The sequence below is a fragment of the Nostoc sp. CALU 1950 genome (assembly GCF_051172895.1).
GTDB classification, from domain to species: Bacteria; Cyanobacteriota; Cyanobacteriia; order Cyanobacteriales; family Nostocaceae; genus Nostoc; species Nostoc edaphicum_A.
In genome coordinates, this window is the sequence record NZ_JBDNJQ010000032.1 from 1 (window position 1) to 54,462 (window position 54,462).

The window sequence follows — 54,462 nt, forward strand, 5'->3', positions numbered from 1 at the left end:
TAACAGTAGAATTGCTCTCTCCTAAGTGTACTGAACTGGACTGATAACCGCTATATGACTTCTAGGGAATAACATTAGCCACGACGAAACAGAGTTTCGAGATAAACTTGGGAAACACCGCGATCGCCATCAGCATTTTGCAGCAGAAACAGAGAGATAGCTGCGGTAATAAGCCGATGCTCATCCCAATCAGGATGTTTTTCTAAGTAGGTGTTGAGAGATTGATGTAGTGTTTCGGGAAGAGTAGTAAAGATGTTTTGGGTTGAGTTCATATAATAAAAGCTTCAGAAAAAGCAAATCTAATAGGGACAACAAGCTAGAGGTGATGCACTGCAAGTAATGTTTCACCTCATTCAATGCTCGCCGAACCACTGATACTAACAACTGAAAGTTTTATACAGTTGATGCTCAAAATGGAACAGGGGGCAAAGGCTAGTCGATTTATTTTGTGCTGATTGGCTGAGTTTGTCAATGTTGCAAAATATTAAAGAGAAATATAGAAAAAATAAATAATTACGTGAAAGCTAGGGTTAGAAGTAGGTTTTGTTTACGTTACGTAATAATAACTCAGTAAAGCAGACTGATTGCTACAGACATGACAAAATACCCATTGGGTGAACAGAAGCCGATTATCTTGTAAAACAACTGTGAAAAACAGCAGAAATAGCTGTGGAAAGTCTGTGGAATCTGCCAGAAAAAGTAGAGGTAATGATAAGAATTGCAAAAAGTTCACCCTTTGTAATCTCTGCCGTTGCAGTGTAATATCAGCCTCAGTATTCCCAAGGAGCTAATCATGAGAGGATGGGTAAACGATCCACATTCAGGAGGGGTAAAAATCCCGGAGCAGGTCAAACAGAGAACAAAGCACCGGATATTAGCTTATGCAGAACAGCATTATGCAGGAAAATACATAGGTATTGATGTGCGTTTTAAGGGATATTTCTGTTACATAGATGCTTATAAAGAAGCATTTTTACCAGACAATGATGACCTATCAATGTTTAAAATAACACGCTCTGAATATATAGAGAGAGCCAAAAATACACCAATTCATCTGTGTCGATTGCGGTACAAAGGGAATGAAGAGAAATGGACAAAGGCTTTTTATACCTATAGTAATGAAAAGTACGAACCTAGCGTATTTAACAATGGTACTTTTTATGGGACACCAGAAGAGGCATTTCAAAGTTCAGCATTGTACTTAGATTAAGTAAATTCTGATAACTGTTAGTTATGAATGTTAGATATACAATATTACTTTCAAGTCCACCTGCCACGGAACATTTAGATAGCGTTAAAATGGCAGCATTAAGATTAACAAATAATCAGGTAAGTATCAAAATACAAGTAAAAAGGGAAGGTAAATATTCCGCATTAATCACTGATTTTACTATGAAAGATGCTGCACAATATAAAGTAGTAGATGAAATTGACAAAGAATTTAAATTATGGATTTGGCATTTTGGAGATTATGAAGATAGTACAATTTCATTTTCTTAACATTCAACACTTTTGATATTACTACTGTGATTCTAAGCAGAATTTGACTTGATTTTGGTCATCTGTCTGACTTGACCGCCTGATACACAATATTACGATTGCACGTCTTGATAACAGAGTGCGATAGTAAGTGATACAACTGCTGAAAGCGCTGTTGCTGCCCAAATGTGATTCCAGGTTGTCCAGTTTTTTAGTAGCTAGCTCCTCCAGCTATTACACCTCAGACCTTGCACCCTAGTACCGCAAGGCGGAATTTAAAATTCAAAATTAATACATCGTATACGTTTCATTGATCTGGGATGGGTGGTTTATTTATGCCGTCCTGTACTAGTTTTAGTTAACATAGAAATTCCCCTGACATTGCAAATCAACTATGCCCAAGACTTGGAATATCAAGATAGATAACTATTTTCAAGCCAACCCAAATTGCATCATCGCCACCGCCCATGTAGACTCGTTCCCTATAGACCTGCCGCTAGAACCGAACATCCGCGAACCAAACCGTAAAAGCGCGACCTACAGACAAATCTTCGACTCACTAACGACCGAACCTGGAAAATTCTTCTCTCGCCACAGTGGAATCGTTCTGTCAGCCAATAAAACTAAACCTGTCAAAAACAAAACTGAACTAGAGCTAGAAGTCTTAGAAGCTAACGAGGGGGGTAGTGATGGCATTATTAACGGTGGTCACACAGTTTTAGCCTTTGAGCAAGCGAAAAATTACAATTACAATTTAAGTCAAGCCAGAGTAAAAGTTACGATTCACATCGGGCTGACTGAAGAATCAGCCAAAGACATAGCCCTAGCTTCAAATACTACAACGCCAGTAGATTCTCGCTCCAAAGTCAACGCTAGGGGTGATTACAAATTCATTAAGCAGTATTTAGCCCAGTTAGAACAGAAGGAAGATAGAAAACTCCGCATCGCTTATTATCAAAACCAAAGCGGCGCTCCCAGAAATGCCCAGTGCAATGTGAACCATTTGCTGAAGTTGATTAACTGCCTCGATAGAAATAGATACAACCCCGACGGCAATAAACGAACCAAACACCCAGCAGGGATGAGTCTTCCAAGTAACATCACAGACGCAGAAAGGGAAAGATTAACTGCCTTACTGCCTTTGCTAACTCATGCTTTGTGGATAGAGCAAAGACTCTACGAAATAATTCAAGAATATATCAGCAACCCCAGAAGAAAGGGTGCTAACGACCTAGCATCAATAGATATACGTAAAACTACGCTTCTGCCTGACAGCAAGTATTCATTCGGGTTTGGTGCGCCAACCGACTTAGCACTACCGATAATCGCATCATATCGGGTATTTTTGGACAAGGACTATAAATGGATTCTGCCGTTTAACGAATTTGCCGAAGATTTCCTGCAACACTTGTGGAATAACTACTTCCGCAAATACTTGGTGTCGGAGAAAACAGCAGGAAATACAGTCGGTACAAAAATCAGCCGCAATCAAGAAATTTGGGAAAGTCTGTATATCTCGGCGCAGAGTTATCTAAATCAGCATTTGATGAAAATGGTCAACTCTAGTAAGGAAGAAGAAACGAAACCGACACAAGGTGCAAACAAGAGGGGAAAAGGTAAAAGGGGTGAACTCAACGCGACTACTGTTCCCAAATAGTTTTTTACCGAACAGGGTATGAGGTGTACGGGAAAGACTATTAGTCCCCATACCCTACCTGACTTTTCCAGTTAAGTCAGGAACTCTCATTTAGAGCTTGGGTAATGCCATAATTAATTCTCAACAAGCTAAGTTTAATGACAAGAATACTCATAGGTAGAACTTTGGGATGGAGGTATAGTAAGCGCTCACTGGATACCGTTATAGATGATTGCGTTCTAAATTGAATTCAACTATTGCAATCTTAGGTTAATATTTTTGGCTGTTTAAATGAGGAAAATTAATTCAGCGATTTGATTTATACTTTTAGATTCGTCTAAATATCAAAAAAAGTTTTGTTGTATGTCCAGCCTGAGTCCAGACATGATTCGTATCTATTTGCAAGAGATTGGTCGTTACCCAATGCTAACCGCAGACCAAGAAATTGCTTATGGCAGGCAGGTACAGCAAATCATGGCAATAGAGCAAAGAAAAAATGAACTCACCCAACAACTAGATCGTGAGCCAACAATGGTCGAATTAGCTGTTGATATTGACAAAAGTGAATTGGAAATAGCTCAAATACAAAATCTTGGGCAACGAGCCAAACAAAAAATGGTGACAGCAAACTTGCGTCTGGTGGTTTCGATTGCCAAAAAATATCAGAAGCGCAATTTGGAATTTTTAGATTTGCTGCAAGAAGGGGCAATAGGTTTACAAAGGGGTGTAGAAAAATTTGACCCCAATCGTGGCTATAAGCTTTCCACCTACGTATACTGGTGGATTACGCAGTCAATCACACGGGCAATTGCAGAGAAATCCCGTACTGTACGCTTGCCAATTCATATCACCGAACAACTGAACAAAATCAAGAAAGTACAGCGAGAATTATTTCAGACACTGGGTCGTCCAGCCAGTGTTGTAGAAATTGCTGAAACTTTAGACTTACAACCAAGCCAGATTAGGGATTTTCTCAGCAGTTCAAAGCAGCCAATTTCTCTAGATGTAAAGATTGGAGATAACCAAGACACAGAACTTAGCCAACTTTTACCAGATGAGGGCATATCTCCAGACGAACATATCACCAAAGAACTTTTACGCCAAGACATAAATAGTTTATTAGAATCACTCAAACCGACACAACGTGAAGTATTAATTTTGCGTTTTGGGTTAGAGAACGATCAAGAACTAACTTTAGCTCAAATTGGAGAGAAATTGAATGTCAGTAGAGAACGAGTTCGTCAAATTCAGCAGCAAGCAATCACTGCTCTACGTCGTCAAAAAACTGAAATTCAACAGTATTTAGTTTCGTGAGAAGCACTCATTGATGATATTTTCGGGGCTAATTAGCGAAAAACAAAGGCTGAAATAGGGTTACAGGTTTGGGTGTAGGGAAAGACAGAAAGTCTTACTACACCTACACCCTCTGATTTTTTTTAGATACTGTGAAAAGTCAGATTAAACAAGAGGCTCAATATTTTTGAAAGGTTCAATTAAATATCTACGTCCACCGCCTCTATAAGGTACAGGGGTACTGGGAGTATTAGATTTGGTAATCTCTGAAAATAACTGTTGTGTTTTATAAGTAGTCAGCAGTGTCTGTGATAATTTATTTATCTGTATTTGGTCATTCAGACTTAGTAAACTAAATAGGAAAGTCAAGACCAAAATATAAGGTTTAAAAGGCATAGTTAATAGCTCTATTTTATCTCTATTAACTAATACTTAGTATTTTTAAATTATCCGGTAAATATTATATATAAATAGAATGGCAAAACTGTCTTGATTTTGGGTTTTATATCGCAATATAACTTGGTTTGAATACGACTATTATATAAATCTTTGACAAAAAAACTAATGAAAAAAGTCATGAATTCGACCATGACTTTTGGCACAAACTCGAAATCGAAACCGAAAGCCTCCGAGTAGGCTGCATGAATCGTGCTAGATGTCACCTCAGTAGGAGGTAGAATCGTTAGGATCTTACCAGTCTACTCTTCTCCATTCCATCTCCCCGAAATACCTATTGAGCCAAAATGACTATTACCTGCAAACTTCTTTTAGAAAATCACGCTCAAGATTGGCAAGAAGCAACTGTGCATCCCTTTCTAGAACAGTGTCAATTAGGTATAATTCAACCCCAGCAATTCAATACATGGTTGATGCAAGATTATCTGTTTGTTGTGGAATTTACGCGGCTGGTAGGGCGAGTATTAGCCAGCGCACCTCCAGAACATTTTGATGTGATACTTGGAGGACTGGCAGCTCTTAAAGACGAACTCAATTGGTTTCAAGAAAAAGCTACCCAACGACAACTGAATCTTAATATAAAAAAACAACCAATCTGTAGAGAATACTGTGAATATATGCAGAGTCTTGCAGACAAGCCTTATCCTGTACAAGCAACTGCATTTTGGGCTATTGAATTTGCCTATAATCAAGGTTGGCAACTACCAGGTAAGATGCCTACACCTTACAATGAATTTGCAGAAAGATGGGGAAATATCGATTTTACAAAATATGTAAAACTTTTGTCACAGCAAGCTGATGAGGTTTTAGAAATGGCACAGGAAGATATTCAAAAACAAGCTGAAGAATCTTTTTTAATGGTGGCAAAATTTGAACATAATTTCTGGCAGATGGCTTTTCACACAGCACAGCATGAATCAAAATAGTTTTCAGAGGACGAGTATGAAACGCCCGCAAAGTCTTCTTAATTTTCTACAGCAAAACCTGCAACCCCACACCCAAAAACCAGTAATATCATGGATTAGCGCTTTTCAAGGTGCCATTCAATTATGACCCAACATTGGGAATCAACTTAACCGGAACATGATCTTGGCAAGCTTCCCAAACCCTTGAGTAAAAGCATATTCAATCTCTGCGGGATCACAAATATCTGTTAGTTTGGATTTGAGCCCAGGAAGTTCTCTAACCTCAATACAGATATTTACATATACATCTTTAGTTTCCACATGGAACAGTCCAGCATTTATGTTTAAAAAATCACCTGTTAGCATTGAACAGTAAGTTAAGGATTCTTTCCATTGTGATTTGTACTTCACTCGAAAATAATTATCGCCTAAATTCTTTTTGAACTTAGATGACTTTTCCTGTGGTTTTGGTTCCCAGAATATACTATTCTCCAACTGCCCAAGAGCTTCTATTGTCGTTACATTAGTCGCCACATTGCTACTGCCTTGTTGTTTAAGCTTTTTCTGTTCAACAAAAGACATAGCCAAGATGCGGTTCTTATGTCGTTCAAAAGCTTCCTTATAAAGTTCCCATGCTTTTTTGGTAATTGCTGATTGGGATGGCTCAACAATTTTAACGATTTCGCGCCAATCACCAAGAGTAAATCTAGTAATATTTTCAATAAAAGCGATGAAAATGGCGCTATAAATTTTAGTGGGACTCGCACCCCGTAAAAGTAGTAAAAATGTTTTGGATTGATTTGATGAGATTTTACTTCATTAAGAGCAAATTATAGAGATAATAACCTGGAAGTGATGCACTGCATATCAAATCTCGCCACTGTTGTAATGACTATACTTGCTTTATTATATTGGCGAGTTTTATACTGTGCGATAATGCTGGACGCGATCGCTCACGGGAGACACGGCAACACCGTTGTCGTCTTTTGCAAGTGGTATTAGATTTAAAATGGGGAAATATACTTCTTGGAAAATCAGAAAATTTGGCATCGAACTAACAAATTAAATTCGCAATCTCAAATGCCGGCGATATTTCTAGATAAAGATGGCACTTTAATTGAAAATGTACCAAACAATGTTGATCCGCAATTAATCGAAATGAAAATCGGTGCTATTGAAGGATTACAAATACTTAGCAAAGCTGGATATAAATTAATTGTGATTACTAACCAGTCGGGAGTAGCACGGGATTATTTCCCAGAATCTGCCTTGGCGGGAGTGGAAGCGCGATTGAATGAAATATTAGAAAAAGCGGATCTATCGCTAGATGGATTCTACTACTGTCCCCATCATCCAAATGGTGTAATATCTGAGTATGCAATTGCTTGCGAATGCCGTAAACCAAAACCAGGCTTGATTTTACGTGCAGCTAGCGAACAAAATATAGATTTACCAAATTCTTGGTTTATTGGCGATAATCTCAGTGATGTAGAAGCTGGACATAGTGCAGGGTGTAAAACGATTTTGATAGATCAGGGTAATCAGTCTCAGCCCCAAATGTCTCGTTTAGGAATTGCTGACTATATTTTGGTTAACCTCTCAATAGCAGCACAGGTGATATGTAAGCATTGAGTATCTAATTTCTAGGATTTCTGGCATGAAATTATAGAAATTCCTGGAACAGGAAACCTAGAAAAATTTAGATTGATGACAAACAATCTGCCGTTCTGGTCAAATAATTCGTTGTTCTACAGTAGACTTCTCAAATATGCCGCACCAGTATAATAAATAGTTCCTTTATATGCGGTGCTATTCCCTAAACCCTTTATCAGTTTGCTGTTCGAGACTTAACGGGAAAAGTCAGGTATATAGATAGCGACGTGTTAGCCTATTTTTATGTATATAAGAAGCTAAGTGATGTCAAGATAATGATAGCGATCTCAGCCAGTTCTATGCATTAGTCACATTTTTCTTAACAAAAGGCTGAAAGGCTAGAAAGTAGATATAGTAATAGCCTTGAAGATTTTCCTGAATTCGGAAATCAAGATTGAGAAAGCTTTATAAACTTTGACATTCATGTATAGTGGTCAAAGATCGTCTTGTTTGCACATTTACTGCCTGTCATTTATAAAACTATTTGATATTCGTAAAGCTATGAGAGATGAGCAAAAGACCAAACAGCAGATCATTGAAGAATTAGTGACGCTGCGGCAAAGTTTTTCCGAGTTAGAAAAATTAGTATCTCAGCAGCAAGCTGAACAAGTAGCGCTACAACAGCAGACTCAAAGGGAACAATTAATCGCTCAGATTGCTGGGCGTATTCGTCAGAGTTTAGATTTAACAGAAATTCTCAACATCGCAGTACAAGAAATACAGAAGTTTCTACAAGCCGAGCGAGTCTTTGTCCACCGCTTTCAAGCAGATTGGAGCGGAGTTGTGACAGTAGAATCAACTGCTGAAAATATTACTTCTATTTTAGGTCAAACAATTACAGATTCATATTTTGCTGACTCAAACAGACGCAAGTTTTATGAACAAAACCGTATCCAAGCCATAGCAGATATCTATACAGCAGACTTATGTGCGCGTCAGGTTGATTTACTAGCTGGCTTAGAAATTAGAGCCAACTTAGTAGTACCTATTCTCCAAAATGAACAATTATGGGGGTTGCTGATCGTAAATCAGTGCCAAAAGCCACGCCAATGGCAGGAGTGGGAGATTGATTCGCTGGTGCAATTAGCTACGCAACTATCAGTCGCTCTACAACAAAGTCAACTATATCAACGAACACAGCACCTATGGCAACGAGAACAAGCTCTCAATCGAGTCATCCAAAGTATTCGTAATTGTCTAGGCTTAGAAACTATTTTTTCTACAGCAGTTAAAGAAATTGCTCAACTAATACCAGCCCAACAAGCTGTAATTGTGCAATACTTACCACAACAGCAGATATGGTTGCACATTACAGAGTATCGCCAAAACTCAAATTTATCCACAGCTTTAGGCACATCCATTCCTGATATTGGCAATCAAGTTACCAAGCGACTCAAGCGCTTAGAAATTGTTCAATTAGAAGATCCTAGTTGTTGTAGTGATGAAATTAATCGTCAACTGGCGGAAACTTCTGGCGGTACATGGTTACTAGTGCCTTTACATTTTAATTCTCAAATTTGGGGTAGTCTGAGTCTGTTAAGAAACAAGCAATCTTTACCTTGGTACAACGAAGATATCGAATTAGCAAAAACTGTTGCGGAGCAACTGTCAATTGCCATTGAGCAATCTACGCTTTTGGCACAATTACAAACCGAACTCATGGAACGTCAGCAGGCAGAAGCAGCAGTTCAACAAAAGCAGAATATTGCACAGAAAATTGTAGAAACAACACCAGACATTATATATATCTATGATTTGATTGAACAGCGCAATGTTTATATAAATCACCAAATGCTGGAGATCCTTGGTTATAGCTCTGGTGCTGTTCAATCAATGAAAGAAAAAGTACTACCGAGTCTGATTCATCCAGATGACATCAACCGAATTAACGCACACTTACAGACTTTCCAAACCTTGCAAGATGAGGAAGTAATCGAAATTGAATACCGAATGAAACATGCCGATGGTCAGTGGCGTTGGTTACATAGCCGCGAGTGTGTGTTTACAAGAGATAGAAATGGCTTATCTGTGCAGATTTTAGGTACAGCTATTGATATAAGCGCTCGTAAAAAAGCCGAACTTGCTCTGTGGGAAACGCAACAGCATCTGCAAACAATTCTTGATAACTCGCCTGCTGTCATTTACTTAATCGATTCACAAAATAAACATATTTTGGGAAATCGCAGTTATGCAAACCTACTGTCCACGACTCCAGAAACTCTAATCGGCAAGAGCATCTATGAAGTCTGGCCATCTGAAGTTGCCGATACTTTCGCAACGAATAATCAACAGGTGTTTCAAGAAAATCAAGCTATTGAAGTAGAAGAGACTGTAACTCATGCAGAAGAAGTCCATACTTACATTACTATCAAGTTTCCGTTACATGATGCCAACGGTATTCCTTACGCAGTCTGTGGAATTTCTAGAGACATCACTGAGCGCAAGCAAGCCCAAGAAAAGATCCATGAACAAGCTGCATTAATTGATGTTGCGACTGATGCGATTATTGTTCATGATTTAGAAAAACGTATCCTTTTTTGGAGTCGAGGTGCTGAATACTTATATGGTTGGACAAGAGAAGAAAGCTTGGGTAAGAAAACTGATGAGTTTTATTGTCGTGCCGCAGCATCACAACTTTTAGAAGGTCTCAACACTACGGGAGCAACTGGTTCTTGGCAAGGTGAGTTAGAGCAAGTTACCAAATCTGGCAGAGAAATTATCGTTTCTAGTCGCTGGACACTGGTACAAAATCAATTTGGGCAAACCCAATCTATCCTCATAGTTAACACCGACATTACGGAGAAAAAACAGCTAGAGCAACAATTTCTCCGCGCTCAACGATTGGAAAGCATTGGAACATTAGCTAGTGGAATTGCTCATGACCTAAACAATCTTTTCTCACCCATATTAATGTCCTTAGAATTGTTAGAGAAGAAATTTTCCGATCTGCAAACTCAGACATTGCTCAAGATGTTATATACTAATGTTCAGCGTGGGGCTGATTTAATTAAACAAGTATTATCTTTTGCTAAAGGTGTATCGAGCAAGCGCATCATTTTCCAGCTCAAGCACATATTTGCTGAAATTCAGTACATTATCCAACAGACATTTCCCAAGTCAATTGAATTTACTACTGAATTCCCTCTAGATTTATGGTCTGTCTGTGCAGACCCCACCCAATTACAACAAGTACTGATGAATTTGTGCATTAACGCTCGTGATGCTATGCCTTATGGCGGTTCTTTGAAAATTTCTGCTGCCAATCAGTTTATTGACGAATTCTCTGCTCAAAAGTATTTTGAGGCAAAGGTTGGTTATTATGTTACGGTTTCCGTTATCGATACTGGTATTGGAATTGCCCCCGAAGTATTAGAACGAATTTTTGAGCCATTTTTTACAACTAAAGAAATTGGTAAAGGCACAGGTTTAGGACTGTCAACAGTCATGGGAATTGTCAAAACTTATGGCGGATTCATAAATGTTGAAAGCTTAGTGGGTCAAGGTAGCAAATTTCAAATATATTTTCCAGCATTCACAGATACACAACATCAACAACCATTAACAGAGGATTATGAACTACTTAAGGGTAATGGAGAGGTTGTTTTAGTTGTAGACGATGAACTCTCACTTCAACAAATTACTCAAACATCGCTTTCCAATTATAACTATCAAATGTTAAGTGCTAATAATGGCGTTGAGGCAATCTCAGTATATGTCGAACATAAAAATAAAATTAGTGCGGCGTTAATAGATTTAATGATGCCTGATATGGATGGCATTATAACTATTCGTACTTTACAAAAGATTAATCCACATCTCAAAATTATTGCTATGAGTGGCCTAGCTACCAATGAAAAAATAGCTGAGGCTACTAGCGCTGGCGTAAAAGCATTTTTACCGAAACCCTTTACATTATCAGAGTTGTTAACAACTTTATCTTTGCTATTAAATCAAAATTGAATTGAGCCAAAAATTGATAATAATTATATTTAGATTTAAACGTGATTAAACTTGAGATTTTCCGCACTTTTCCAAGGAATCTTTAGTTCAAGTTAAATCCGGGTTGAGTCATAATCAGCTATCAAACGCAGTTTTTTTCGTGCGAAAACCTATGAAAATTTGCGGTTACTAGATCAAGTTTCGACGGGAGAAAATATGCGAGTGTTTGAATTAATTTCCATCTTAGAAAAAGATGGCGAAGGAAATTTTTAATCAAGATGCGCTCGCTACGGCAATTGTGCGGATTCATGAAGTTAGCTGATTAATAAGTCCCGCATAAACACGGATTCATTCCTGCTGCCTTTCAGTAAAACTGCATTATACAAGTTTTGCAGGTGCATTTATGACTGATACTACAATGTTAGATAACCGTATAAATAAGCAAATAAAATTTGAACCATCAGAAGCGACAGTAGCAGCAACAGAAGAAGAGTCAGTAATATTAGCCGAAAAGCTCACACAGGTGGCAATTCCTTTAGAAGTACTGTTGCAAGCACTTAGTATAGCTAAATACGATAAGGCCGCAGCTTTCCGCTATGCTGACAAATATCTAAAGAATATCAAAAAGTCGAAATGGGTTATTATCAAAACGGCTTGAAATTTTCCGATGAAATCCTCGGTTAGATATTTTTCTCCTGATATAAACTCTCAGTTTTGATTATTCCAAGCAACGAACTTATATTTAATTGGAGAATTTTGGAGTAATTTTTCAATTTCCAAACGAATTAGCTCTGGTGAAATCCCGTCTAATTTCAATTCGCTTTGGATAAACTCATCAATTGAATTAGCTTTTGTTTTCTCTAACAGTGCCAACATCTGTTGAGCTTGCGTAAGTGGTACAACACCAGAAGAATTAGCTTCGGCGTGAGAAGAATATTGATCGCTGGGTGCAGAATTAACAAACTGTTTGGTATCCCGGTCATAGCCAGAGAAGTTTTTTAACTGTGGCATAGGGAACCATTGATTAACACCCCCGTAATAAACCGCATAGCCATACAGCAAGCGGTTAACGTTGGCTTCTCAATATCTTGGTTTCATGTTTGGCGACATAACCAGGAAATTGATTTCGACCAAGACATATTTACTCCAATGAATCTAAGAGTTCAGCTAAACAATTAAAACCAATCTTCGCCTACTTCGACTTATTCCTCTTTTTGAACCAGCAATTTCCCAGATACCCCAGCTGTAAAACCCAACCCAATCACCGCCACAGTCACACTGGGCTTAATAAACAACGTCGCAATTCCGAAAACTGCACCCCAAAGACAGCCATAGCAGCAAAGGATAATCAACTGATTTCTGGGTTTAGCTCTTTCGTCTTGAATAGATTGGTGAACGATGGCATAATCTTCGAGTTCACCAACGATTTCTGATAAAGAAGCGCCGTACTCTTTTTCCAATCTATAAATAGCCAGCCTGTCTGCTTTAACTGGACTTATGGCTAATTTTTGTAATGCTGTTGTTAATTTATCGCTCATTTTAAAACTTCCTATGCTCCCACATTCTGGAAAATGGTTAGAAAAATTAAATCTTGCTGGAGAAATAAAAAGGCTCTATTTTTTAGCCGTATTTAATGATGTAAGAATACCGGAACTCGACCGGAACTCGACCGGAACTCAACGAGAACTGTGACGAATATTAGTGATTAATGGTAAAAACGCTGAAGCCATCTTTTTCATTTCCGCACAATCGGTTAGTGTCAATCAATTGTGACAAGGCATTCCTCAAGTAAAGAACACTCTTTTTCTCTTCGCCCCACTTGCGGCTGTTTCTGATAGCCGCAAAAGAAGCTGGAGGATTAGCAGTAGCTGCAACGATCGCCACAATTTGGTCTAAATCAGCCTCAGAAATACTGCTCTCTTCTACTTCCAGAAATTCCACTTCTTGATAAGGCTTTGAAAAAATGGACTCCAGATGATTAACTGCGTCTGATGGGGCAATCTTCTCTCCTCTGGGTATGACTGCCCTTTCATGCTGTTGAACTAATTCTGGGAAGAATTGAAGTAATGTTCTAGCTGGATCTGGTTGTCCATTGCCTGGGTGTAAATGGGTCTTTAGCCATTCGGGAATCATGCCCAGATTGCCACCGCTAACAGGTTCTCCAAAGTTATTAGGGTTGGCTTTGAAATATTCTCCACTAGCGACATTCATTTTGCGTAGACCACCAGCGCTAACCGCTTGAGCTACACAGCCAATAAAGTTAACCGATTGCTTAAAGGTGTCTGCCAGCCCAGCCGTAGCTTTACCAACCACGCTTGTCAGGTTAGAACCATGCAAGACGATAATTAATGTACCACCAGACTTAGCGAAGCGAGAAAGTAAATATTGAATTGCCCAAGTGCGATCGCTCTCCTCCAACAATGACAGCAACCGCATCGCCTCATCAATTACTAGCAGTAAATTTTTATGGGAGTAAGGTTCGCTTCCATCTAAACCTTTAAGAAATTTCAATAAATCACGAGCGACGAGTTGATCAGCCCCATCCGCATCTTGATCAGGATACTTAAGGGCAGAGGTCAAGTTGCAGGCAAAGGGGTAAACGTCCACCCCGGCTGTAAAGTATTGGGTATTCAATCCAGGGTCAAGTGCAGTTGATAATGTTGCTAAGATTGCTGCTAAGGTTCCCTTGCCACCTCGCTGAGTACCAGCGATCGCAATGACTTGAGAACTCATCATATTCTCTACTTGGAATCCACTTTTCGTTAAAGCAGCGATCAGTGCGTTTGCCCTATTAGTCAGAGGGATATTAATTATAGTCTCTGGTACAAGCCCATCAGAGGAAGATGGTTGTAACTCTGTAGGTCTAGAAAGCTCCGCAGCTTGGTTCATCTTCCCAATATCTACCTGTGGCGATTGAAACTGTTTGATATCTACGGTCGGTGGTAACTGGACGTTTGCCTGTGCGATGGCACTGATCTCCGACCGATTCACTCGGCTATCAACCGTCACATCCTGTAAATGGAGAGCCATGCTTTCATAAGTGGGTAGCTGACGACCCTTGAGCTTGCTAAACCAGCCAAACATCCAGCGATAAGCGTAAAAACGTTTTCCTGGTTCAACTTGGGTTAAATATTGGACAATATTTTCAAACTCAGCATGAAGAAAGGTGTACTCTTCTGCTGATTGTCGCTCCAGGAATTTAACAGTATTGGCAAGATGATCCGCTTGATAATTCCTCCTAGCATCGTAATCCCCAGCACGAGTTAGAGCATCTACAAAATTACCACGCACAAAAGGCAAAGGCGCAATTTCTTTAGTGCGGTTGGAGTGTTCGACAACAAACCATAGCCATGCAGCACCACCGACTAAACCACCAACTAGTGCCAAAGGGTTAACCGCATAACAAACTGCTCCAATCCCAGAAGCCAACAAACCAAGTACACGGGTCATGTCTGCTTCATTCTCAGATGCCCGTGCCATTTCAAATAATCCATCTTTTCTCTCTTGCAGCCATTGGGCGATATTTCCAGCTTCTAAGTGAGACAAGCTAGGATATGATTCGCGTAAATGTTCAGTTTCTTTAGTTGTGATTTTTGGGATATTGTTACTTTGCATAAAAGAAATGCCCTGTTGATTGAGTTAAGAAGCCGCTCGACTCAAGAGTTATAGAGCGGCGCTCACTTTAATCTTTGGTCAACCGCCAAATAGCGAACCCAATTTCGCCTGCCATCATTGTGCCTATGTTAAAAAATATGCAGCCCAAAATCATGAATGGGGCTGTAAATTCAAATGGGTTACGAGCGGCAAAGGTGGTGACAATATCGAACACCCAAACCGCAATCACAACCAGCCCTGCGCTAGAGCGATCGCGTATACCTGCGGTTTTGTAATCCGCCCAGAGTTGGCCTACTAAGTCAATCTTGCCACTAGGCTTGGTTTCAAGGTCATAAACCATGTGGTCTTGAAGTTCCCGTCGTGCTGAGTCTGGGTTCTTACCGCGTAAGGCGTGGGCTTCAATTACCTGAACACCGATAGAAATTATGAATGCAAGGTAAGAAAACGGGTTAAACAGTGCAAACGGCACATTTAGCCAATTCCAAGACGGCTCAAACCAGGCAAAAACAGGCGGGCCTTGAAAGATTAATTGCCAAGTTGAATCAGCACTAATCATGGAACCGCCAATAAATAAAATCCCTCCAACTAACGCGCGACCTGCACCTCCATTAGCAACAAACTGATTAACAATCGCGGCGGCTGCCCTAATAGGTAAACCAACAATCATCACAACAGCCTTGGCACAAAAATCGATGATTTCACCAAGCGATCGCTTCTTACCTTTAGGCTTACTATCGCTGTTGCCAGTACTATTAGTTTCCGCACTTGATGAACTATTAGCCATTACTTTTTCCTCACTGGTTTGATATTTTGAACGCTTTTACAAATCTCTTTGGCTTTGTGCTTCCACTTCCAAATTCCTTCTTCAATCCGACCTATGCAGCGCCCAGAAGCATCAAAGACATCAACAATCTCATCATCTTGATAAAGGGTTGTGTCTGGTCTGGGATTGCGTTTAGCGCTATCAAAGTAATTGGTAATTCTCAACTTGCGACTTGTGGGCATGACTCCCGCCTCATACAAGGCATCACTGGTTTTAGCCCGTTCTTCTATGCGGGAACGTTCTAATTCTTCTGAGGCTTTTAGCCGTTGAAGCTCTGCATAAGCCCCCAACTTGGGTACTAAGGGGATGATTACAGGCAATATGCAAATGCCAACACCAGCCAAAGCTAAGTACAGTTGTTTCTTATACATGAGACTACTGTGTTATAGCGCGTTCTTACTACAAATTTTTCCCCTGTTTCACACATAAAATGAGGCGTTTCATGTTTCACGATGCTGAAACATTGATGAAACCGTTGAAACAGTTTCGTGAAACAGTGCTGTGAAACAGCTGGATGAAACACTACCCTTCATAACGCTTTTCGAGCAAGGAATTAGCTAGTGTTTCATGTTTCACGTTTCACGTTTCACGCTGGGGGAATGCTGTTTCATGCTGTTTCACGCCCTGAAACACTGATGAAACCGTTGAAACTGTTTCATGAAACAGTGCTGTGAAACAGCTTCGTGAAACAATCTCGCCCATAAAGGCTTTCGAGCAAGGAATTAGCTGGTGTTTCATGTTTCACGTTTGATGTTTCACGCGGGGGAATGCTGTTTCATGCTGTTTCACGCCCTGAAACATTGATGAAACCGTTGAAACGTTTCATGAAACAGTTTCGTGAAACAGTTTTATGAAACACTCCCACCCATCACTATTACTTTGATGCCCGTCCCAGAAAAGTCAATCCTGCACCAACAAGTAATCCCAGGGGAATAAACACCCCACTGCCGATTAATCCAGTAGCGACAACGCTACCAACGAGATATGCACTGCCACCTAAAGCGCCAACAACTGAAGTAGCAAACAATCCGGTACTGAGAATATCCATAACTTGATTTTTCCTTTGATGAGTTAATAGTTTTTGAAGCAGTCGGATTTCGGCAACAGTGGCGACAGTTTCATTTTGGATTTGTAACAATGCCGCCACTGTTTTATAAGCTTCTAAAATCGGATCTGTGTCCCCATTGAACTGACTCTCTCTCGTAACGAATTGAGTCGTAGTTTGAGTTGTTCCTTTTTTCGGATCGACTCCCCCAATCTTGTTGAGGCTTCTTCTGCCAAATTAATCAAACTCTGATCTATCTCGGTAATCTGGTTATCGACTTCCAACATGGATTGCTCGGCAAAGGCATCCAACACCGTCCCTTTGGCTCCAATCAAGGATTCCATGAACAATAAAGCTCCGGTGACACCAGTTGATGCACCCAAAATCTTAGATTGCTCATTTTGGACGGCTATAGCACCAGAAATAGTCTCTTTATCAGCCGCAGTCAACTTGTATGAGGCTTGTTGAATTGCCTCATCAGCTTTGGTGATTGTAGCTTCGGGTATATCTGCTATAGGTGATTGTTCAGGCTGTAATCTCTCACTATTGGTAATGTCTCGAAATCTAGCTAAAATCTCCTCTGGAACTAGTGAATCGACCGTCCATTTTTGCTCTGGATATTGACGGCGTAGTTCATCAACTACTTTTCCTGGTACTTTGTTGAGAGCTTGTGCGAATTCTTTAACAATCATGATTTACGCTCCTAAAAACTTTTCGGGGTGATTTTTTAATTCAATAGCTACCTTCTTTAAAGAACCTTTGGCTAAAACGTAACTTCTAATTCTTTGAAGCACAGGTAAATGCCAGTTTGTCAACTTCGCTCGTCCGTTTAGCCCTCCATTATCTTCGTCCCGAAAATCCTCAAATTCTGGCAAGTACAAAGAAGCTAAGTCTAAATACTTTTGGAACTGTCTAATTCCAACTGATGGCTCCAATTTCTTAGCTGCCTCCTCTCGTGTTAACAATTGTTCAACTACACAGCTTCCCTGAATTAGCAATGGTTTCGGCTCCTAGAGTTCCGACTGAGTTCCGACTGAATTCCGATTGAATTCCTGCTGAGTTCCGATTGAATTCCGGTTGAGTTCCGGTACTGATAATACTAATAATAAAAAAACCACCGACTGGTGGGGAGGGTTTTTCTAATGGCTTAGTGTTTGGGAAACACTAACTTCTTAATAGGTAACTATGAATCGCTCCAAAATGGTTAAGTACATACGGCTTTGGTTCGACAAATCTGGAACTACTTTCATCAGCTAACCAGTTTTTTAGTGCCTCAACTGAGTAACCTGACAAACGGCTCATTTGGTAAGTCGAAAAATTATGAACTCTTTTAAATTCTTTAGGATGTATTGGCTTAATACCAATATTTTTCATACTTGATTGCTCCTACTATTTGTGAAGCTATTGTGGGAGTATTCCATTTTTAACAAAGTCGCAAGTCGCAAGTGAAGAACTCTCAAACGGTTCAGTTTAAGTCCCAGGCTTTTATCAAGCCGCAAGTTTTGTGGCGGGGTCTAAATCCTCGTTACAAAACTTACTTGCGACTTGCGACTTGTCACTTGCGACTTGAGCTTAACGTACCATACCGCAAAAATATTTGCAAACATAACGTCAACTGCCGTACTATCTTTATATTATTTCTCTGTTGTGTATGCCGAAATCAGGATTTAAAACAATCACAGTACCGGACTGGATTGTTGATGAAATTAAGAGACAACCTGACTATAAAGGGAATCAAGCTGCCACTTTGGGGGCGCTCGTTAGAGATGGTGTTGCGGCTCGTGGCGGAGAATTGGAAAACCCAGCAATATTCCTTGTACAAGTACTGAATCACTTACCTAATTGGGAGCGGCGCGAATCCTGGGAGTTAGCGCTGACTATTTTAAGTTGGTTGCAAGAAACAGAGCATAATGCTGATTAATGAGATTGATACAATTAGTTCATGGGTAATTTTGGTGCAATGCTTCCTTTGGTAAAACTAATTCGCGGTCAAGATAACACGATTGTGGAAGCAGATTTAGTGGAGCTATTGCAAAAGCACGTCGATGATTATGCCAACAAGTGGAAAGAACAATTGAACCTGCACGACCAATCAGATAAATTTTGGGACTGGGAATTTAAACTGGAGTTTGTCATTAATAGACAAGCAAACCGTGAAGGCTATGCGATTGAATACGAAGATGAAACTCAAGGGTTAATGCTGATTGAAACCCAAATGCACGGTTCTCGTCTACAAGAGGGAAAACGCTTGGTATACATTGATGGTATCGCTACCGCACCCTGGAATCGGGCATATATCCAACGTCTGCCAAAATTGAAAGGTGTTGGGACTGCATTCTTGGCGTTTGCCAGAACTCGCAGTTTAGAGCTAGGTTATGAGGGGAGAGTAGGGTTACATTCACTACCTGGAGTAGAAGAATTCTATGACAACCAAGGAATGATTGATGTGGGAGAAGATGAAGATTATGACGATCTAGTTTACTTTGAGTATGGAGTTCGCCGTTCTTCTGTATAAGGTAGTAAAGCTAAATGAGTCAATTATTTGATGAAGAATGCTTAAAAAAAGCTGTTGAAGCTGAGGATAAAGTTGGTGGAAATATTGGGGCTGGGTTAGATTGGGGGTCAGCACTTGGCTCCTTAGTGGGTAATCTAGAACTTTTGGGACGTTTCACAACGTTGCGTATTTCTCTAAATAGAGAAGTGCGATTGCTGCTAAATAATTGGAATTTAGGCACAGCTACGAAAATTGCTGTAAAAACTGCAAGAGAAAGAATACTTGAAAAGTTTAGACTGCCGACACCAGAGGTAAGAGAATACATACTTGCTACTCTGGAAAATGATGAACTTTATGGCGAAGAATTCATTTCTAATCGAGAGATACTGCGCGAACTTCTTGGATTGTTATTAAAACAAGAAGATTGGGAAACTATTGCAGCAGTTGCAGCAGATTCGTTAAAAAAAGAAATCATATATCAAGCTGTTAGTGAAAAAATCTCAGCGTGAGTTTGAGTTTGTACTTGACAATTCATTAATTTTTGGAGCATTTGCTCTCATCTAAGAACTATTGCGCTTAGTGATGGCTAGTTTCCGCAGGCTCCTTTTGTTGTATATGAGTTGGTTTTTCCTTGGTTCTGGGCACAATAACATACCCTACTGCACCAACTCCAATCATTCCACCGCCTATGATATACATAATATTTTTAGTGAAGTATTGAGAGCCAATGTATCCAAAGGTGATTGCTAGAACTGTTGTGACGATCATTTGAGGTACTTTCATATCTAAACTGTGTTGCTTGGTTATTAAACAAAGGAAAGATTGCTGTTCTGTGGCAATTGATACTGTACTATTCATTGGTTTGTCGCTGAGGCTTTTCACCAAATGAAGCGCTAGCAACAAAGCTGGAAAACCCGACAAGCATCCAGCCCAAGCAGATATGTTTTCGTATCTGCCATTCATATTGCTTGCTCTGGGAAATTGATTTTGTGTTCGCCTCAATAATTTCTAAACCCCAGCAGGAAAGTGTGCCTATCCCAAACAAGCAACTACTGGCAATAGAGGCAACTGCGATTGTGTTTAGAATCCGAACACTCAAACTCGAATTTCTTACAAGAGGCTTTTGTTGACGGTAAGTAGGGAGCAGGGCTAATTTGTTTGTGCCTAGACGTTTAATATGCTCTTGTTGAATCAGAGGGAAAGCAATTTGCTGATTATTAGTCATTTGTCGTCATCAGTATGTAGTTTTAATCGCATCTATATCAGTGAACGTATGATAAGCTTCCGTTATAGGTTGCACTACATTCCACAGAGGGGTATCAACTTTTCTTTGGTAATAATTTAATTCCTGAATGCTGAATTCCTCTTCACAAAGCCTTCTTTCGCTTCACCAACACCGAACGCAAGTACTGCCGACAAGCTGCTTCTCCCCGATAAATCAGAATCCGCAGCGCCTGTACTTCCTGGATCGGAGAAATACAAATCTCAGCGATCGCTGGAATTAAATTTTGTTGCTTCTGCACATAATCTTGATGCTGCTGTTCCAACTCTTGAATTTTGGAGTTTAGCTGTTGTATTTGTCGTAATGCTTGCGTCAGGGACGATTCTTTGTTTCGAGAGCGATTATTCAGAGTTAACGTCATTTTATTTGTTCCTCCTACTTATTTAGATAGTCGAGAGCTTTGCCAATCGGGGCATTTATCACCGAAGCAGCCTTTGGGATGAACGGCGCAATTGAGAAACACACCGTTGTAGACAACCCCGTGGAAATGCCTGCAACCTCGGCACGGAAGAGGCACAGGTCTGGGTTTTAGCGATTCTTCAAATTGCGCTGCCTCAATCCGGCTACTAATAAACATGGTTAATCCAGTTCCCATCATGCTGAAACACAAAGCCAGCCTCGCTGCACTTGCAGGTATTGTAATGTTGAAATAGTTCGGTTTCTTTTGCCCGAAAACCACCAGATAGCCACTCAGAATAGTGGAAAATGCGAAAACTCCAATGGCAGATTTAAGAATCAATTGCTTTGTGTTCATCTTTGTTTTTTCGATGGTTCATGCTTAGATAACAAAGAAGAGAAGTCGTAAATCGTTACTGTTGGTTTTGGTTCAGGTTCAGGTTTTGGTTTCGACTCTATTACGAGTTCAGGATTGTCCAAACCAATTGCATTTTTAATTTCCTGTTCCATGACTTGATTCTCCTTGTTGAGAAAATTGCTCTACCTGCTCGATTGCGTCCACTATTTCTCCCAAAATACTGAAAGCATCGTTTAGCACAACATCATTTGAGGTAGAAAAGTGTTCTGACGATTGAATTTTACGATAATCTCGACTACTCCCCACAAGCCGCAACGTATATTGACATCCTTGTAAAATAGTCCGAATCTCTGCTGTGGTTAATTTGATTTCCATCGTTGTTTATTCCCTAAAATTTATCTCGTTGAATACTGAGGCTTGCTCCGACTAAAGAAGTCCCTAAGAATGCGGAAAAACTTACTAGCATTGCACCCAAGCAAATATTTTTCTGTTGCTCCCAACCAGAGATTATTATGTTGGGATTATTAGTCTCAATAATCTCCAGCCCCCAGCAAGCCATTGCTCCAACTCCCGAAAAGCCAGTCAATAGCAGAGAGATAATTGCAGTTGTTTCTATGATGCGGTCGAAAAAAATCCTGGGGTTGAATCTTCTCTTAGTACGGCGGCGAAGAACCAATTTACTCTTGTGGTCTAATTGAGATTGGTAAATAGCTTGTTTGTGGTTAGTCATTTAGATTCCTCCAATTGAACATAGAAACCCGCACCTGTATTGGTAATCTTTACTTTTCTTTGATTAACCAACATTTGAATCACACTAAGACTAAAGTTGATACTACACAATCGAGCGCTACCACCACAACGACCGAGATATTGTAGGCACAGTGAGGACTGGTCAGTAGAGGTGGGGTAAGTAGATTTTCTCGGCATGATATTTTTCCTATTGGTATTATGAGAAGATATGATTAATTCAATTAAGTTCTGGTAATTGTGCAAGCGCACCTTCCATCCATGCTTGAATTGCTTCCATCTCATCAACACCTCGTAATACAGTATCGATTACCTGTTTCTGGTAAGAGTTAGCAGCATGGTTCGGATGTCCAAACTTATTACCAGCCCAAGCCAAACACATGGTCTTTACTAATTCATCAATCTGAACAGAATCAAGCTCACTTGGACTTGTAACATTTCGAGAATGCAGCCATTCTTTGACTAAATCAAGTGGATAATTTAAAAGTGTGCGAACTTCTTTGACTCGCAAATCTTTTGGGTTGATGGATGGTGGAGTTATAGCTTGTTTTGGTTGCTGGACTCTATACTGTTGATTGTCTTTGCGGGGTCTAATATTATTCTGTGGCTGTTCAGGCTTTTGAGGAGTAGTTGCGCCTTCAGCATCATTATCTTCATCAGCAGTCACCGATAAAATTGCACAAACCGCATATCGCCGTGCATAAGTTAATGCCGCACCAAACTTTTGAGAGTCAGCAATCTCAGGTAAAGGATAAGTGCTGGTGATACTTTCTCCAGATTCATGAAAAATATGAGTCCGTAGCACGGTTTTACCTTCAAAGATTTCGGTGGTTTGAATTATTACTAATCCATGTTTACTGAGTCCGGGGGTGACAGCATCTAATACAGCATCTAGTGTTGCATATTTGCGCTTGTAGTGAGGATTAGTACCGTCTTTTTGAATGGGGTTAAACTCTGCTTTTGCTTTAATTAAAGCTTTGATTAATTCTTGCATTAGTCAATTCCAAACTCTTACCAATCGTTTTCATTGATATCACCAGAGACTTTTTTGCTAGATTTGGCCTTAGTAATTTGAAACTCTGAGGCTTTTAGCACAGGCATTGCCGCTTGTTTTACCGAAGTTTTTGCTTGTTGATAGAGAAATTGTGTCACTCCATCCGCGTCTTCCCCATCCTCGACTTGCGCCCATAAAGAACAACCTAGTTCTAGGGATTCATAGTCGCCTAGATTGAATTTCCTAGAGTAGCTAACAGATACAGTTGTGAATTTCATAAGATATCGGGGCTGGTATATATTGGTTGTTAATTCTTTTCGCTAGTATCAACCATCTCAAAGCTGAGTCTTTTCAAAAATCGCTCTTGCCAGCAGTTGTTATTTGCTCCAAACCGTAGTAAATTCTCGTAGTACGGCAATGAGAATGGAAGCTGTTAGTTGTTTCATTGGTATCAATCCTTGTTAAGGAACTCAAAGCACTATCAAAACTGTCTAAAACCAAATATATTTTTGATAAAAGTCTTAGATTGAATCATGGCACTGCACACAAATCGAGGAAATGGATATTTAGCAGCAGTTCTAGGAGGTGTAACTGGAGCTGTGGTATTGATGAACCTGGGTATATATCTAGGGATTGCTTATGGAAAAAACTTCATGCCGAATGCTGAACTCGAAGGGTTACTGCCACCTTTTATTGGTTCTTTTGTCGGCTGGTGGATTGGAGAAGTAATCGGTTGTTGGCTGGCTTTGCGTTGGCGACATTACCCCAAGGCAGGGAAAACAGCTAAAGTTTTGGCAATTATTACTCCTTTGGGAATCATTGCTTGGTTAGTGGTTTACTCTACTCTTCTAAACTGGGTAGCGAGTCGAGCCAGTGAGTTACAAATTGCACAGTTATATGAAATAGTTCGCTCCCTAAGCACTGCTGTTTTTGCCGTACCTTTAGCTTGGTTAGCAAGGTTCTTGACAAAGCCACATCAGCAAAAATAGTGTTTACCGCTTTTTACCTTGTGGCATTGTTGTTTGATTCTGCCCTTGGATGAGATATCCGCCTGCTTGTGCTTCTAGAATCGTTAGTTTTGGAGGACAATCGAGAAGAAATTGCCCGTATTCCTTAGCGCAATTCGCTTGCAGTTTAGGTTGGCTGGGTGGAATGAGAAAGACGCTGTTGTTGATTTTGATGGTTTCCATAGTTGCGTTTTTGTTGCTAAAAATTGCGTTGATACTGGATAGTGTTCGACTTAGCTATTTATGACAGTGCCAGGAATTGCTTTTAATTCGTAAGTGAGCAGTTCAGTAATTTTGAATTGTTTTGACTTTAACGATTTCTTCTACACAACCCATTACTTCACTCAAGTAGTGCAGGACATCGCCCAAGTGAGTGGCTGCTTCTGGGTCAATCTTTTTATCAGCAATCAACAAGAGCCAAGTTTTATCTTGGGCGATTGCCTGAATATTTACGTAGCACGAATTGAATTGCTTCAGTATTTCTATCGCTTCCATTGATTTATTCGATGAATTGTGGTGTTCTATTTGGATAAAATTTAAGTTTGCTCCTTGCCACACAGGTGGGTTTGCCCTACCCACCCGTTTCCTTACGCTGCAACCAAATCTTTAGTTTTTGGAACGTACCTCTTTAGTCGCTCCCACTCGTCATTCGTGAGCGAATCGAATTCTTTATCCAATAACTCTTCTTCTGTGAGTGGTCGCTCTGTAGTCGCTTTTGATCCCCTTGCCATCGTCATGTAATCATCTAGTCCGACTGCTGCATCAACCGGCTCGGCGTATTGAAGAGAATCCACTCCATTAGACCAGTGCGTAATATGCTGAAATATCACCCCAATCATTGAGTGAGCCTTGTATACTCGATAATTCCTGGGGCAAGCTCCGTTAACATAAACCAGATTGTATCCAGGGATTTCCATGACCTCTGCGTTGGGGTCGGTTGGAGGCAGGAGAATTCTCTCTCTTGGATCATCCGACTGGGCTTCTTGAAGAGAAAATGTGGTAATCATAGTCTGTGTGCCATGATGATTTCGATTGTCTAAATTTCGTTGTAGAGGCGATTGCATAACTCTAGGGGAAGCAATCGCTTTTTCTCGCTTCCAGTACTAGGGATTTCTTACACCTCTGCATTCGCATCTGTAGCAGATAGGAGAATTTTCTCGTGGCAGTCATCTAGTTGAAGGGAGAAGTTACAAGCTGTACTTTGTGCCATGATTCTGTTCATTGGCTATTAGATTTTGGAGGCGATTGCGTTTCTCTTGGGGGAGCAATCGCCTTTTCACTTCCAGAACTAAGCCGCTACTGCTGCTCGGACTCCCAACGACGCAATCACTTGTTCTGCACTCGGAGCCACGCGATTGAGTCCGTACTGTCTTGGTCTTGCGTACCAACCCTCTTCATCCCAACCAACGAAGCCAACTAACTTGCCCTGGCGATAGACTTTCGTACTGAATACTAGATAATCAATCTCACCGTGGTACAAACCAAAAACAGTGCAAGCTTTTTTCAACTCGGACTCCAGTCGTCGATTCCGTTCCCGTGGTGTTTCTGGTAGAGTCGCTTTTACCTCTGCAACTCTTTTTGCGAACCAGTCGCGCTCAAAGGCTAATCGTCCGCCTTCCACAAACTGCACCCATACTGTGATTCCGCCTTCGATCCAGATCGTGCGAATTGATTCGGGTTCCACTTCGATAATCTCGCCAATGATGCGGCGATCTCTGCTGGTGAGAGGATCTTGGGTTGGGGCTACAGCTTCGGCTTGGGTTTCGAGGTGGCTGTATAGTTCTGCTTGGGCGAGGGCTTGCTCATCAACAGAAGAACTAGGAATTGCTTGCTGTGTATGTGTTGTATACGTCATAATAGAAATCTCCTTAATCGGGGAAAAGGCGATCGCTTACTTCTTGGTCGGAGGGGCGATTGCCTTTGTTATGTGTGCAAACAACGTTGTGGTTCAGCACAACGCTCTCAATTAGATTTGGCGTAGCCATATATTTGTGACTCAAAGCCAGTGGCATTTGAGTGGTACCAAAACAGGAGATACAGCGTATCAGGCGGTCTGTATGGCTTCAAACGCTTCAAACTGTCGTCCGCCGTCCTGCCAGTATTTTCTTATTCAGTGCAATATCCATTTCCGGCTGTGTACCCCTCGCCTTCTCTGGTTGTGCCAGTGCCTCGGTTACTCCATCAAGCAGTCACTCTGGATTGTGCTGTCAAAGTTCAGATAGTGCAAACCCTTTATTGCGTCCGGGTGCAGGCAGTTTGCTTTCCCTTGTCCCATGTTTTATAGTATAGCTTAATAAGTTATGCTTGTAAAGTCTCACTGAATAAGTAAAGCTGAATAAGTAAAGCTTGAAAACGGAGGAAAGAAGCGCTATGATTTGCTTACATTAATGGAGAAGTGAAGTTATGAACTTAATGCAAGTTACTTTGTCGGTTGATTTGCCTGGTCTAGGCACTCGGATTAGAGAGATTAGAGAGTCCAAGGGTCTATCCCCAACTTGGGTAGCAGCCCAGGCTGGTATGAGTGTTGGGAACCTCTATCGTATAGAAACAGAAGATGCAAAGTCTTTACCGCGTGAAACTTTGCGTAAGCTTTCTGATGCCCTTGGTGTAAATTTTGATGCCGAGGTTAAAGCTGCTTTAGTGCAAGAGATGGAATAATTTTTCTACTAATGATGCGGTTAGCATAAAGCAAACGTTATTGCCTCATTAGTATACAAATTTAGTAATTGTATTTGTTGCAACTAACAATCGGAGTAACTACTGGAATTATCTTTAGATAAATAGCACAACAACTAGAAGCGATCGCCCACCGTCCAAAGTTAGCGATCGCCTGCTCAATCCGTTAACGACAAAGTGAGCTAACTATAATGCTGACACATTTTTGGAAAAACCCTCCAAATCAGCTTCTCTTGTTCACTTTGCTTAAACTGCAACACCTCAATTTTTAAGCATTTACCATAGTGGGCAAGAAAAATGCTGACACTAGAAAAAGAACAAACAACAGCACTCGATTACAGTGTTGTCAACACCAGCATCCAAGAAACCTTCACCGCCATCGATAGATTCGAGTGGCAAGCGGTAGATGAAATCCTCCAGATGAGGGAACAACAGCTTTACCTGCAAGCTGGCTATAAAAACTTTGAAGAATACTGCCAGCGTGAATTATACGCCTGGGGTGGATACCGACGAATCAATCAGCTGCTGGGGGCAAAGAAAGTCATTGACACGGTTGGCGAGTTGGGGGGACACATCAAAAACGAGCGTCAAGCCCGTCCGCTACTTCGTTTAGTCAAGGAACCAGAGAAACTAAAACAAGCTGTAGCGATCGCTCTCAAAGATAACCCCTCCCCTGGTGAATCAGATTTTGCTGCTGCCGCCCAAAAAGTGGTTCCTCAACTTCCACGCAAAAAACATATTGTTCAGGAACCAATGGTTCCCAAAATTCAAGAACCAGTGCTTCCTAAATCAGCCATTGTCACAGTTTCGCAACAGTCACACCCAAGGTATGGGGAAGAAGGAACCATTGAGGCAGACGCACCAAATCACTGGCAACAGATTGTCACTTTTGCTGATGGCGAGAGGTTGTTGATCAACAATGCTGATTTAGATGCCCCAAGCGTTCCCTTTCCCAGAGAGCGCACTTACCCCGCAGAATATACAGAAGCGATCGCAGCACTCAAGGAACAACACCAGCAGGAGCTAGAGCATCTAGAGCAAGAATTGAGGATTGGCTTGCTTTCAGAAGCCACTGCCAATGCCGAAGCCCAAGTACAAGAGCAAGTACAATCTCTGCAAAACCTGTACAAGCAGCAGAGGGAGCAAAATATTCAATTGCAGCAGCGATTGGATGAGATGGAATCGCTACGGCAGTTGGAGATAGAGAATCAGCAACTCCAGCAACGTATTCAGGATTTGGAAAACGCCGTACAAAAGCATCCTGTCCAACAGTGGGGAAATACTCTCACGCAGCAAGCGACCAAAGCATTGAATAAACAAGTGAAGCAAGCACTAGAGCAAACAATTGATCTGCGATCGCTAGCTGTTGAACCCCCCAAGGAGAATGCACAAGAATGTCTGCGGCTCATGGGTATGGCTTTGAAAAACCTTGCCAGTGCTATGAACAATACCCAAGCGCTTGAAGCTGCGGCCATAATTCTAGGGAGTGAACCGACACCAACTGCGATCGCCTACCGTGCCGAACAATTGTCAATGTTGCCCCAGGCGGTTAGTGACATTCGGCAGGTACTTGCAAAACCTGGGTGTAGTTGGCAGGAGTTTTGGGCAGTGGCGCAAGAATACGAGGTGATTAAGTCGGATTATTGGGCAGAACTTACCACCCAGGAAACAGAATTAATTTCCACACTCCAGAACGCATCCCTTCAACCGCGCACTATTGGCATCGGTTCTATTGTTGCTCATGCTGACCCGTACCGGACTCTGTATTTGCAGAGGGGCGAAGTTGTAGACGAGGTAGGGGGCAAAGTGGTAGTAGCTTGGGATCACTGGCGCAATGAGTTGAAAAAGACTCAAAGCTATTCCAGGGAAGAGTTGCGATTCTGGCAAGACGAGAACCCTAGATAAAGACTCGCCTTGAAATAGCTAAAAAACTTAAACGCGGCATGGGTGCAATGTCGCCCAGATTGTCATGGAAAAATTTAGGAGGAGAATATGACTACAGCGTTAAAAGCAATCAACGGTGGTAGCAAACAACGAAGCGATCGCAAACAGACGGATGCAGAGAAATCGATTAGACCACACTGCAAGGTATCAATTGAGGATATCAACTGGGTTCGTCAACAGCCTCCATCTGTGCAGCAGCTTTGGTTAGACTCTGTAGCGGCTGAACAATTCGGGGGTTCTGCCCATAAACTCGATACTAACCTCACCTACAAATCTTTGCAAAAAGCAGGGGCGGCGTTGACTGCTCAAGGACTGTTCCAGTTCGAGGAGTTGTTTGGCCGTTTGCCCTCCGGTAGACCTGGGTTGATTGGCTACCGTGTTCGTAACTTACACGGTTATTACAATCGCTTTTACTGGGAATCGTCCACGTCTGGGGAAAACAATTCTTGTGATGAGAAAGCCGTCCGCGCCGGGGAGAAAGTAAACCACCCCGGACGGAATGAAAACCACCCCAAAGTGGAACAGATCCACGCTGATTTGGAATCATTCCAAAAGAATGGTCAAAAAAGTGAGGATTTGCAAGGGTTTCAAAATCCTAACAACGCTTTTAACAACCTGTTAACTACCTACCAACAACCAACTAAGGTTGTTGGTATGGTAGTTGGTTCTGACGCGCAAAACAAAAATTCGCGTGGAGAGGAAACGGCTCACGCGCCCTTGAGGGGCGCGTCGCCTCAACGTATCGAAAGCGCGTCAGAACTTGAAGAATTGCCTACAGCAACGGACTGCACGACGCTAGCGCTTGTGGATGATGTACAGGCTGAATCTGCTTTATTGATAGGAGAAAACCAGGATTGCAGTGTTAAAGCGATATTCCCTCATGAAGGTACTTGTTCCGTCGCACCCGTCGCCCAAAATGAATTTTCTTTAAATTCTACGATCGCAGATCAACCACAGGGGCAAGTAGAACAAAGTAATTTCGCTCCGTTGTTGGCTGAAAATCAAGTCTCTGGTTTTGAGCCGAAAGACTGTGATGAAGAACCAAGTTCCGCCGCGCCTGTGTCATTAAATCAAAGTGAGATATTTGAATGGTTGGATAGAGCAAACCTTGGAGAATGCCCTCCATTGTGGGTAATTCAATATTTGCTAGACAGCAAGTATTACGCCAGCATGAGGGCAAGCATCAGCAAGTTTGAGAAGCAGTGGAATCTATCTGTAGTCAATTATCAGGTGCAAAAATCTAGTGATGCGTTGTTTACCACTGAAGACATCGCCATGAGATCCAAAGTTAGACTATTGCGAATGAAGAAACTGAAGATGGCTTCTCTGGTTGGGGAAAATCCTGGTTTTGACTTCCTCCAAGAATGCTGGAAGGATGACCCTGCCTTACAGATCGTGATCAAGAAGCTGCTGGCGAAGTTTCCGCAGTGGGGGGTTGCGATTGTGGATGGGGTGTTGGTGGATGGGGTGTTGGTGGATTAAAAACCAAATTAATCAGTAGTGGGCTTACTAAAGATTTATCTCGCAAATGTAAGTCGTATTTTCACAAAGATGGCTATACTCATACTGCCAGCAATTAAACTTAATCTAGAAAAAGGTTGATATATAATAAGAGCCTTTGGAGAGAAAGAATATATGAGAGCGCGAGTGCTTGGTGAAGTCATCGAAGAGCATGAATATGCTGTTTATCTATCACCAGGATATGAGAAAGATGTGCAATGGGGCGGCTATCATGTGACTATCACTGGGTTTAGTAACTTTCATGCTTACAAGCAAGACCAAGGTAAAAAGTCTATTGTAACGGAGATATGGAAAGAAGTTAACAATGCCCAAGCATACAGCTTTCGCAATAAGATCGAAGGTAAGGATTATTGGATTAAGGCGAACTCACGAGATAAATTTGGAAGAAAAGTCTATGCAGTCTGTTTCAAAAGTAGATGTTTAGATGAGTTAGGCAAACAATTAAAAAATAAAGATTTTAAACGAGTAAAAGTTGATAGTAAGGTAAACTGCCACAAAGAAGTAGGTGGCAAGTGTTGGCATATCACTTTAAATAAATTTACAGAGGATGAATCAACTGTCAGACAACTATTTGATTCTCTGAAACAGAAAGATTGGAAACTCTGGCTTGTTAAAAAGCCATCTCAAGAATGCCAACATGATGCTAAAGGATGCAATTGGATTGATTGGCAAGAAATTTAGTTATATATAATTTAAAACAATATGGCTTAATTAAGAAGAATAGTAAGTTGAATTTCGTTCCTCAACTTAATCTATACCAGTTCTAGTTTTTAGCTTAATTGGACAGTATCACAATTTAAAATATAAATTTTAATCATTCGTAATTTAAAAACCCTTTATTAAAAGATTAGTATAGAAATCTAATAAGTATTTTGTTTACTTAAAAATAGCTTTTTACTAGGATATTAAGTGAGAATCTATTAGTTTTTTTAATTTATCAATATTCTCATTCGTATTGAATTTTATATTATTTAGTTCTTCTCGAAACCACAACCAATAGGGTTGAATAAGGTTAATATTTTTTAGGTCTTTTTCAAATAAATTGCCAATATAATCTGGACAATACCAAGCACCATATATTTGACTATTAGTACAAAAACCTTTTAAAATTGATTCCCATTCTTCCGGTTTTAAATAAGAAGCTATTCTAGACAGTTTACTTCCATTATAATTAGCATCCTTAAAATTGTTAGAATTGATAAAATTTTCAATAATAATATGTCTTTCTTCCGGTAAACGCTCTTCTAAAATAGGATTTATTTCCGGAAGAAGAATGCTACCTGCTTTATCTTTTAAAACCCATAGCTCATCCAAACTCATACCTCGCAATTTTTGAGTGACAAAAGTTTTTAAGCAATCTATAGCAAATACATCTAATAAAATTTTCATATTACCAGGTGTATAAGTAAATACTGGATAATCAGTACCAACAGTGGAGGTTTCTGAAACGATTGTTAAATTATCAATATAATTTTTTATTTTTAATTTACATTGTTCATTAATATAGTCTGAAGTTTCACATTGCTGTAGATAAATCAATAAATGACCCCAATTGTCACTACTTATTTTATCCCCAATTATATTAGATATGTTTTCATAATTCACAGACTCAGCATTGATTAACTCACTACCAAGTTGTAAGTTAGATAAATCATTGTTGGTAAGTTCATTGTAAGAAAAAGGCTCAGAAACTACTGCTCTGTCTCCTCCAGGTGCAGCAACAGGTTGAGTAATTGATAAAGTCTCGGAAATCGAATTGACAGGCTGTATTTGGCGTTGAGCTATCCTTTGAATTGCTCGAATTGCGTCTCTATCAGCACGAGATACTGCTAATACTCTGATCCACAGTTGCTCTGCTACTAATAAATCTCCTTCAGTTTCAGCCAGCAATGCTTGATATTTCAACGACTCTGCATCTTTTATTCTCGCTGCTTGTTCTACTAAGATGTAGTACATCTTGTAGGGTGGTTCCGCTTTTAAATAAGGATTTTGTTCAGATTTTTTGTAATAAGCATTTAATTGAGGTACTCTATAACGCAAATATTGTTCTAAACGTTCTACTGTGGCACAATTTGCCTCTCCCTGGATTCGTAGCCCTTCTAGTAAGCTGTAAGTAAATGAGCCATGCTGTAATTCATCTATCTCCCAAGACTTTTGGCTTGGCGCACATGAGTAAAAGGTGATCACTCCCTTCTGTTCCTGCGCCCCTACTCCTAACCCAGAGCGATCACCTTCATCTCGGCAAGCATCTATTAACAACACTACATTGTCTGCTCCACACCGCCGTAGCCTTTGGGTTACATAATCTACAGAGATAGCTGTTGTGTAATCTATTGGATCACTATCCAAAAACATCAAGTAATCTTGGTCTACATAGCGCTTCCCATGACCTGCAAAGAAGAACCACAGATTATCTTCTGCTTTCAATAATGGTTCTTCAAACTGTGCATTCAAAAATCGTTTAAATCTACCTTGTGTCGGCTGAGTTTGTATTGGTGGATTTGTTTTTATCGCCGGAGAATCTTCCGTAAACAGAAAAACTTCGTCAAATTTTGCTTCATCCTCAAACCAAGCCTTCATTACCTCAGCATCTCGCTTGGCATACTTTAATGGCTGGAGGTTGTCATAATTATTTATCCCGACTACAATTGCCCAATTTTTACCCATAGTTATTTACGTTTAAACTTGAAGGTCATTGCTCCTTTTCCGCCAGCTTTCCCCCCACCAATTCCAAACAAGCTGATTTGTCCTTCTCCATTAATTTCTACTGATAGTTCAATTTCCTGAAGCTGTATTTTAGAATCCGGTTCATCTGCTTCGTCAAGCATTTCTCTCATCGCTTGCAGAAACCCTTGCATTTCCTGCTTCAGCTTCCCTACTTCTACCGATTTTCGTCTGGTAATTACTAATTCTGTCGTTTCCGTAATTTCTGCGCCTAGCCTTCCGCCTATATCACGACCACCTCTCGAGCCTCTCGTCACTGTTTCATGAGTCGTTGCTGCTTCCGTTTCTTCTGTAATAATCCAGATTGTTTTTGGTGTTGGGGTTTCTGCTGACATATAGCTTTTTAAATACTCTCTATTTAACTAACTTTTACCAACGCTTCTACTGTTGCCACTCTAGCTTCTAGCTCTGCTACCTTTTGGTTTAGCGGCAATGCTTCACCGCATCCTAAATACTGGGACAACGCACCAACTACTACATCTGTTTTGGATGCACCTGTTTGTTCGGCATACTTATTTAGTTTCTCCAGCAGTTCTGGGGACAATCTAACTACAATTTGAGGTTTGACCATTACAGGCAACCTTTTGATTAATTGCATGACATCGCATTACTATTACATAAATAAACCCTATTGCCAAGTAAAAACAAACTCTTTCCAGTCCAATCACTTGTTCCGCCGCCTCACCTGCCCAAATTGAAAAATCTTTAACTTCAGCGATCGCAGATCAGAAAATAAAACCGAGTCGCCCCTCTGCTGAGTTGATGACTGAAAACTCAGTTTCTTGTGATGAAGTCAAAGCAGTTCATGAAGGTGAAAGTTCTGCCGCAGCTATTCCCAGTGCTGAAAAATGGTCACATGAGGCGATTGTCGCAAGGTCAAATGTGCGACCAGAGCGTATGCAGAAACTGAAAGTTGCGGCGAATTCGGGGCAGAATCCGGGCTTCGAGTACTTGCAAGAGTGTTGGAATGATGATCCGGCTTTGCAAATTGTGATCAAGAAGTTGTTGACGAAATATCCTCAGTGGGGGATGGCTTGTATTGATGGGATATTGGTTGATTGGGAGAGGTAGCGATGTCTATAATAAGTGTTAATTATCGACTTTTCAAGTCTGCTATACTGATTGTCTCAATCGGCATAAAACCTTTTGTCTTTTGAAATTTCATTTTATGCAAGAAGTTAGACATTGAATCTGATGGATCAAGAGTGTCAAAGTTAAGTTTTTCAAGGATATTTTTAGGAATAGCTACAGATAGAACAGGTTGTTTTTGCGTATGACCTGTTTGAGAATTAAATAGTTCACCAATACTTGTGATTATAATTGTTTCAACTGGCAATAAAGCAAACATTTCTCTAGCTATTCGTAATACACAACCACAAATATAATCCTGATATATTTCATAAGATATTGCTTTTGGCATTTTTTTTGTTGAGAGTTTACCTGTTTTTGTTAAAGTTTTGATTTCAGAAGGAATAGCTGTTTCACTATTTACATAAACCGTAACGCCCAAGGTTAAATTATTAATGAGGTCAAATTCAATCATAGAACCTAACTCACAGATGTCATCAAATGGTTTTTCCATATCAATCACATCTATATAAGCTTCAATATCTCCGGTAATGATCTGTTTTGATAACTCAACTAGATTTTGCCAATTCTCATAATCTTCCTTATATTCTGAAATTGCAGTATTATAATTTAATATATCTGTTTTTCTACCTTCATCTACACCTTTTACTAAGGTAGCTTGCTTAGTTTTAACACGTCTAAATAATTTGTCACAAAGCGTAGGCTTAAATTGAGATAATTTAAGTTGAGCAGCAATTTCATGTGTATTTAATTTTTCAGGTTTAATTGGTGGTTGAGAATTGCGAATCAGACTCCAATCCCACTCTTCACCGCATTCTTTATGAACTGACAGAAGACAATCTATACGGTTTTCATAAACTTGCACTTCATATTTAGCAAGTTCTAATTCTTGCATTTTTGCTCGTAATTTTGACTCTTTTGCTAGCTCTCTCATAGTGAGAGCAGACTGGCGTTGTTTATGCCGTTGTTCTGCTTCTCTTTGTCGCTGGTATCTTTCAAGATTACGCCGAGCTTTTGCACATTCACGGGCCGCTCGCCGGGCTGCATTTTGTCTTGTTTTCGTAGCTGATGATGGGTTGCCCCTACCATCATAATTCCATCCCATAAGATTAAAAAGTAAAATGCTGTTGGATAAATGTAGCTATTATGAGTACAATTGGAAGCTATTTAATTTCTTCCCAAACTTGGTTAACCCATATTCTTTTATAGTTAGTGCTAAAGAATTATATTTGTAAATTTTGAATACAAAAACTATTGCTTATTTAGCATAAATTAAATTTAATACGGAAAGTACCGTATTTATACATAATATTTTCTCTGAAAATAACCTAAAATTGTGAAATAGTTTTAAGAGAAAACCAAGGTTAATAGTATTTTTCAGAGTACTGGAATAATAATCCGCCCTTGCAGATTGTAATTAAAAAACTGTTGAGTAAGTTCCCATAGTGGGGAATTGCTTGACTGAAATGAGTAACGTGATCGCCCTTCAACTACTCGCATACTCCAGCACTCGTTCCCACTCCCAACGTCAAGCAGTCTCTACCAACATTTCCTTGCCGTTGGTGAATTGGATGAATTCTTGCCCATTGTCGTAAAACACATCAGCAACCAGCCGATTACGCACATCATACCCCCACTGAGAAACTGCGGCATTCCACCATCTTTGTCCTGCCGATTGTAACAGTGGCAGTTCCAGGGACTCATCACGCCATGCTTTTGGCTTCCATTGCTGTTGTAATGCACTAATCAAAATCTAGCGTGGCAAAACTAGCTAGAGCAAAAACTTAAACGTAGTAAATTCGTTATTATTGAAAATTTTGGTTTACCTATTTACGCCTATTTCAATCATGAAAAATCTACTCTAGCAAGTTTTACCACTCTAGATCAAAATTGCGTTTGAGATCGCCTATCTCAAAGAAGCACTGCGGACACTTGGAAAGGCGTTAAGTCACCGGAAGCTGTGTTTTTTGGGGCTTGTAAGGAGAGACGGAAACCGGAGTCTGCACAAGTGAAATATTACGTTACGGTCAAACTCAATCCTTAGTGGAGTATTCACTTTGACATCAGTGAATCAAAAAAAGATACATCACAACTAGCAAAGCGAGAGAGGAGAGAAACCTCTTGGAAACGGAGTCCAGTAGTAGGTAAATATCCGTCAAGTGTTTTTTCTTGTTGTAATTGATAATTGATTTCATTTAACTCAATTTCTTCTAATTCACCTTCACTAATCCACCCCACTGCTTGCCAAAACTTGATCACAGGTGCAAGTCTTGCTTGTCCAATTGAGCCACTCTTAAGCCAGATTTCTTTTTGCCTTCTAAATCCAAATTTAGCATCACTGTATTTTTCCCACAAAGCGTTTACAACATATAAATCCTCAAGCGGAAAATTCTCAAAATCGCTTCTCACAAGAATTTGGATGCCTTTTTTACCCATTTTTTGAGTCATCAAACGATAGGTTTCTTCATCCGCCTTTTTCCAATCTTTGGCTTCAAGTAATTTTTGAATTGGAGTATAGTGAATAAAAAGATACTTAATTAAAGAACATATAACATCGTTAGTCGCAAAATCAGTATTTTGTTTATTATTAAACAGTTCAATTAAATTTTTATGAATAGACTCTATAATCTCTAAGGGAAGAATTTCCTTATTTAAGATATCTATCTCTTTTTCCAAGGTATATCTAAGAATTTTAAAGGCTCTCATGTAAGCTTTTATTGCATTTTCAAGATCACCCTGCTTTTTAAATAAACTCCCTTGAGCATAATACGCATAAACTAGAGTTTGTAATTTTTGAAAAACAGAATTTATTATTCGGTTATTGTCTAAATCATTCATAGCACCTTGAAATGCTTCATTGTTGTCCAAATACTCTAAAGCAATCTTAACTTTTTCTTCTGCTTTTTGAAATTCTTCGAGTTCCAGGTAAGCTAAAGATAGATGACTTAGTAATATCGCTTTTTCAACTTTATGATCTTGAAATTCTTTCGCCAAACTAGCAAATATTAACACTTCATCACCTGGGAATTTGTGACTTTGATTACGAAGTTTTATTACCAGTTCAGATAGTTCTCTTCTAAGGTTTTCAGCATCCCGTACAGTTTCTAATTGCCTCTCAACCCAGCTCTCGTTAAAAACTTCTCTATAGATAGGATTATAAACTTTTAATTTTTTCTGATTTTTAACAACTAACCCTGATAGCTGTAATTCACTAACTTCAATACTGTTATTACTATCTATTTCTCCTAATTGTCGAATTTGCTGATATAATTCCAACAAATAACTAGCTCGTTGTTCATTTGAAAGAATCCGGTCTCGGATCGTTCGTAAATGCTCTGGATTATCCTGAAATTCCCAATTTTCAATAATCCTTGCTATTACTACTTCCGCAACGGAACGAGGATTATCTTTCTCGGACTCCTCTACCATAAACTTACATAATTTCTGAGTTAGAAATGGTTGTCCGCCTGTGCAATCTAAAATTGATTCGATTACTTTTTGAGGATTTGATACCTTGCCTTCTAAGCCTTTAATAAGCGGTTGGACTTCTGACATCCGAAAACCATGTAGTTCAATTCCTTCTCCAATATTAAAAGGAGTTTGGGTTTTATCAGTAATCAAATCGCTGGGAGTCGCCACACCCAACAATGCAAACGTCAGTCGTTCAAATTTAGGATTATCAACTCGTTGATTTTGAAAAAAACGAATTAAAGCAAAAAAATCATCCGAAGAAAAATCCTGGCTCAGTACTCTGTCAATTTCATCCACAAAAATGACTATTGGTTGCTGAATTTTTTCCAGTAATACTTGTTCGATAAACAATCTCAAACACATGACGGGATCTAGTATTTCCTGTTTTTCTCGCCACCATATCTGCCAATTAAAATCAAATTTATCTTCTAATTGGCAACTTTCTACTAAGGCGTAAACAATTCCTCCATACCATTGTGATTGTGTTACATTGTGTTTGCCAATCCCTGTTAAGTCAATTGCTGCACAGATAGTCCCTTCTTGTTGTAACTTTTGCATCGTCTGTACCCGCAAGCTGGACTTACCCATCTGTCGGGAGTTCAAAACGTAACAAAATTTTCCTGACCGCAATTTTTGGTAAAACTCCTCGTCTGCTTGTCGCTGTACATAACTAGGAGCATCAATTGGGAGACTTGCACCAACCTGATAGAAGTTAGAACTACTGGCTAGCACTTTTCAAAACTCCTTATAAGACGCGGCGGAAATACTCACGGTAAAGTTGGCAACGGGGCATGACATGATTATTCTGTTTTTGTACTAGCCCCAAACTGTGCAATTTATAAATTTGGATTGGATCTAATTCTACTCCTACATTTGAGTTAACTACTCGGTTTAAACATATTCGCAGTTCTGGTACTGTTTGCAAAACACCTAACAGAGAGCGTAAGTGATTATTATAAATCCCTGCTTCTGTTGTCGCCGATTGTAGTAAATTTTTGAGAGTTACTTTTCCTGTTGCTATCTCGTACATTGCCAAGCGTAACAGGTACGGGTGTCCTCCTACCATTTTCCTCAATTGTTCTAAAACAGCATTCCCATCTTGTATTCTATGTTTTTTAACTAATTCTTTGCTTTGCTGTTGATTAAATTCCTCCAGTTCTATAGGTATCCCTGCATTAAAGGGAGATTGATGGATATCCAAAGGGATGTAAGGTTCTGTGGAATGTGCCAGTACTAAATGCAGTTGTTTCCAAACATCAAAATTTTTTCCTTTTTCATGCCAAGAACGCAACATTCCAAAAAAATCTTCTACCACTTCCCTATGAGGAAATAATCGATCTACTTCATCCAAACATAGAACTAAAGGACAATTAATTTTAACTAAAATATGCTTTCTAAAATAAGCTGTACAATTATCATTACTACCTAAAATATCCGTATTCCATGCTAATGACACTTTGTTTTCAATTTCCAGTTCGTCACTAACCCTTCCACAAAACCAACGTAAGAATTTATCAAGATTTGTTAGAATTGCTTTATCTGTGCTACCTAAATCTAAATAAACTGACTGGAATTGTTTTTTCTCTGCATAGGATAAAAGTCTAGTCAACAAGGAAGTTTTACCCATTAGTTTGGGTGCTTTAATCCGAATTAAAGAACTAGGCTTCAAAAGTGCTTCATAAACAAATTCAATACCATCTTGTTCTATATAAAAAGGTGAATTTAATGGCACATATCCGTCTGGATATTCTAATTCAATAGCTGGAAAAGAGTTTATTGTTTTATTCTCAACAAGTTCTCGTTCAATATATATGTCTACACCTGCATCTAGTCTAGAGTTATCATCAGCTTGCAACTGTCGTTCAACTGCATCCAACTTGTCAGCAAGCTCCTTAAGTGTGCGTTCCTCTGACTGAACCTGGTGTTCGTATTGAAACTTGCGGGATACATCGGTTTCAATAAGCAATGCTGTTCGTAGATTTGTAACTTTCTGGCTTTGAAGGGTGTAGGCTTTTTCGAGTGAGTCTCTTTCTTGTTGCGATCGCTCTCTTTGATTCTGTGATTGGACTGAATTACCTGATGTCGCTGTCTGCTGCCCAAGGTGAATATTATAGATGTCGCCGCCAATTCGCCCAGCATTCACTGTGTCAGCATTAACCAATCCACCGCCAAACTGGGAATTGCGTAAGTCACTACTGGAGACTTGCTTTGGGTCTTGTGAATCGGGCATGGGTCTGTTTGGGCAGATTTAAGCGTTGTTGTTATGGATATTACCACCTATTTCATCTGTGTTAACTGTCTCGGCATTAATTAGGCTTCCACCAATCTGAGAATTTCTGAGGTCATAAGTAGCTCTACCTGCCAAGAGCTTTACAATCTCAGTCAAATCGGTACTTTGCTTGCGGTAAATCTCTATCTGCTCATCTTTACCCTGTAACTGAAGTTGGTATTTTTCTTCTAACGCTACAAGTGCTAATTCATATTCTCGTTTTAAGTACTTCTCAACTTCAGCTTTATTAGCATCGGTAGGAACATTCACCCGAATTACAAAAGCACCGTCATTCTTATTTTCGATAGCTTGGATGCTTAGTTCTTCACCGCCACATTTAACCTGTAGTTTTTGAAACGAAGTCAGGAATGCTTGCCAATCAATACCATTGTTAAAAATCAGGTCAACTGTTTCTTGAACTTTTTGAAACAGCTTGGTAAATTCTCCGGGAGCAAAGTTACCATTGCTGGGACGACGTTCTTGTTGACCACTTTTCAAGTAAATATAATGACAATTAATATAATCTAGTTTTGTAAAACTGTTAATGTTCCAGTCTTCTAAACAACTGCCTGTAAGTTCTGCTGTAGTAAAAATTGTTCCTAGTGCTTGAGTTCTAAATAGGTTAGCTTCATGAAGGGTGGCACAATTAAAATCTGCTTCAATAAGATTCGCACAGTTAAGCATAGCTCTATTAAGATTTGCTCCTGCTAAAACCGATCCATTTAGGTTAGCCATCAAGAGGTAAGCCTCACTGAGATTAGCTTTACTGAGGTTAGCTTTACTGAGGTTAGCCTCAATAAGATTAGCTCTGCGGAGATCGGCTTTTCTAAGACTAGCTTTACTAAGATTAGCTTTATGGAAAATAGCCTGTCTTAAATCAGTTTCATCAAGTTCAGCATAACTCAAGTTTGCATTTTCAAGATTAGCTTTTCTAAGACTAGCTTTACTAAGATTAGATTCACTAAGGTCAGTGCCGCTAAGATCAGCTTCATTAAGGCAGATATTGTTAAGATTAAACATAAATAAATTCATTGCACTAAGATTAGCGCTATTTAGGTTTATATTTACGTCAAAAACTTTCTCTCTCCACTGATTCCAAACATCCACCCCTTGCCTAAGTATTGCTAAATGATCTTCATTCGCCATCACCAGTTACCCCTCAGCTTCATCTGTAGCGACTGAACTATTCAGCATCCTGCCACCCTTCTAAAGTTGCCAAAAGTATGTTAACAAGAGGATGATCCACTAATTCCTTCAATGCCTCAGTTCCACCAGATTTCAACGCCCCAATTACCCGCGCTTTCAAAGTGGGATTACTATCGATTTGCTTGAGCGCTTCTGTCACTGCTATCTGTTTTTCTAGTGGAGTGCTAGTAGGGTAACTCTGCCCTAACTGATTGAGAAGCTGCTGAATGTCTGCTGCGGCTTGGGCTAGATTCTGCTTTTGTTCGGGGTTGTAGTTGGTGATGTTGCCGCCGATTTGTTGTGCGGTTACTGTGTCTGCGTTGACTAGACCACCAGCGAATTGAGCGCCTTGTAAGTTAAAACTAGAACTTTTATTATTTACCCTTTGTTGATTATTTTCTCCTTGAACATTATTAATATCGCCATCAACTGAACCACCAACTGAAAAGCCACCGGGATTGTTTGTCATAAAACCTACCTGCTCAACGTTTGAATAAAAGCTGGGACGCTGTAGTGCTGTGACTACCATATTCTGTAAATTAACAATTCTGCTATCCTTCTCAGCGATAACTGCTTTAACTTCCTGTTCTGCCAGAGCTTTTAGCTGATTATAAGTAGCGAAATACTCCGCACTCAGTTGCGATTTATCGGCTGCGATCGCTGTTTTGGCACGGAGCAGAAATTTGTCCTCACCACGTACTTCCATCCCAACAATCCGCAAATCCGCTTCGGGGTTATTTTCTGCCAACTGCTTGAAGGAGATAGCGATCGCTCTGGGATCAACTCCTTGGTTATGGTACAAGTCAAGGGTATCGAAGATGGGTTTGATAAAATCTCCAAACTCACCCAAAGCAAATACTTCTTGCCTGTTGTCGGGTTTACGGTGGGGGTCTGGGTTATCTGGCGTGGGCAGACGCATATAAACGTATTCACAGCGTACTCCATCAAATTTGGTGTCAGTGGTAATGTTCCAATCTTCAATGTATGTCCCGGTGAGAGTTGCGCCTGTAAAATCAGTGCCGTCTAGTTGAGTTTGCACTAACTTGGCTTTGGTTAAGTCTGCATCTTGTAGGTTAGCGTGGCTCAAGTCTGCACCAATGAAGCTGGCATCTTTTAGGTTTGCTTCTTTGAGATTAACTCCCCGTAGATTTAATCCATCAAAATTTTTATTTTTTCCAGATTTTGTAGTTACTAAATGCTGTATTTGTGGTTGAGCAAGATAATTTCTTACTGTTATAGTATATTCTAGGTTCTTGGCTTGAAACCAACAGGTATGAGTTATATTGGCTCTTCTAAAATTGCTATATTTCAAACTTGCCTTGCTAAAATCTGCTTTTGTTAAATCTGCGTTCTGAAAACTAGTCCCACCTGTATTAACAATAGCTATCTTCACAAATTCATCGACTATTGCTGTAGACATAGGTAAAATACCGGCCTTTACTTTATTGACTGCTGTAGACACCATTCCTGCCTGAGAACCAATTAAAGCAATGAAAAATATCCCACACAAAGCAAAGCCTACTGGTACGAATCCCGCTAGAACTATAAAAGTAGATTGATTTATTAAAGCATATATCATCAAAGCAAGAATCCAAGTTATAAAACCAGCTACTGCAAAAACAGCAGTTACTGTTAGAGCAAGGCTTCTAAGGTTAGAATGGTATTTAGACGCAACAAGCGCAATACAAAAGGTAAAAATAATAGTTCTTACTACAGCGATATAAATAGAGCCTAATATTGCTGATAGCAGTAAACAAATCAACAGAGTCAGACAGCCAATAAACCAACGCTTCTGCAATCCTGTTTTTGCGTAGCTAAAGTCAGCACCCCTCAAATTAGCACCTGTAAAATCTGCTGACTTTTCCCGTTAAGTCTCTCTAGCAAGCTTCCAACCCTCACAGAGGTCGTGCAATTTTAACCAGCCTCGCCACAAGACTTGGATGCCAATCGGTGTTTTACTTCGATGTTCTAGGTAGCCACCAAGACGAGCAACAGCTTCAACAGCCCAATTAACTGTTAGCACTTTGGGTAATTTGGGAGATTTAGCTTTTAAAATCTGAATTTGTTGGGGATTGAGGATTTCAATTGCCAGGGCTGAAGGCAGGGTGCGATGGAGATAAGTCAACTGTAAAAGCTCAACAGCAATCACACTCAAAAAACCAATTAGGGTCTTCATCCCATCGGCAGCAAGTCTATATCTTTCCACCTGACATCCAGACTTGAAAATTTTATGATACTCTTCTACTCGCCAACGGTAAGAATACCAACGTAAAATGGTAGAAGCCATCTGGATATCTGCAACAACTTCTGTGGTTAGCAACATCCATTCTACAGGGGTTTCACCTTCTGGACAATCAACTTCTGTTGCATAAACAGCATATATCGGTAGAGGGTCACGGTTGTCAAAACGATAGGGAGTACGGAGATTCACGGGGCAAAATCGTACAGATAACTTCGCCTTGCGAGCAGAACGCTTGCTCGTCTTGGGTAATTCGATTTCTTGTTCTAGCCTGACAGGTTGCGCTTCCAGCTTTGACCAAAGACGCTCAGTCTCGGAATCTAAACTACGGTTATGAGCTGCACGAACAAGAACTCCGGTGTGTTGAAGTTGACGAACTTTATCGAAAACTTCTGTGATATCACCCTCTCGGTCGAAAGCATGAATTACTCGTGTGTGCTTACTTACAAGGTTTTCTACAGTGGTGAGTGCTTCTACCCACCGATAAGATTCTTTTTGTTCAAAGGAACGCTTGCGGGCTTCTTTACGGGCTGCTGCTTGCCGTTTTTTCTTTTGTATTGGGGTTTCATCTTTTGATGGTTTCTGTTTTAGCTCTCGATTCCAAAGTTTTTGCCACAACAGACCAAGGGACTGACCTTTTTCAGGTTCCATAGCTAAAGCGCTGTGTAATATTAAACCGTTACCTCCCTTACCAATCGGGCCGTAACCTTCTTTTTTAGCTGCAATACTGCCATAATCAAGAAAAGTAGTGTCCCCGACACACAGCACTACATCATGCTCCGCAACAATTTCCGCCGTCATTTGGCAGTGCGGCTCTATTAGCTTGGTAAATTCCACTTTGGGGTTGGCAAAAACTCGTATGCTCTCTTAAGTACGGTTCCGCTGTTAAAGATTTCTGAGAGTGCTTTGCCAAATCCCTGGCTTAAAGCATAGCCGATTGACATTGCACGCTCATTCAATCGGCGATCGCCTAATTCACAGGTTGCAAAATTTTTCTCCCACCAGTCCAGCATTGCTTGTTACCTCTAGCACACGATTTCAATCACTGTACCGTATATACTGTGCTTTATCCAAAATCCTTTCTGAGCAAGCTTTTTGAGACTTAACGGGAAAAGTCAGGTAAAATCTGCTCCCCGGATATCAGTGTCGCTAAAGTTTGCCCCTGTAAGGTTTTGACCTTTAAATGAACGACCTCTAAGGTTTTGGCGGGAGAAGTCTTGAGGCATAGCAGGGCTAGTGAAAGCGAGGGTTATGTTACATACAGCTTAAGTATGAGCTTTTACGGACTGTAACACAAGATTTCTGTTGAAGTTTGTGTGTTCAGCGATCACATCTCTTAAGCAAGTTTTAGAGTAAGCGATCGCACTTGAAGATAACCCCTGCCTCAGTGAATCAGATGAAAGCAGCAGTCGCCAACAAGGTTGCCCAAGAAGTCTGCTGCAAGTATTGCAGAGTTACCATAATGAGGAAGCAAATATTATCTTTGTGACCTTCTGTCATCTGAATTGTTGGCGAGTAGCACCATAACAGTACTTGGAGAATTGGAGCAAAGAAGACTCTAAGAGGTTGTTTGAAAAGTCAATACGGTCAGCGTGCAACGGGATTGTTAGCTCTTTGACGTTATTTCAATGGACGACTGAGAAATTTGTTAATTTGATACACTGTATCCTGTTGAACACCAGTAAGTATATCTTTCCGAACTATCTTTCCATCTTGTCTTCTTCGAGCTAATTGAACAACTTGAACGGAAGCAACGCCTGCCGATGCGCCAACGAAAATTTGTTTGCTGGCTAGTGTAGCCTCTACAATTTGGTTGAGTGGGTATTGAACTGAGGGATACCAAAGTAGAATCTTAGAATATTTTATAGTCAAAAGTTTTCTGCTTTTGTCGAAAGTAAGAGAAGCAATCTGCGGAAACTGAAGCAAGCCGACGGCTGTAAGAGATAATAAGAAAGCAACTCCTAGGGAAGGAATAGAAGCGAAAGTGACTGTGAATAAGTAACCAAGATTTTTTTTATTTCCTGGAAACAAAAGATGAACCAGCAGCCAACCAATAGCAAAAGATATAGCAAAGGATTTATCGTTGAGCGGAGGCAGATTTTCCGAGATTGCTACAAAACAGATAGTAACAAGAACATTCACTCCTAGCGCTAAACATACCAGTTCGAAAGCACTGGTAGGCTCTTCACGCCTAATCACTAGTTGCTCTTCCGTAGACTCTACAATCTTCATGATTATTACGTTAACGTAAGTTCGAGAAAACTAAAAAATGGCAGGAGGTAGCGCAGGCAAGTCTTTAGGGTAAATGTCAATAGAGGGTTTGTTGGGTAAGTAAGTATAAGCAACTAAACCAGCTACCAAATTAACCAATACGAAGGCTTATACTGCTGGCATAAAATTTGACTTATTAAAACTTTTCAAACACCCTCTTATATTACTCTATAAGGATCATGATGAGAAATTAGCCAAACTGCTTAATCAATAGTTGTTTGTACAGATGCCTTTCTGAACAAACGTGGACTTGTAATCTTCAGCTTACCTTCGCTAGCTAGCTCCTCAGAATGTGTTAAATCAATCTCGCGGCTTTTGAAAATCCAGTACGATGCAAATATAAAAATTGCAACTGCTTCAACAAAGAAAACTGTTGATCTTGCCTCTGAAGTAGGTTGTAAAACTAATGTCAGTAGCACAGTGATTATAGGAAAAACGATCATTCCTATGCCCATTAGAGGATATATCCTACTGTAAAAAGATCGAATATTATCATTTTTTATCAGCTTAAGCGTATCTGATGCTCTAAAAATACAAACATACGCAATGGACAGGAAAAACAGAATTGCGAAAGTCCCATGTAGCGAGAATTTGCTACATGAGTTGCCGCAACCCCACTCCATAGGAAATAGCGCAACCCCGACAACAGAGACTCCAGCAAGGTTTAATGCATAGTTTTCATAATTCGTGTAACCTTTATAGAGATACAGAAAGACCCCAACGGCACACAAGATACCAACAAATACGTCCCTCGTAGTACCGCCTCCGCTATGATAATAAGCACTCATTGACTCTTGAAGCGGTAGGTTAGAGCGAAGATACCCTACAATCCATAAAAGAAAAGGCAAGACAATTGCAAGCCCCGCTATTCCAATGCGAAGATTAGTATACGTAAAAGTGATATGCTCTTGCAGCTGCTCTTGAGGTTGCTCTTGTTTTAAGCTCATTTACTTTTTAACTCCTGAAAAGTTTATCTATGCAGATTTTAGAAAAATTATCGGCTTGTTTGTTGACACAATTTATATGTCATTGGAGGCTTTTTTGCATGAATCGAAAAAAGACACATTTTTCATGGATTTGAGCAGTAATTAGTCTACCATCTTGTAACTATCCGTTTTACCTAACTGCATTATGTAGTTAAGCTTCAATTCGACAATAAACTGAATATAATTCCTTTGCCTGGCTCATTTTCAGTTTTCATAAAACACAAGATGTATTAAAGCGTTTCTTTGTTTAGACTGGGATACTAATCTGCATAATGGTTAGTGTAAGTAGTGTCTATATAAAGCTACAAATGTACAGAACTGAATTCCAGGCTGAATATAGTAGTCTCAGTAGATTTACAATAGAGTTTGCTTAATTTTAATTAAGCTTTCCGCTATCAGCCTTGATTTGAGGGTTTCAATACAATTTATTGCTTGAATTTATTTGCTGATTAGTCACGGTTTCTTCCCTTTCGCACCCTCGCTATGGAGATTCGGGAGTGATTGAGGCTTCGGCTCCGAATAACTATCAGCAGATTGTTAACTTTGCTGATGGCGAAAGGTTGTTGATCAGCAATGCTGATTTGACTGACGCAATTGTGTCCGAATCGAGTGAGCGGACATACCCAAAAGAATATTCTGAAGCGATTGCAGCACTAGAAGAACGCCATAAACAGTAACTAGAGCGATTTTCCCAGGAATTGAGGATTGGACTACAAGCAGAAGCTAATGCCACAGTCGAAGAACAAGCTAAAGAGCAGTGGTCACATGAGGCGATTGTTGCAAGGTCAAATGTGCGACCGGAGCGTATGCAGAAACTCAAAGTTGCAGGCAATTCGGGCGAGAATCCAGGATTTGAGTTTCTTGCGGAATGTTGGAACAATGACCCGGCTTTGCAGATCGTGATCAAAAAACTATTAGCGAAGTTTCCCCAGTGGGGGATTGCTTGTGTGGATGGGGTGCTGATGAAGTGGAATGAATAGTGATGCCTACGGCAACTCTATTTCTAAGGAAAACCCACTTATTGCTGTTTCTACACTTGTTCAACTTGCCATTGCTCAAGTTTCCTTTAAGAATACTATTCTTTGGCACTTGAATTTAAGATAATCACCTCAATAATTACTAGATGTTAATGCAATCTTTACAGCTTTTTAACTTCTGCTTATACAAGCAAAGCTATATTGCGATCGCTAAGTTTTACTGAATCTCTGTAACTTTAGCAGAAACAATTGTAGTTTTTTTAAATAAATAGTAATAATGAAAAAGTCTCAGTTTTTCAGAGCTATTCTACCTATTGCTGTACCAGCAGCAGTATTTTTCACTCTGCTTAATTATCTACAAAAGCCACTAACTGCCCAAACCTCAAGTGTTCATCTAAGAATGGGCAATCCTAGTAATGCTGGCAGCAGTTACAGTAATTTTTTGTTGAGCAAATCTCAATACGCAGTTTCCCATAACTGCTATAGAGGGACACCAAATTGGGTAAGTTGGCAGCTAAACACATCATGGCTAGGAAGCGCACCTCGCCAAGATGATTTTCGTGCAGATACTACATTACCTTCAAGCTGCTACCGAGTCACTTCTTCTGATTACACTGGCAGTGGCTTTGACAGAGGACATATGGCTCCGTCCGCAGATAGGACAAATACTATTGCCAATAACTCTGCTACTTTTTTAATGACAAATATAATTCCTCAGTCACCTGATAATAATCAGGGGCCTTGGGCTGTACTAGAAAATTATTCTAGAGACTTAGTAAACCAGGGGAAAGAACTTTATATTATTTCTGGTTCTTACGGCACTGGTGGAACAGGTTCTAATGGAGCAAAAAACACAATTGCTAATGGTAACGTTACAGTTCCGACCAGAACATGGAAAGTTATTGTAATATTAAATTCACCAAATTCCGATGCTAGCAGCGTCAATACTAACACAAGGGTAATTGCTGTGAATATGCCTAATTCGCAGGGAATTAGAAATAATAACTGGACAAGCTACAGAGTTAGTGTTGATTCTATTGAGATAAATACTGGTTACAATTTGCTCTCTAATGTTTCTTCCTCTGTTCAAAGTGTAATTGAGTCCAGAGTTGATAACTTGTAAGAATAGTTAGCTCACTAAAAACTTAAAGGCTGTATATAAATACAGACAGGCTAATGATTGCTGGGTTAGGTTTCTACAACTTTTGCCGAAATTCCGGCTAAATCCGCAGATGGAGTTTTACCAACAATATAAATATCAAGGTTTATCGTACCTATGCGATAAACCTTGATATCAGTGAGGTGATCTTTTAGTATTTTGACAAGTGATTGAAACTTTGACACATTTTGTTTTTGTATTTCATCGTGCCATTGTTTTTCCTCAGCACAGTTACGAAATATATAATCTAGTTCTACTTCTTCAATTGATGTTTCTAGAGAATGTCCTGTTAACTGGAGAAGTTTTTGAGCGGTCATTGGTTCTTGTGCTTGATTAGACCACAAAAAAGCTTCAAATGGATACTCTGATTCACTTATCATTAACAAACCATCGAAGGCTTGTTTAAGTTTTTCTGTAATCTCGTTAGTCATAAAATTTATTTATGGTTATGAGCATTGGTTTTTGAGTTTGCCAATCAGAGAATTAAATAGTTGCGTGTTTGAGCCTAACTGGATAAGGCTTTGTTTTGAGCTTCAAAGCTTCTAAAACACCATCTGGGTCGTAAAGTACCTGACAAATAGCAATTTCGCCCATATAAATCGAGGATACAAAACCATGAGGATGTCCTGGTTGATAATCAATAGTAATTTGTCCAGCATGGCAATCATCAATCACACGATTGACCTTCGCCAAATCACGATAGAGAAAATCTACACCTATACCTTGAACTTGTAGCCAACCGCCGCCATTAATCCACTTTCCCCATCCACCAATCACAGTAATCAAATTTACCCGATGGTTATCATCAAGCTCAGAGGCAAGGCGATTTAGAGCAATTAAATCGGGCGGGTTTTCTGAATTATAATAAATTCCCAAATCTACATCTGACTTATTGGTGTGGTTGCCCCGTGCCCGTGAACCGCCCAATGAGATAGCTGTAATTCCCTCAATTGACCGCAAACTTGAAACAATATGGTTGATGAATTGAGGCGATTCCTGATTCATAGAGCGATTGTTACATTACTATCGCTGTCATTTTATATTTTAAAGGCATCGCTACTTAAATTTATAATGCGATTGATTCGTTTGGACTCACTGCCATTATAAAAGTATAATTTCTAAGCCGCGCCTGTTACCAGTCCTGAGAAATGGTCACATGAGGCGATTGTAGCGAGGTCAAATATGCGACCTTTAAGAAGGGAAAAACTAAATCGAGCGGCGAATTCTGGCGACAATCCGGGGTTTGATTTTTTGCGAGAGTGTTGGAATGATGACCCGGCTTTGCAAATTGTGATCAAGAAGTTGCTAGCGAAGTTTCCGCAATGGGGAATTGCGATTGTGGATGGGGTGTTGGTTCATTAGAATGAGTAACAAGTGTGATGCGTTAAAAACGAATAATGCAAAGTTTTGTAATAATTTTGGCTTGATGCAAAAAATTTGAATTTTGGGGTGAAAGCTTAGTACACCTGGCCACACCAAACATAAGAGCATGATTATGAATTCAACAAATCCCCCTGAAAACGTGATTAATCGTTTGCAAACTATTTTGGATGCCACGGCTACGGGAAATTACGACCTTTTTCTCACAGTTGGTGATTCAGACTACAGAACGGATATTACCAAAGAAATTTTTGACCAAGTTAGCTCTCCACTAATTCCTCGTATGTCTGAAGGTTATACAACCACTTATTTCGGTGATCTCAAACAAGGAGAAACTCAGACATATTTGTGGAAGCTGAGTTTTGCTGATGATGGGCATGAATTTATAGTACGTATGGGGATGAAAGGGGACAAAGTTAATCTGATATGGATTACTTAAAATAAAAGATTGTTGTGTTGAACCCAAAGCCTTTCATGTTCCTTGCGCGTGTCATAGAAACGATACCCGTTCTGCTGCCCTGTGCCAAATCCTTAGAAATGCTCACATGAGGCAATTGTAACGCCTTATGAATAATTGATTTGCCGATATCAAGCGTGCCATTCCTATCTTGAACCTTGAAAAGGCTGAACCGTATTGGCATATAACGCTGAAGATAAAGTTAGTACAATTAGATAGGGCTGAAATTCTCATTAACAATTACGATGCGAATTAATCGTTTAACCTATGAACCTTCAACCCGTATTGGTATCATTGGTGCTGGATGCGCTGGTTTAACGGCTGCCGAAGAATTGCGCGATCTTGGATATAAAAATATCACCATCATTGATGCCAAAAATCGCGTAGGTGGGAAAACATATTCAATTAGGTACAAAGATGCAAGTCTTCAAACCCGTGGTATTTACGAGGGTGGAACTGCCTGGATATTACCAAGCCCCCTATATAAGAAATACAGAAAAAGGTATGCAATTTCTCCATCGCTTCATGTGATGCCACGGGTGCAAATATTTGACTTAGGGACTGGCAAAGTTTCTAGCCCGTTTTTAGTAGATTCCAAATATTCTTTATTGGGCCGACTCTGGCAGCTAAGAAAATTTTTTCAAGAATTAGACAAGTATACTTGGGATGAGGAGCCAGGCTATATCAATCCTGCTTACCGAGCGATGAATAAATCATCTCCTCAATGGTTTAACAAACAGGGTTTGGATTTTATTCGAGATGCTTTAATGCCGATTGCGAATGCGGGACAGTTTGGATATCTAGAACAAGAAGCTTCTACTGCTTATGTGATTAGGCTGTTAGCATTATGGAACCGTTGCAATTTCCTGAAAAAATTGGTTCTGAATATGCCTCAATTGCAAGAAGGGAATCAAGAATTATGGAATCGTTTAGCAGCAACCCATAACTTGTGTCTAGGACAAACTATTGAGCGTATTTCTCGCGGTCAAACAATCCTGGTCAAAACTGCCTCAAATCAGTGGGAATTCGAGCATTTAATTTGGACTGCTCCTGTAGATGACTTTCTTGGCGTAGCAGATGCTTCCCCTGAAGAAGCAGAAATTTTTTCTAGGGTACGTACAATAAAAAGAGCGGTTATTACCTGTAAAGTAGAGGGCTTACCCGCAAACATTTTCTACGTAATCAGAAATACTTTAAATCAGCCTTTAGCAACTAGTTATCCATTAGCTATCTACGAGGTTGATCCAGGCAGTAAAATCTACAACTTTTATCCATTTATGGATGAAACGACAACTGTTGAAGAGTTGGAAAGCAACGTATCCGATTGTGTCAAAAAGCTCGGAGGTACTCAAGTGACACTTATGGGGCAACCCCTAATTTGGAAGTGGTTCTCTCATTTTTCAGCCGAAGACCTCAAGGATGGTATTTATCAACGATTAGAAATGTTGCAAGGTAATCAAAACACCTACTTTGCTAATGAAATGACTGCTGGGGTGAGCGTACCTTATGGTATGGAATATGCGGCTTATTTAGTGGAACGCTTCTTTTGAGAGTTGACATACTTCCTGCAATTGAATTGAGGAAGTGGCCCAGTTGCGGCGAATTTGGGGCAAAATTCAGGGTTTGACTTTTTGCAAGAGGGCTGGAATGATGATCCCGCGAAAGCAAATTATGATCAAAAAATTGCTGACGAAGTTTGGGCAGTGGGGCATTACGATTGTTGATGGGGTGCTGGTGAAGCGAGATGCTAAAGTAAAATGATGCTAAAAGACCTAGAAAAAGCCAAGGAAGTCTGTATTGACTCTGACCAACTCTCAGTCACACCCAACAAAAACTTATGACTAGAGCGATAAATCGACAGTTTCTATTAGCTGCTCGTCCCGTTGGTGACATTAAAGAAAGCGATTTTGAGTACCGAGAAGAGCCAATCCCCAGCCCAAAAGATGATGAGGTGCTGGTACGTACTATATATCTGTCACTAGATCCTACCAATCGGATCTGGATGAGCGATATGGAGCAATATATGCCTCCTGTTGAAATTGGGGAAGTTATGCGTGGCGGTGTTATAGGTGTGGTTGAAGAGTCCAAAAATCCCAATTTTAAAAAGGGAGATTTGGTATCAGGGTTGCTAGGGTGGCAAGATTACGCGATCGCCCTTGGAAACAGTGGCTTTTCGCTGACGCGATTACCTAATCCTCTACCTTGTCCGCTCAACGCATTTACCGGGCCACTGGGAGCTACTGGTTTTACAGCTTATTTTGGGTTATTAGATATAGGACAGCCAAAAGTTGGAGAAACTGTGGTCGTTTCAGCCGCAGCTGGGGCAGTTGGTTCCATTGTTGGACAAATTGCCAAGATTAAGGGTTGTCGGGTAGTTGGTATAACTGGCAGTGATGAAAAGTGCCGTTGGCTTACAGAAGAACTTGGCTTTGATGCAGCAATTAACTATAAAACTGGAGATTTAGAAAAAGCATTAGCTCAAGCTTGTCCCAATGGAATCGATGTGTATTTTGACAATGTTGGCGGAATAATCCTTGATGCCGTCCTAACCAAAATTAATCTGCGCGCCCGCCTGCCTTTATGCGGTTTAATCTCAACTTATAATGCTTCAAAGCCTGTTCCTGGCCCATATAATTACAGCCAAATTCTCATGAAACGCGCTCTCGTCCAGGGATTTATTATCTTGGATTATATTCCCCGATTTCATGAAGCAATAGCAGAGATTGGAAAGTGGCTAAACCAGGGGCAAATTAAATATGCTCTTGAGATTGTTGAAGGCTTGGAAAATGCACCCAAGGCGATCCTAAAACTTTTCGACGGTAAAAAAAAGGGAAAACTGGTTATTAAAGTCTCAAATGAGCCTATCTGAAAAATTTATAAACATCCTCTAAAAGAGCTTAGAGGTTGTTTGAAAAGTGTTTTACTATGACTTTTTAGCGAGGTCAAGTCTGCGACAAAGCTGGCATATCTGGCGTATTTATTACTAGCGACTTACAATTTCACTTAATCCCTATCAGGGATTGAAACTCTATCCCTTGTAGCATTTCATGGGCTTTGATGCCCTTGAAATTTCACTTAATTCCTATCAGGGATTAGGATATCGAGACAAACCGATAATAGAGCTAGTTTGGGCTAAAGGTAGTGAATATTATCAGTTTTCACACGAGTATATTTGAGAGTTTAGGGAAACTAATAATGGCGACAACTAAATATCAAGCTTATATAAATGTGCCAAAGCCGAGTCCAAAACTAGCAGAAATAATAAAGCAATCGGGGACGACCTTATATTTAGATACAGGGGCAATAATCCAACTCATAGAGCCAGATACATCGATATTAAAAATAACTGTAGATAGACAAGAAAGCATATTTAAATTGACGGATATTCGTGCGATTCTAGCAACAGAACCAGAAATTAAATCGTCAGCGCTCACAAAAATTTTGCAATGGCGCATTCCAGTAATTTTATTTTCTCAATCTGGTGAATTTCTTGGAAGGATTGAACCAGATTACAAAATCAGAGCAGATATTGTACAATCCCAAGTAGCGATGACCGATGCCATGAGAGTTGAGGTTATGCAAGGTGCAACTTGGGGTCGCCTCCGTCGCCTCCGGCGGTTTCTACAACGCTCTGGGCGTGATGGTGCTGTAGAAATTAGTCAAGCTTCTAAAGATATTTTACATCTTAGTAATTGCATTACAAACCATGATTCCATTGCCTCATTGCAAGGGTTAATTGGGCAGGCAATGCTGATATTTTATCGTATACTTCCCCAGTGCATAAACCCGGATTGGAGATTTACTTCGCGGCATGATAATTCCCCTGTTTGCCGGATGCTTGACTTTAGCGAGAAGCTTTTGGAAGAATCAATCAAAAATGCTATTTTCTCAGTAGGGCTAAACCCTAATCTTGGTTACTGGCATCAAACCCATCACCAAACCAAAGGACTAATCACCGATCTAACTACAGAATTCCAAATCTTAGCGATCGC

66 protein-coding genes and 3 pseudogenes (1 of these 69 only partly in view) are annotated in these 54,462 nt (G+C 40.0%); 25 read left to right on the forward strand and 44 right to left on the reverse strand.

Annotated features, from left to right (window positions below):
* Window positions 1–74: 74 nt before the first annotated feature.
* A complete protein-coding gene (locus tag ABF638_RS11500; RefSeq protein ID WP_069074505.1) occupies window positions 75–272 on the reverse strand; it encodes a DUF2811 domain-containing protein in 198 nt (65 codons plus the stop codon).
* Between the two features lie 521 nt (window positions 273–793).
* Between ABF638_RS11500 and ABF638_RS11505 the strand changes: the two genes are divergently transcribed.
* From ABF638_RS11505 to ABF638_RS11520, 4 genes are all read left to right on the forward strand, one after another.
* Window positions 794–1,210: a hypothetical protein gene (locus tag ABF638_RS11505; protein ID WP_435022857.1), complete on the forward strand. Its 417-nt coding sequence runs from the start codon at window positions 794–796 to the stop codon at window positions 1,208–1,210.
* Between the two features lie 23 nt (window positions 1,211–1,233).
* A complete protein-coding gene (locus ABF638_RS11510) occupies window positions 1,234–1,500 on the forward strand; it encodes a hypothetical protein (RefSeq protein ID WP_435022858.1) in 267 nt (88 codons plus the stop codon).
* 373 nt (window positions 1,501–1,873) lie between these two features.
* Window positions 1,874–3,136 (forward strand): AIPR family protein, encoded by a 1,263-nt coding sequence (locus ABF638_RS11515; protein WP_435022859.1) that lies wholly within the window; start codon window positions 1,874–1,876, stop codon window positions 3,134–3,136.
* 342 nt (window positions 3,137–3,478) lie between these two features.
* The gene (locus ABF638_RS11520; protein WP_435022860.1) at window positions 3,479–4,429 is read left to right on the forward strand and encodes an RpoD/SigA family RNA polymerase sigma factor; all 951 of its coding nucleotides are present in this window, start codon (window positions 3,479–3,481) and stop codon (window positions 4,427–4,429) included.
* Window positions 4,430–4,573: 144 nt separating this feature from the next.
* Here the strand turns inward: ABF638_RS11520 and patX are convergent, their stop codons facing one another.
* Window positions 4,574–4,804, reverse strand: a complete 231-nt coding sequence (gene patX, locus ABF638_RS11525) for a heterocyst-inhibiting protein PatX (protein WP_435022861.1) — start codon at window positions 4,802–4,804, stop codon at window positions 4,574–4,576.
* 347 nt (window positions 4,805–5,151) lie between these two features.
* Between patX and ABF638_RS11530 the strand changes: the two genes are divergently transcribed.
* Entirely contained in the window at window positions 5,152–5,790 is a 639-nt protein-coding gene (locus tag ABF638_RS11530; RefSeq protein ID WP_435022862.1) for a TenA family transcriptional regulator, read from the forward strand.
* A gap of 141 nt (window positions 5,791–5,931) precedes the next feature.
* On the opposite strand, the gene ABF638_RS11535 is transcribed toward ABF638_RS11530, so the two are convergent.
* Both ABF638_RS11535 and ABF638_RS11540 read right to left on the reverse strand, forming a co-directional pair.
* A complete protein-coding gene (locus ABF638_RS11535; protein WP_435022863.1) occupies window positions 5,932–6,351 on the reverse strand; it encodes a hypothetical protein in 420 nt (139 codons plus the stop codon).
* Between the two features lie 339 nt (window positions 6,352–6,690).
* A complete protein-coding gene (locus ABF638_RS11540) occupies window positions 6,691–6,819 on the reverse strand; it encodes a hypothetical protein (RefSeq protein WP_255264458.1) in 129 nt (42 codons plus the stop codon).
* 30 nt (window positions 6,820–6,849) lie between these two features.
* Between ABF638_RS11540 and ABF638_RS11545 the strand changes: the two genes are divergently transcribed.
* From ABF638_RS11545 to ABF638_RS11555, 3 genes are all read left to right on the forward strand, one after another.
* Window positions 6,850–7,401 (forward strand): D-glycero-alpha-D-manno-heptose-1,7-bisphosphate 7-phosphatase, encoded by a 552-nt coding sequence (locus ABF638_RS11545; protein ID WP_435022864.1) that lies wholly within the window; start codon window positions 6,850–6,852, stop codon window positions 7,399–7,401.
* Between the two features lie 522 nt (window positions 7,402–7,923).
* On the forward strand, window positions 7,924–11,382 hold the full coding sequence (locus tag ABF638_RS11550; RefSeq protein WP_435022865.1) for a PAS domain S-box protein: 3,459 nt from the start codon (window positions 7,924–7,926) through the stop codon (window positions 11,380–11,382).
* Between the two features lie 382 nt (window positions 11,383–11,764).
* Window positions 11,765–12,019, forward strand: coding sequence for a hypothetical protein (locus ABF638_RS11555; protein WP_435022866.1), 255 nt, complete (start codon window positions 11,765–11,767; stop codon window positions 12,017–12,019).
* A 50-nt stretch (window positions 12,020–12,069) separates the two neighbouring features.
* On the opposite strand, the gene ABF638_RS11560 is transcribed toward ABF638_RS11555, so the two are convergent.
* The 9 genes from ABF638_RS11560 to ABF638_RS11600 all read right to left on the reverse strand — a co-directional run bounded on the left by ABF638_RS11560 (window position 12,070) and on the right by ABF638_RS11600 (window position 18,218).
* Window positions 12,070–12,372, reverse strand: coding sequence for a hypothetical protein (locus ABF638_RS11560; RefSeq protein WP_435022867.1), 303 nt, complete (start codon window positions 12,370–12,372; stop codon window positions 12,070–12,072).
* A gap of 191 nt (window positions 12,373–12,563) precedes the next feature.
* A complete protein-coding gene (locus ABF638_RS11565) occupies window positions 12,564–12,899 on the reverse strand; it encodes a hypothetical protein (protein ID WP_435022868.1) in 336 nt (111 codons plus the stop codon).
* A 160-nt stretch (window positions 12,900–13,059) separates the two neighbouring features.
* Window positions 13,060–14,976: a hypothetical protein gene (locus ABF638_RS11570; protein ID WP_435022869.1), complete on the reverse strand. Its 1,917-nt coding sequence runs from the start codon at window positions 14,974–14,976 to the stop codon at window positions 13,060–13,062.
* Window positions 14,977–15,043: 67 nt separating this feature from the next.
* Entirely contained in the window at window positions 15,044–15,760 is a 717-nt protein-coding gene (locus ABF638_RS11575; RefSeq protein WP_435022870.1) for a hypothetical protein, read from the reverse strand.
* A complete protein-coding gene (locus ABF638_RS11580) occupies window positions 15,760–16,170 on the reverse strand; it encodes a hypothetical protein (RefSeq protein ID WP_435022871.1) in 411 nt (136 codons plus the stop codon). The genes ABF638_RS11575 and ABF638_RS11580 overlap by 1 nt, the downstream gene beginning before the upstream one ends.
* Before the next feature lie 503 nt (window positions 16,171–16,673).
* Window positions 16,674–16,946: a hypothetical protein gene (locus ABF638_RS11585; protein ID WP_179070133.1), complete on the reverse strand. Its 273-nt coding sequence runs from the start codon at window positions 16,944–16,946 to the stop codon at window positions 16,674–16,676.
* 14 nt (window positions 16,947–16,960) lie between these two features.
* Entirely contained in the window at window positions 16,961–17,536 is a 576-nt protein-coding gene (locus tag ABF638_RS11590; protein ID WP_435022872.1) for a hypothetical protein, read from the reverse strand.
* Window positions 17,537–17,539: 3 nt separating this feature from the next.
* On the reverse strand, window positions 17,540–17,842 hold the full coding sequence (locus tag ABF638_RS11595; RefSeq protein WP_094346789.1) for a hypothetical protein: 303 nt from the start codon (window positions 17,840–17,842) through the stop codon (window positions 17,540–17,542).
* 166 nt (window positions 17,843–18,008) lie between these two features.
* Entirely contained in the window at window positions 18,009–18,218 is a 210-nt protein-coding gene (locus ABF638_RS11600; RefSeq protein WP_179076898.1) for a hypothetical protein, read from the reverse strand.
* 277 nt (window positions 18,219–18,495) lie between these two features.
* Here ABF638_RS11600 and ABF638_RS11605 point away from each other — a divergent pair, with 277 nt between their 5' ends.
* The 3 genes from ABF638_RS11605 to ABF638_RS11615 are packed head-to-tail and all read left to right on the forward strand — an operon-like array spanning window position 18,496 to window position 19,847.
* A complete protein-coding gene (locus ABF638_RS11605; protein ID WP_435022873.1) occupies window positions 18,496–18,765 on the forward strand; it encodes a hypothetical protein in 270 nt (89 codons plus the stop codon).
* A gap of 39 nt (window positions 18,766–18,804) precedes the next feature.
* Entirely contained in the window at window positions 18,805–19,359 is a 555-nt protein-coding gene (locus ABF638_RS11610) for a GNAT family N-acetyltransferase (protein WP_435022914.1), read from the forward strand.
* Between the two features lie 14 nt (window positions 19,360–19,373).
* Complete coding sequence (locus ABF638_RS11615; protein WP_435022874.1) at window positions 19,374–19,847, forward strand: hypothetical protein; 474 nt, start codon at window positions 19,374–19,376, stop codon at window positions 19,845–19,847.
* A gap of 67 nt (window positions 19,848–19,914) precedes the next feature.
* On the opposite strand, the gene ABF638_RS11620 is transcribed toward ABF638_RS11615, so the two are convergent.
* The 9 genes from ABF638_RS11620 to ABF638_RS11660 all read right to left on the reverse strand — a co-directional run bounded on the left by ABF638_RS11620 (window position 19,915) and on the right by ABF638_RS11660 (window position 23,393).
* Window positions 19,915–20,301, reverse strand: a complete 387-nt coding sequence (locus ABF638_RS11620) for a hypothetical protein (protein WP_435022875.1) — start codon at window positions 20,299–20,301, stop codon at window positions 19,915–19,917.
* 404 nt (window positions 20,302–20,705) lie between these two features.
* Window positions 20,706–20,981, reverse strand: a complete 276-nt coding sequence (locus ABF638_RS11625; RefSeq protein ID WP_435022876.1) for a hypothetical protein — start codon at window positions 20,979–20,981, stop codon at window positions 20,706–20,708.
* Between the two features lie 18 nt (window positions 20,982–20,999).
* Window positions 21,000–21,374 carry a hypothetical protein gene (locus tag ABF638_RS11630; RefSeq protein ID WP_435022877.1) on the reverse strand — a complete coding sequence of 125 codons (375 nt, stop codon included), beginning with the start codon at window positions 21,372–21,374 and terminating at the stop codon, window positions 21,000–21,002.
* The gene (locus ABF638_RS11635) at window positions 21,371–21,526 is read right to left on the reverse strand and encodes a hypothetical protein (RefSeq protein ID WP_435022878.1); all 156 of its coding nucleotides are present in this window, start codon (window positions 21,524–21,526) and stop codon (window positions 21,371–21,373) included. The genes ABF638_RS11630 and ABF638_RS11635 overlap by 4 nt, the downstream gene beginning before the upstream one ends.
* Window positions 21,510–21,749 carry a hypothetical protein gene (locus tag ABF638_RS11640; protein ID WP_179076902.1) on the reverse strand — a complete coding sequence of 80 codons (240 nt, stop codon included), beginning with the start codon at window positions 21,747–21,749 and terminating at the stop codon, window positions 21,510–21,512. Before ABF638_RS11640 ends, ABF638_RS11635 begins: the two co-directional genes overlap by 17 nt.
* Window positions 21,750–21,762: 13 nt before the next feature.
* Complete coding sequence (locus tag ABF638_RS11645; protein ID WP_435022879.1) at window positions 21,763–22,104, reverse strand: hypothetical protein; 342 nt, start codon at window positions 22,102–22,104, stop codon at window positions 21,763–21,765.
* Window positions 22,101–22,301, reverse strand: coding sequence for a hypothetical protein (locus ABF638_RS11650; RefSeq protein ID WP_435022880.1), 201 nt, complete (start codon window positions 22,299–22,301; stop codon window positions 22,101–22,103). Before ABF638_RS11650 ends, ABF638_RS11645 begins: the two co-directional genes overlap by 4 nt.
* A 40-nt stretch (window positions 22,302–22,341) precedes the next feature.
* On the reverse strand, window positions 22,342–23,115 hold the full coding sequence (locus ABF638_RS11655) for an ERF family protein (RefSeq protein WP_435022881.1): 774 nt from the start codon (window positions 23,113–23,115) through the stop codon (window positions 22,342–22,344).
* 17 nt (window positions 23,116–23,132) lie between these two features.
* Complete coding sequence (locus tag ABF638_RS11660; RefSeq protein WP_435022882.1) at window positions 23,133–23,393, reverse strand: hypothetical protein; 261 nt, start codon at window positions 23,391–23,393, stop codon at window positions 23,133–23,135.
* A 255-nt stretch (window positions 23,394–23,648) separates the two neighbouring features.
* On the opposite strand from ABF638_RS11660, the gene ABF638_RS11665 reads away from it, so the two are divergent.
* Window positions 23,649–24,104 (forward strand): hypothetical protein, encoded by a 456-nt coding sequence (locus ABF638_RS11665; RefSeq protein ID WP_435022883.1) that lies wholly within the window; start codon window positions 23,649–23,651, stop codon window positions 24,102–24,104.
* A 3-nt stretch (window positions 24,105–24,107) separates the two neighbouring features.
* Here the strand turns inward: ABF638_RS11665 and ABF638_RS11670 are convergent, their stop codons facing one another.
* From ABF638_RS11670 to ABF638_RS11685, 4 genes are all read right to left on the reverse strand, one after another.
* Window positions 24,108–24,305, reverse strand: a complete 198-nt coding sequence (locus ABF638_RS11670) for a hypothetical protein (protein ID WP_190735630.1) — start codon at window positions 24,303–24,305, stop codon at window positions 24,108–24,110.
* Between the two features lie 102 nt (window positions 24,306–24,407).
* Window positions 24,408–24,701, reverse strand: coding sequence for a hypothetical protein (locus tag ABF638_RS11675; RefSeq protein WP_435022884.1), 294 nt, complete (start codon window positions 24,699–24,701; stop codon window positions 24,408–24,410).
* 8 nt (window positions 24,702–24,709) lie between these two features.
* Entirely contained in the window at window positions 24,710–25,186 is a 477-nt protein-coding gene (locus ABF638_RS11680) for a hypothetical protein (protein WP_435022885.1), read from the reverse strand.
* A gap of 224 nt (window positions 25,187–25,410) precedes the next feature.
* Entirely contained in the window at window positions 25,411–25,977 is a 567-nt protein-coding gene (locus ABF638_RS11685) for a hypothetical protein (RefSeq protein WP_435022886.1), read from the reverse strand.
* Window positions 25,978–26,525: 548 nt separating this feature from the next.
* On the opposite strand from ABF638_RS11685, the gene ABF638_RS11690 reads away from it, so the two are divergent.
* The 4 genes from ABF638_RS11690 to ABF638_RS11705 all read left to right on the forward strand — a co-directional run bounded on the left by ABF638_RS11690 (window position 26,526) and on the right by ABF638_RS11705 (window position 30,944).
* Window positions 26,526–26,780: a helix-turn-helix domain-containing protein gene (locus ABF638_RS11690; protein ID WP_012413141.1), complete on the forward strand. Its 255-nt coding sequence runs from the start codon at window positions 26,526–26,528 to the stop codon at window positions 26,778–26,780.
* Window positions 26,781–27,095: 315 nt separating this feature from the next.
* Entirely contained in the window at window positions 27,096–28,703 is a 1,608-nt protein-coding gene (locus ABF638_RS11695; RefSeq protein ID WP_435022887.1) for a hypothetical protein, read from the forward strand.
* An 87-nt stretch (window positions 28,704–28,790) separates the two neighbouring features.
* Window positions 28,791–30,224 carry a hypothetical protein gene (locus ABF638_RS11700; protein ID WP_435022888.1) on the forward strand — a complete coding sequence of 478 codons (1,434 nt, stop codon included), beginning with the start codon at window positions 28,791–28,793 and terminating at the stop codon, window positions 30,222–30,224.
* Between the two features lie 153 nt (window positions 30,225–30,377).
* Window positions 30,378–30,944 carry a hypothetical protein gene (locus tag ABF638_RS11705; protein WP_435022889.1) on the forward strand — a complete coding sequence of 189 codons (567 nt, stop codon included), beginning with the start codon at window positions 30,378–30,380 and terminating at the stop codon, window positions 30,942–30,944.
* A gap of 216 nt (window positions 30,945–31,160) precedes the next feature.
* Here the strand turns inward: ABF638_RS11705 and ABF638_RS11710 are convergent, their stop codons facing one another.
* Genes ABF638_RS11710 through ABF638_RS11720 form a run of 3 tightly spaced genes read right to left on the reverse strand, consistent with a single transcriptional unit; the run spans window position 31,161 to window position 33,585 of the window.
* Complete coding sequence (locus tag ABF638_RS11710; protein ID WP_435022890.1) at window positions 31,161–32,930, reverse strand: caspase family protein; 1,770 nt, start codon at window positions 32,928–32,930, stop codon at window positions 31,161–31,163.
* 2 nt (window positions 32,931–32,932) lie between these two features.
* A complete protein-coding gene (locus ABF638_RS11715; RefSeq protein ID WP_334766122.1) occupies window positions 32,933–33,322 on the reverse strand; it encodes a Pepco domain-containing protein in 390 nt (129 codons plus the stop codon).
* A 23-nt stretch (window positions 33,323–33,345) separates the two neighbouring features.
* Window positions 33,346–33,585: a DNA-binding domain-containing protein gene (locus ABF638_RS11720; protein WP_435022891.1), complete on the reverse strand. Its 240-nt coding sequence runs from the start codon at window positions 33,583–33,585 to the stop codon at window positions 33,346–33,348.
* 164 nt (window positions 33,586–33,749) lie between these two features.
* Here ABF638_RS11720 and ABF638_RS11725 point away from each other — a divergent pair, with 164 nt between their 5' ends.
* Window positions 33,750–34,058, forward strand: coding sequence for a hypothetical protein (locus tag ABF638_RS11725; protein WP_435022892.1), 309 nt, complete (start codon window positions 33,750–33,752; stop codon window positions 34,056–34,058).
* A 22-nt stretch (window positions 34,059–34,080) separates the two neighbouring features.
* Here ABF638_RS11725 and ABF638_RS11730 read toward each other — a convergent pair whose 3' ends face one another.
* The 13 genes and pseudogenes from ABF638_RS11730 to ABF638_RS11790 form a co-directional block, all read right to left on the reverse strand.
* Complete coding sequence (locus tag ABF638_RS11730; protein WP_435022893.1) at window positions 34,081–35,181, reverse strand: hypothetical protein; 1,101 nt, start codon at window positions 35,179–35,181, stop codon at window positions 34,081–34,083.
* Between the two features lie 423 nt (window positions 35,182–35,604).
* Window positions 35,605–35,826 carry a hypothetical protein gene (locus ABF638_RS11735; RefSeq protein WP_435022894.1) on the reverse strand — a complete coding sequence of 74 codons (222 nt, stop codon included), beginning with the start codon at window positions 35,824–35,826 and terminating at the stop codon, window positions 35,605–35,607.
* Between the two features lie 302 nt (window positions 35,827–36,128).
* Window positions 36,129–38,279: an AAA-like domain-containing protein gene (locus ABF638_RS11740; protein ID WP_435022895.1), complete on the reverse strand. Its 2,151-nt coding sequence runs from the start codon at window positions 38,277–38,279 to the stop codon at window positions 36,129–36,131.
* A gap of 13 nt (window positions 38,280–38,292) precedes the next feature.
* Window positions 38,293–39,777 carry an AAA-like domain-containing protein gene (locus ABF638_RS11745; protein WP_435022896.1) on the reverse strand — a complete coding sequence of 495 codons (1,485 nt, stop codon included), beginning with the start codon at window positions 39,775–39,777 and terminating at the stop codon, window positions 38,293–38,295.
* An 18-nt stretch (window positions 39,778–39,795) separates the two neighbouring features.
* Window positions 39,796–40,962: a pentapeptide repeat-containing protein gene (locus ABF638_RS11750; RefSeq protein ID WP_292875733.1), complete on the reverse strand. Its 1,167-nt coding sequence runs from the start codon at window positions 40,960–40,962 to the stop codon at window positions 39,796–39,798.
* A gap of 37 nt (window positions 40,963–40,999) precedes the next feature.
* Window positions 41,000–42,580, reverse strand: coding sequence for a pentapeptide repeat-containing protein (locus tag ABF638_RS11755; protein WP_435022915.1), 1,581 nt, complete (start codon window positions 42,578–42,580; stop codon window positions 41,000–41,002).
* A gap of 228 nt (window positions 42,581–42,808) precedes the next feature.
* Window positions 42,809–42,856 (reverse strand): annotated as a pseudogene (locus ABF638_RS11760) (pentapeptide repeat-containing protein); the annotation flags it as partial.
* 12 nt (window positions 42,857–42,868) lie between these two features.
* Window positions 42,869–44,041: an IS4 family transposase gene (locus ABF638_RS11765; protein WP_435022897.1), complete on the reverse strand. Its 1,173-nt coding sequence runs from the start codon at window positions 44,039–44,041 to the stop codon at window positions 42,869–42,871.
* A gap of 17 nt (window positions 44,042–44,058) precedes the next feature.
* The gene (locus ABF638_RS11770) at window positions 44,059–44,253 is read right to left on the reverse strand and encodes an IS4/Tn5 family transposase DNA-binding protein (protein ID WP_435022898.1); all 195 of its coding nucleotides are present in this window, start codon (window positions 44,251–44,253) and stop codon (window positions 44,059–44,061) included.
* A gap of 105 nt (window positions 44,254–44,358) precedes the next feature.
* Window positions 44,359–44,466: pseudogene (locus ABF638_RS11775) on the reverse strand (pentapeptide repeat-containing protein); the annotation flags it as partial.
* A gap of 394 nt (window positions 44,467–44,860) precedes the next feature.
* Window positions 44,861–45,472 (reverse strand): hypothetical protein, encoded by a 612-nt coding sequence (locus ABF638_RS11780; protein WP_435022899.1) that lies wholly within the window; start codon window positions 45,470–45,472, stop codon window positions 44,861–44,863.
* Window positions 45,473–45,502: 30 nt separating this feature from the next.
* A pseudogene (locus ABF638_RS11785) lies at window positions 45,503–45,610 on the reverse strand (IS982 family transposase); the annotation flags it as partial.
* A gap of 104 nt (window positions 45,611–45,714) precedes the next feature.
* On the reverse strand, window positions 45,715–46,458 hold the full coding sequence (locus ABF638_RS11790) for a hypothetical protein (RefSeq protein WP_435022900.1): 744 nt from the start codon (window positions 46,456–46,458) through the stop codon (window positions 45,715–45,717).
* A 536-nt stretch (window positions 46,459–46,994) separates the two neighbouring features.
* On the opposite strand from ABF638_RS11790, the gene ABF638_RS11795 reads away from it, so the two are divergent.
* The 3 genes from ABF638_RS11795 (at window position 46,995) to ABF638_RS11805 (ending at window position 48,597) form a co-directional block, all read left to right on the forward strand.
* Complete coding sequence (locus ABF638_RS11795) at window positions 46,995–47,174, forward strand: hypothetical protein (RefSeq protein WP_435022901.1); 180 nt, start codon at window positions 46,995–46,997, stop codon at window positions 47,172–47,174.
* 21 nt (window positions 47,175–47,195) lie between these two features.
* Entirely contained in the window at window positions 47,196–47,477 is a 282-nt protein-coding gene (locus tag ABF638_RS11800; RefSeq protein ID WP_435022902.1) for a hypothetical protein, read from the forward strand.
* 274 nt (window positions 47,478–47,751) lie between these two features.
* A complete protein-coding gene (locus tag ABF638_RS11805) occupies window positions 47,752–48,597 on the forward strand; it encodes a DNA/RNA non-specific endonuclease (RefSeq protein ID WP_435022903.1) in 846 nt (281 codons plus the stop codon).
* Window positions 48,598–48,662: 65 nt separating this feature from the next.
* Here ABF638_RS11805 and ABF638_RS11810 read toward each other — a convergent pair whose 3' ends face one another.
* Complete coding sequence (locus ABF638_RS11810; RefSeq protein ID WP_435022904.1) at window positions 48,663–49,064, reverse strand: nuclease A inhibitor family protein; 402 nt, start codon at window positions 49,062–49,064, stop codon at window positions 48,663–48,665.
* A 52-nt stretch (window positions 49,065–49,116) separates the two neighbouring features.
* Window positions 49,117–49,638, reverse strand: a complete 522-nt coding sequence (locus ABF638_RS11815; protein WP_435022905.1) for a nucleotidyltransferase domain-containing protein — start codon at window positions 49,636–49,638, stop codon at window positions 49,117–49,119.
* Between the two features lie 177 nt (window positions 49,639–49,815).
* Between ABF638_RS11815 and ABF638_RS11820 the strand changes: the two genes are divergently transcribed.
* The 5 genes from ABF638_RS11820 to cas1 form a co-directional block, all read left to right on the forward strand.
* Window positions 49,816–49,995, forward strand: coding sequence for a hypothetical protein (locus tag ABF638_RS11820; RefSeq protein ID WP_114085921.1), 180 nt, complete (start codon window positions 49,816–49,818; stop codon window positions 49,993–49,995).
* 133 nt (window positions 49,996–50,128) lie between these two features.
* Complete coding sequence (locus ABF638_RS11825; protein WP_114085929.1) at window positions 50,129–50,452, forward strand: hypothetical protein; 324 nt, start codon at window positions 50,129–50,131, stop codon at window positions 50,450–50,452.
* 263 nt (window positions 50,453–50,715) lie between these two features.
* Window positions 50,716–52,020 (forward strand): FAD-dependent oxidoreductase, encoded by a 1,305-nt coding sequence (locus ABF638_RS11830; RefSeq protein ID WP_435022906.1) that lies wholly within the window; start codon window positions 50,716–50,718, stop codon window positions 52,018–52,020.
* A 287-nt stretch (window positions 52,021–52,307) separates the two neighbouring features.
* Window positions 52,308–53,339, forward strand: coding sequence for an NADP-dependent oxidoreductase (locus ABF638_RS11835; protein WP_435022907.1), 1,032 nt, complete (start codon window positions 52,308–52,310; stop codon window positions 53,337–53,339).
* Window positions 53,340–53,665: 326 nt separating this feature from the next.
* Window positions 53,666–54,462: the 5' portion of a CRISPR-associated endonuclease Cas1 gene (gene cas1, locus ABF638_RS11840; RefSeq protein ID WP_435022908.1), read on the forward strand. 256 nt of this gene lie beyond the right edge of the window; the window shows 797 of its 1,053 coding nt (coding positions 1–797); its start codon is at window positions 53,666–53,668; its stop codon lies beyond the right edge, outside the window.

What these genes read in the sequence shown, in the direction of transcription:
- ABF638_RS11500 (WP_069074505.1), bottom strand. Translation starts at nt 272, where the DNA reads ATGAACTCAACCCAAAACATCTTTACTACTCTTCCCGAAACACTACAT.
- ABF638_RS11505 (WP_435022857.1), top strand. Translation starts at nt 794, where the DNA reads ATGAGAGGATGGGTAAACGATCCACATTCAGGAGGGGTAAAAATCCCG.
- ABF638_RS11510 (WP_435022858.1), top strand. Translation starts at nt 1,234, where the DNA reads ATGAATGTTAGATATACAATATTACTTTCAAGTCCACCTGCCACGGAA.
- ABF638_RS11515 (WP_435022859.1), top strand. Translation starts at nt 1,874, where the DNA reads ATGCCCAAGACTTGGAATATCAAGATAGATAACTATTTTCAAGCCAAC.
- ABF638_RS11520 (WP_435022860.1), top strand. Translation starts at nt 3,479, where the DNA reads ATGTCCAGCCTGAGTCCAGACATGATTCGTATCTATTTGCAAGAGATT.
- patX (WP_435022861.1), bottom strand. Translation starts at nt 4,804, where the DNA reads ATGCCTTTTAAACCTTATATTTTGGTCTTGACTTTCCTATTTAGTTTA.
- ABF638_RS11530 (WP_435022862.1), top strand. Translation starts at nt 5,152, where the DNA reads ATGACTATTACCTGCAAACTTCTTTTAGAAAATCACGCTCAAGATTGG.
- ABF638_RS11535 (WP_435022863.1), bottom strand. Translation starts at nt 6,351, where the DNA reads ATGTCTTTTGTTGAACAGAAAAAGCTTAAACAACAAGGCAGTAGCAAT.
- ABF638_RS11540 (WP_255264458.1), bottom strand. Translation starts at nt 6,819, where the DNA reads ATGCCAAATTTTCTGATTTTCCAAGAAGTATATTTCCCCATTTTAAAT.
- ABF638_RS11545 (WP_435022864.1), top strand. Translation starts at nt 6,850, where the DNA reads ATGCCGGCGATATTTCTAGATAAAGATGGCACTTTAATTGAAAATGTA.
- ABF638_RS11550 (WP_435022865.1), top strand. Translation starts at nt 7,924, where the DNA reads ATGAGAGATGAGCAAAAGACCAAACAGCAGATCATTGAAGAATTAGTG.
- ABF638_RS11555 (WP_435022866.1), top strand. Translation starts at nt 11,765, where the DNA reads ATGACTGATACTACAATGTTAGATAACCGTATAAATAAGCAAATAAAA.
- ABF638_RS11560 (WP_435022867.1), bottom strand. Translation starts at nt 12,372, where the DNA reads ATGCCACAGTTAAAAAACTTCTCTGGCTATGACCGGGATACCAAACAG.
- ABF638_RS11565 (WP_435022868.1), bottom strand. Translation starts at nt 12,899, where the DNA reads ATGAGCGATAAATTAACAACAGCATTACAAAAATTAGCCATAAGTCCA.
- ABF638_RS11570 (WP_435022869.1), bottom strand. Translation starts at nt 14,976, where the DNA reads ATGCAAAGTAACAATATCCCAAAAATCACAACTAAAGAAACTGAACAT.
- ABF638_RS11575 (WP_435022870.1), bottom strand. Translation starts at nt 15,760, where the DNA reads ATGGCTAATAGTTCATCAAGTGCGGAAACTAATAGTACTGGCAACAGC.
- ABF638_RS11580 (WP_435022871.1), bottom strand. Translation starts at nt 16,170, where the DNA reads ATGTATAAGAAACAACTGTACTTAGCTTTGGCTGGTGTTGGCATTTGC.
- ABF638_RS11590 (WP_435022872.1), bottom strand. Translation starts at nt 17,536, where the DNA reads ATGATTGTTAAAGAATTCGCACAAGCTCTCAACAAAGTACCAGGAAAA.
- ABF638_RS11600 (WP_179076898.1), bottom strand. Translation starts at nt 18,218, where the DNA reads ATGAAAAATATTGGTATTAAGCCAATACATCCTAAAGAATTTAAAAGA.
- ABF638_RS11605 (WP_435022873.1), top strand. Translation starts at nt 18,496, where the DNA reads ATGCCGAAATCAGGATTTAAAACAATCACAGTACCGGACTGGATTGTT.
- ABF638_RS11610 (WP_435022914.1), top strand. Translation starts at nt 18,805, where the DNA reads ATGCTTCCTTTGGTAAAACTAATTCGCGGTCAAGATAACACGATTGTG.
- ABF638_RS11615 (WP_435022874.1), top strand. Translation starts at nt 19,374, where the DNA reads ATGAGTCAATTATTTGATGAAGAATGCTTAAAAAAAGCTGTTGAAGCT.
- ABF638_RS11620 (WP_435022875.1), bottom strand. Translation starts at nt 20,301, where the DNA reads ATGAATGGCAGATACGAAAACATATCTGCTTGGGCTGGATGCTTGTCG.
- ABF638_RS11625 (WP_435022876.1), bottom strand. Translation starts at nt 20,981, where the DNA reads ATGACGTTAACTCTGAATAATCGCTCTCGAAACAAAGAATCGTCCCTG.
- ABF638_RS11630 (WP_435022877.1), bottom strand. Translation starts at nt 21,374, where the DNA reads ATGAACACAAAGCAATTGATTCTTAAATCTGCCATTGGAGTTTTCGCA.
- ABF638_RS11635 (WP_435022878.1), bottom strand. Translation starts at nt 21,526, where the DNA reads ATGGAACAGGAAATTAAAAATGCAATTGGTTTGGACAATCCTGAACTC.
- ABF638_RS11640 (WP_179076902.1), bottom strand. Translation starts at nt 21,749, where the DNA reads ATGGAAATCAAATTAACCACAGCAGAGATTCGGACTATTTTACAAGGA.
- ABF638_RS11645 (WP_435022879.1), bottom strand. Translation starts at nt 22,104, where the DNA reads ATGACTAACCACAAACAAGCTATTTACCAATCTCAATTAGACCACAAG.
- ABF638_RS11650 (WP_435022880.1), bottom strand. Translation starts at nt 22,301, where the DNA reads ATGCCGAGAAAATCTACTTACCCCACCTCTACTGACCAGTCCTCACTG.
- ABF638_RS11655 (WP_435022881.1), bottom strand. Translation starts at nt 23,115, where the DNA reads ATGCAAGAATTAATCAAAGCTTTAATTAAAGCAAAAGCAGAGTTTAAC.
- ABF638_RS11660 (WP_435022882.1), bottom strand. Translation starts at nt 23,393, where the DNA reads ATGAAATTCACAACTGTATCTGTTAGCTACTCTAGGAAATTCAATCTA.
- ABF638_RS11665 (WP_435022883.1), top strand. Translation starts at nt 23,649, where the DNA reads ATGGCACTGCACACAAATCGAGGAAATGGATATTTAGCAGCAGTTCTA.
- ABF638_RS11670 (WP_190735630.1), bottom strand. Translation starts at nt 24,305, where the DNA reads ATGGAAACCATCAAAATCAACAACAGCGTCTTTCTCATTCCACCCAGC.
- ABF638_RS11680 (WP_435022885.1), bottom strand. Translation starts at nt 25,186, where the DNA reads ATGCAATCGCCTCTACAACGAAATTTAGACAATCGAAATCATCATGGC.
- ABF638_RS11685 (WP_435022886.1), bottom strand. Translation starts at nt 25,977, where the DNA reads ATGACGTATACAACACATACACAGCAAGCAATTCCTAGTTCTTCTGTT.
- ABF638_RS11690 (WP_012413141.1), top strand. Translation starts at nt 26,526, where the DNA reads ATGAACTTAATGCAAGTTACTTTGTCGGTTGATTTGCCTGGTCTAGGC.
- ABF638_RS11695 (WP_435022887.1), top strand. Translation starts at nt 27,096, where the DNA reads ATGCTGACACTAGAAAAAGAACAAACAACAGCACTCGATTACAGTGTT.
- ABF638_RS11700 (WP_435022888.1), top strand. Translation starts at nt 28,791, where the DNA reads ATGACTACAGCGTTAAAAGCAATCAACGGTGGTAGCAAACAACGAAGC.
- ABF638_RS11705 (WP_435022889.1), top strand. Translation starts at nt 30,378, where the DNA reads ATGAGAGCGCGAGTGCTTGGTGAAGTCATCGAAGAGCATGAATATGCT.
- ABF638_RS11710 (WP_435022890.1), bottom strand. Translation starts at nt 32,930, where the DNA reads ATGGGTAAAAATTGGGCAATTGTAGTCGGGATAAATAATTATGACAAC.
- ABF638_RS11715 (WP_334766122.1), bottom strand. Translation starts at nt 33,322, where the DNA reads ATGTCAGCAGAAACCCCAACACCAAAAACAATCTGGATTATTACAGAA.
- ABF638_RS11720 (WP_435022891.1), bottom strand. Translation starts at nt 33,585, where the DNA reads ATGCAATTAATCAAAAGGTTGCCTGTAATGGTCAAACCTCAAATTGTA.
- ABF638_RS11725 (WP_435022892.1), top strand. Translation starts at nt 33,750, where the DNA reads ATGACTGAAAACTCAGTTTCTTGTGATGAAGTCAAAGCAGTTCATGAA.
- ABF638_RS11730 (WP_435022893.1), bottom strand. Translation starts at nt 35,181, where the DNA reads ATGGGATGGAATTATGATGGTAGGGGCAACCCATCATCAGCTACGAAA.
- ABF638_RS11745 (WP_435022896.1), bottom strand. Translation starts at nt 39,777, where the DNA reads ATGCCCGATTCACAAGACCCAAAGCAAGTCTCCAGTAGTGACTTACGC.
- ABF638_RS11750 (WP_292875733.1), bottom strand. Translation starts at nt 40,962, where the DNA reads ATGGCGAATGAAGATCATTTAGCAATACTTAGGCAAGGGGTGGATGTT.
- ABF638_RS11755 (WP_435022915.1), bottom strand. Translation starts at nt 42,580, where the DNA reads ATGATATATGCTTTAATAAATCAATCTACTTTTATAGTTCTAGCGGGA.
- ABF638_RS11765 (WP_435022897.1), bottom strand. Translation starts at nt 44,041, where the DNA reads ATGACGGCGGAAATTGTTGCGGAGCATGATGTAGTGCTGTGTGTCGGG.
- ABF638_RS11770 (WP_435022898.1), bottom strand. Translation starts at nt 44,253, where the DNA reads ATGCTGGACTGGTGGGAGAAAAATTTTGCAACCTGTGAATTAGGCGAT.
- ABF638_RS11780 (WP_435022899.1), bottom strand. Translation starts at nt 45,472, where the DNA reads ATGAAGATTGTAGAGTCTACGGAAGAGCAACTAGTGATTAGGCGTGAA.
- ABF638_RS11790 (WP_435022900.1), bottom strand. Translation starts at nt 46,458, where the DNA reads ATGAGCTTAAAACAAGAGCAACCTCAAGAGCAGCTGCAAGAGCATATC.
- ABF638_RS11805 (WP_435022903.1), top strand. Translation starts at nt 47,752, where the DNA reads ATGAAAAAGTCTCAGTTTTTCAGAGCTATTCTACCTATTGCTGTACCA.
- ABF638_RS11810 (WP_435022904.1), bottom strand. Translation starts at nt 49,064, where the DNA reads ATGACTAACGAGATTACAGAAAAACTTAAACAAGCCTTCGATGGTTTG.
- ABF638_RS11815 (WP_435022905.1), bottom strand. Translation starts at nt 49,638, where the DNA reads ATGAATCAGGAATCGCCTCAATTCATCAACCATATTGTTTCAAGTTTG.
- ABF638_RS11820 (WP_114085921.1), top strand. Translation starts at nt 49,816, where the DNA reads ATGCGACCTTTAAGAAGGGAAAAACTAAATCGAGCGGCGAATTCTGGC.
- ABF638_RS11825 (WP_114085929.1), top strand. Translation starts at nt 50,129, where the DNA reads ATGAATTCAACAAATCCCCCTGAAAACGTGATTAATCGTTTGCAAACT.
- ABF638_RS11830 (WP_435022906.1), top strand. Translation starts at nt 50,716, where the DNA reads ATGCGAATTAATCGTTTAACCTATGAACCTTCAACCCGTATTGGTATC.
- ABF638_RS11835 (WP_435022907.1), top strand. Translation starts at nt 52,308, where the DNA reads ATGACTAGAGCGATAAATCGACAGTTTCTATTAGCTGCTCGTCCCGTT.